We start from the raw sequence: 57,671 nt of genomic DNA on the forward strand, positions 1-57,671 counted from the left end.
ACCACTCCAGCGGACGTGACCCGCAAACGGCAGAAAACCACGAGAATCGCGAGGCCATGGCGAGCATTCCTCACCGGACTGCCCCTCCGGCACCGCGCCTTCAGGCAAAGTCGCAGGTGACGGCGAACGATCACGGTTTTTGTGATGCGGAGAATTGCTGACGACACGACGCGCAACTGTTAGGCCGCCCGAGCGCCAAGCCGCTTATTGCAAGTGATGCGCAACAAGCGGTGTGGGCCGAATGGATCAGGAAACCAACGGGATGAGTGAAAAATCAATGTGCTGGGCTGAGCGGCAAACACTGCTCGCTGTTCGCTGCAAATGGCCTCTGCCGAACGGATGACGCTTGCTTACCGCGAGGCGAACTATTCAGGGCGACCCAAGAATCAGCCGCCCTGAATAGCGGCCAGGTGCCGGGAGAGAGTTGTCAGGCTTGGCAGGGGCGCGCCCAACAGGGAGACACGTTTCCAGTGCAACGTGCCGTCCGGGGCAATGAGGAAAACTGCCTGCCGATGCTCGACTCCGGAGGCTGACATGCCGAACGACCGGGCCACATCTCGACCGGCGTCGGAGAGCAACGGGATCCTGAGGTCGTGTTTCCGGGCAAACGCCTCATGGCTGTCGACGGATCGCGGACTAATGCCCCAAACCCGGGGCCCATGTTCAGGGAACATCTCAAGGCTGTTGGAGTAGGAACACAGTCGCTCGGTGCAGGCGGCGGTGTCATCGCCTTGATGGAAGACAAGGACAAGAGGAAATCCCCGCTGCTGGCACAGTGTGAAATCCCGCCGCTCGAAGGAGGCTCCCGTGAACACCCCTCCAGGAAGGGCGAAATCGCCCACGTGTTCGCCCACTTCGGGTGCTGTTGGCATCATGAACTCCGATCGAGTCGTTCCGGACCAGAGTCCGGAAGACGCGTCCGAGGACGACTGATAGATCGGCATGCTCTACGCAAGGCCCCTCGCGGCACAAGTGTCGAGCACTCTCGTGGATTGCTGCTGTCCCATGTGTTTCAGGGCAGGAGGTTCGCGTGGTATCCGACATGCATTTGCTGACTGGCGCTCATGTCCCGGCTCGGGGCCTGGAGAGGAACGGAAAAGCTTGAGAGACCCATTGTGTCGCGTCTCTCTCAAGTCGCCAAGAGGCCAGCATGCGCGCCGCCCGGAAGTTGGGCTTCCTGGATCCCAAACTCACCGGGGACGGATCAAGCGGGAAGCGTCATGAGTGTCAGGGGCGCGGTGGTGGGCTGGGACGAGCCGTCGGCGGGTTCTACTGTGACGCCCATGCCGGTGGCCTTTCCTACTTCTCCCTTCATCACCAGGCCGCCATCATGTCGGATGAGGCCGGCCGGCCTCATGGTGCCGTCGTCGGCGAACCACAGTTGGTAGGTCTGGTCGTGGGGCAATTCCGGCAGGCCGGATGCAAGGAAGACGGCGCTGTTGTGGCTGCGGGAGACGATCACGGTGGCCCGTGCACCGCCTTTGATGCTGCCGGTGGCACTGCGGGCGTCGGGCGCGGCCAGCACCCGGGCCATGTCCGCGGTCTCCTGAGTGGCTTGCTGGGCGCGCTGTTCTGCTTGCTGTGCTTCCTGGAACTGCCAGGCCGCTGTTCCTCCGAACGCCGTGGCCGCTGCGAGACAGGCGGCCAGGAGCAGGCGAGGCATATTCCGTGTCCAGGCGGTCGTCAGACGGTTCGAGGCGTCGACGGTCGTCACCTGCGGGGGCAGCTGTGGCACTGCCTGTATGCGGGCTAGTACCTGGTTCTTCATTCGGGGCGGGGGCGTGGCGGCGACGGCCGTTCCAAGGCAGGCCGCAGTGGCGGTCAGCTCCCGTACTTCCTGCTCGCATGGCAGGCATTCCCGCAGGTGGCTCTCGACACTCTCGCGCTCGTCGTCCGGCACCGCGTTGAGGGCGTAGGCGCCGGTGGCGACGTGGATGTGTTCCTCGCTCATGCGTTTACTCCCATGCAGTCTCGCAGCCGGATCAGACCGTCACGCATGCGTGTCTTGACTGTTCCCAGAGGTGCCGACAAGGCGGCGGCGACCTCCCGGTAGGTGTAGCCCTGGTAGTAGGCAAGTGTCACGGCCTGGCGCTGAAGCTCGCTCAGAGTCCGCAGGCACCGCCTGACTTGCTCGCTCTCCAACCGGACCGCGACCTCTTCACTGACCTGGTCGTAATCGGGCGTGCGCTCGCGAACGGTGTTGAGCTGCTCGCGGTCCGTGGCAGCCTGCTCGGAGCGAACACGGTCCACGGCGCGACGGTGGGCCATCGTCATTACCCATGTCATGACGCTGCCCTGGTCAGGACGGAAGCGCGCGGCGGTACGCCATACCTCCACCATGACTTCCTGTGCCACTTCCTCGGACTGGGCCGGATCACGCAGCACCTTGAGTACCAGCCCGTAGACCGGCCCGGCGATCGAGTCGTAGAGGGCGGCGAACGCTTCCTGGTCGCCGTCAGCGACGCGAGCTATGACATCGGACAGCTCCGGCCCTCGCTGCGAGGTCTCTCCGTTGCGAGTGATCCTTTTCAACGTGTCCCTTCCCGTCGGGCAGATGCCACACGCAGAGGCACGGTGTGATGGTCGCCTCTATGCAACCGTTCCAAGCGATACCGGTGAGCGAGAGCCACTTCGTCACGTCTTCTTCCTGGCATGCGTTCGTAGCCGCAGGCGGCCGTCGATGTATTTCGCTGTTCGACTTTGCGAGTCCTGCGGCAGGGCGACGGCCCCATGTTCCCCTATCCGGTCCCAACCGGCGAGGAGCCATGGGGATGCTGTCGCAGGCCACCGTTGCATTGACGGCGTTCTCGCCCCCGGCGGCGGTTCGTTCCCGGGGCGTAGCGACGTCGTCATCGAGGCCGACGTCGATGCCCGGGGGTTCATCGACCGATCAGCCGCGCCGCCATCCACAAGATCGCCTGGCGGCCCCGTTCGGCCAGCGAACAGCCGCTCTGCGCCTGCGCGACCGCCTCGAAGCCGGCGTAGGCACCGTATCGACCACGCACTGGGCGCCGTTGAAGCCTGTGGCCCGCGTCGGCCCCGTGGCTACCTCGGCCCTTGTCCTAGTGGTCGGCGTGGGCTCACTGCCCGCGCTGTGAGCGACACGACCAGGCACAACACCGCTGTGATTCCGACAGCCCGCCTGGCCGGCGAGGTGTTCATCCCTAGGGACATGACTGTGGGCCATTCAGACGGAGAAAGGAGGCACCCGCCTTCCAATTGCTGAAATCTGAACGCACGCCCGCGCCGTTCGGCGCGAGGAAGGAGACAGGACGCGATGGGCACAGAACGCATCGACACCAGACTGCTGGAGGAGCTGACCGAGCAGTCGCAAGATCTCAACAGCGACGCGCTGAGGGTCACCAATGCCGCGCTGGCGGATTTCACGGAGGCCGCCGAGCCATCGAGCCGACGCTGGTGGCAGCGCCGTGGCACGCTGCTGGGCACAGCCGGAGCCGCCGCCTTGCTGGGCAGCGGACGTGCGGCAGCCGTGACCCGCGACGACATCATGGCGTTGCAAACGGCCGCATCGCTGGAGAATCTGGCGGTGAACGTCTACCGAACAGCTGCGGACCTGCCGTTCATCAAGAACGGCAACAAGACCGTCGTCGCGTTCATCAGAAAGACCACCGAGCAGCACACCGCACACGGCAAGGCGTTCAACGCGGCGGCCACGAAGGCCGGCGGCAAGGCCCAGAACGCCCCCGACCCCAAGTACGACGCCATCGTCAAAGAGCAGCTGCCGTCGATCAAGACCCCGGCGGACGTGGTCAAACTGGCCATCACCCTGGAAGACGTCGCCGCGCAGACCTACACCAAGAACATCGGGCAGGTCGAAGACCGGAACCTACGGCAGCTATTCGCCTCGGTGGCCCCGGTGGAGGCTCAGCACCGGGCCACGCTGCTGGCCGTGCAGGCTCTGCTTGCCGCCGACCTGCCAGAGCTGATCAAGATTCCGACGGACGTCGCGAAACTCCCCGCCGATGCGGGCAAGGTCGGCTTCCCCGATGCCTTCTACCCGACCAAGAACGCCTCGCCGGTCAGTGAAGGGGCCGTGAAATGAGCAGGAGCAAGGGCGGCTGGGAGCTGCCGATCAGCGAGGGTGAGCTGTCGCGTCTGACCCGGGAGATGGACGAGGCGCACCAGGAGACGCTGCCCGTCATGGCGGCCTCCGCCCGTGACCTCACGCAGGAACTCCGGGACCTCGAGACCGCAGGCCCGGATACCGGCCAGGAGCAGCGTGTTCATCTGGCGCGCCGCCGTTTCCTGGTCGGGGCCGGTGCGTCCGCCGCGGTCCTTGCGTTGGCGGCATGCGGTGGCAAGTCCGAGGTCAAAGCGGCTCCCAGCGGCGGCCCGTCCGGCTCGCCACAGTCCGGCCAGTACACCGGTGACCTGAAGGTGGTCGCTCTGGCCGCGGCACTGGAGAACCAGGCTGTGGGCGCCTACCAGGCCGCTCTCACGGCGGCGAAGGACGGCAAGCTCGGTGATGTGCCTCCGGTACTGGCGACTTTCGCGCAGACCGCAATGAGCCAGCACAGGGATCACGCCGATGCGTGGAACGGAGTCCTGGCCGACGCAGGCAAGCCCAAGATCACCGGAACCCCCTTGTCCAACCACGATGAGGTCACCCGTGCGCTGGGGCAGGTCAAGGATGTTCCGGGGGTGGCCAGACTGGCCCTGCGGCTGGAAGACCAGGCTACCCAGACGTACGTGTTTGCGACGTTCAACGTCGCGAGCGCGGGCGGCATCAACACCGCTGCCACCATCGCCCCGGTCGAAGCGATGCATTCGGCGATTCTGCACTTCGTACTGGGCCAATACCCGGTACCAGACGATTTCATCAACACGGACAAGGCCGCCAAGACCAGTCTCCTGACCGTCTGACCGCGGGGGTCAGGTGCGGACGCCCCCACGCACCTGGCCCCAACCGGACAGCACCACAGCACCCGGAGAAGAGCATGCTCTCGCGCCCCCGCAGACCGCAGGCAGCCGTTGCTGCCGCCGCCCTGTGCCTGCTGACCACTGCCACCGGCTGTGCAGACAACGGAGGATCAAGCCCTGACTCCCCCACTTCCGTCACTTCCGTCTCGCCCTCCGGCCCGAAGGATGCGCGAATCACGATCAAGAACTTCACGTTCAAGCCCGCCGACCTGACGGTCGGCCCGGGAACCAAGGTCACTGTGATCAACGAGGACTCAACCCCCCACACCGTGACCGCCAGTGACAGCAAGGCTTTCGACACCGGCAACATCGCCGCGGGCAAGACGGTGACCTTCACCGCGCCGACGAGCGCAGGAACGTACGCCTACATCTGCACCATTCACCAGTACATGAAGGGTTCGCTCACAGTCCGCTGACCCCGGCGTCCATGCCCAATATTTCCCGCCGGGAAGGGAAGACATGCGCCTCAATCCCCCCAACTCATCACCTGCCCGTCCAGCACATCGGCCTCTACGGGCCGCAGCACGCCTTCTGGCGGCCATCGGCCTGGCCGTGGACGCGTACGTGCACGCCCACCTGGCCGACCGTTATGACGCGGTCAGCGCGACGATCAGCCAAGGCACTCTCTTCCGGATTGAGGCCGCACTCGCCGCGCTCGCGGCCCTGCTCGTGCTGGTGTGGCGCCGCGCACCGGCTGACGCCTTCGCGTGGCTGGTAGCCGCGGGAGGGCTGGCAGCTCTGCTGGTCTATCGCTACGTCGATGTCGGCGAACTCGGCCCCCTTCCGAATATGTACGAGCCGATCTGGTTCAGCGACAAGAACATCGTCGTCGCCGCACAGGCCCTGACCATCGCGGCCGCCACCGGGCTCCTTCTCACCGGGCGGCGTCGCTCTCGTCGCCAACTCGCCTGATGAGACGACCCGCGGTGCAACTATTGTTGCTAGTGGGCGCCGCCGCCGTACTCGGCGTGCTGCGAATGCAGGGCGTACCCTCGATCGTCCGCAGGCGCAGGCGCGGAAAACGAGACGCGGCGTATGTACTCGGCAGTCTCCGCAATGAGCTCTTCGAACTCTTGGTCTGTCATCACAATTCAGCCCTTGGCGGTGGTGTCACGCCCCGCATGGACGGGTCGATGTCTTCAACAGTGATTCGTTGCGGTACAGGCCTCGGATTGGTGCCTCCGTTGCCGGGGCGGCCCGGCGGGCGAGCCCGGCACGGTTCAGGCAAGCGGCTTGTCCGGCACCGCGTTGTCGTGTGCCGAGCGAACCGCCGGACAAAGCCGCCACGGCGACGAACCGGAGGCCTTCTTCACCGCGGTGACCGGAGTGGACAGCGCCGGGCTGTTTGACGCGGCCGTCGCCACTCGGTCCTGCGCCAGGCTCCCGCTGACCGCAACCGCCCTCGGTTTGGGCCGAGCGGAGCCCTGCGGACGTATCAGGAGGGGAGTGCGATGAGTGCCAGGGGTGTGGTGGTGGGCTGGGATGAGCCGCCTGCGGGTTCTACCGTGACGCCCATGCCGGTGGCCTTTCCTATATCGCCTTCCATCACTACGCCGCCGTCGCGCCGCATGAGGCCGGCCGGCCTCATCGTGCCGTCGTCGTCGAACCACAGCTGGTAGGTCTTGCTATCAGGCAGCTCCGGCAGGCCGGAGGCCAGGAAGACGGCGCTGTTCTGGCTGTGGGAGACGATCACGGTGGCCCGCGCACCGCCCTTGACGCTGCCGGGGGCGCTGCGGGCGTCGGAGGCGGCCAGTACCCGCGCCATGTCCGCGGTTTCCTTTATGGCCTGCTGGGCACGCTGTCCGGCCTGCTGGGCCTCCTGGAACTGCCAGGCCGCCGTCCCTCCGAACGCGGTGGCCGCCGCCACGCAGGCGGCCAGGACCAGGCGGGGCATGCGCCGTGCGCGGCCGGTCGTCGGACGGCGTACGACATCAGCGGCCGTCACCTGCGGGGGCAGCTGACGCACCGCCTGGATCCGGGCGATGACCTGTCTCTTCATTGCAGGCGGGGGCGCGGCGGCGACGGCTGTTCCCATGCGGGCCGCGGTGGCGGTCAACTCGTGCACTTCTTCGGCACATGCCGTGCACTGCCGCACGTGGCGCTCGACCGTCTCGCGCTCGTTGTCCGCCAACGCGTTCAGGGCGTAGGCGCCAGTGAGGACATGCACGCGTTCGTCACTCATGCGTTTACTCCCATGCAGTCTCGAAGGCGGATCAAGCCGTCACGCAGACGGGTCTTGACTGTTCCCAGTGGCGCCGACAGTGTGGCGGCCACCTCCTGGTAGGTGTAGCCCTGGTAGTAGGCGAGCGTCAGGGCCTGGCGCTGCAGCTCGGTCAGGGTCCGCAGACACCGCCTGACTTGTTCACTCTCCAGCCGGACCGCCACTTCCTCGCTGACCTGGTCGTAGTCCGGCGTGCGCTCGCGAACCGCATTGCGCTGCTCGCGGGCGGTCGCTGCTTGCTCGGAGCGCACTCGATCCACGGCACGACGGTGAGCCATCGTCATCACCCATGTCATGACGCTTCCCTGATCGGGACGGAAGCGCGTAGCGGTACGCCACGCCTCGACCATGACTTCCTGCGCCACTTCCTCGGACTGGGCCGGATCCCGCAGCACCTTGAGTACCAGCCCGTAGACCGGGCCGGCGATCGCGTCGTAGAGGGCGGCGAAGGCTTCCTGGTCGCCGCTGGCGACGCGAGCTACGACTTCGGACAGTTCCGGGCCGCGCTGCGCAGCGCCTCCGATGCGTGCGATCTCTTTCACCGCACACCTCTCGGACGGGCGCAGCCAGCGAGGCGAAGCTCGGTGTGATGGTCGCCCATACCCAACCTTTCCTGCGATACAGGTGAGCGAAAGCCAACCTTCAGCGGTTCTCGGTGGTTTTTGCTCTTTCGACTGATTCGTAGCTGCGGGCCTCGTGGATTGGTTCACCGGGCGACTTTGTGTGCGCCCGGGGAAACGCGTTCGCTCCACGACCAATCCGTATCGGCTCCGGTGACGAATGAGGGGCGTGAGGGAAGCGGTACGGCCTCGAAGCAGTAGAAGCGGACTGCGAGGCCGTACCTACCTGTCAGCCCTCACTCACCGGCGGCGCCCGCCGGTGCAAGTAGCCCATTCAAGGAGCGCTCTTCATGTTCAGCACCCGCTCGCGTCGCACCTTCGCCGTTGTCATCGCCGCAGCGGCCCTGCCTCTCACCCTCACGGCCTGTGGGATGGACGACAGCAGCAGCGACAAGCGCTCCACCCCCTCCGCCGCGAAGGAAAGCCCGGTCCAGGACGACGAGGGCAAGGCCGCTCAGGCGTCGGGACCGTTCGGCCCGGGGTGTGCTTCGGTGCCCAAGGAGGGCGCCGGCAGCTTCGACGGCATGGCCCAGGACCCGGTCGCCACGGCCGCATCGAACAACCCGGCCCTGTCCACCCTGGTCACCGCGGTGAAGAAGGCCGGTCTGGCTGACACGCTCAACAACGCCGAGAACATTACGGTGTTCGCGCCCACCAACGACGCCTTCGCCAAGATCCCGAAGGCAGACCTCGACAAGGTACTGGCCGACAAGGCGACGCTCACCAAGATCCTCACGTACCACGTCGTGGGCCAGAAGCTCGCCCCCGAGCAGCTGGAGAGCGGCACTTACGAGACGCTGGAGAAGAGCACGCTCACCACGGCCGGCTCGGGTGAGTCGTACAAGGTCAACGGCTCCGCCGCCGTCGTCTGCGGCAACGTCCCCACCGCCAATGCCACCGTCCACATCGTCGACACGGTCCTCATGCCCAAGATGTGATCCTCAGACGATGAAGGGGCCTGCCCCGGGTCTCCACGTAAAGGTTCACTCGACCGAACCGTCAATACGCTCGCGCGTCAATACGCTCGCGTGCATAGCTACGAGCCCTCTGTGGGAGGACCCATCCAGAGACGCGCCGGTGACGAATAACAGGTATGAGAGTCGTTGTGCCTGTTTTGCCCCCTTTCCGGGCCGGCCATAGCGAGGCCGCGTCATCGGCGGGTGCTGCTGCCGGTGCCAGAGCCGTGATCGGACGGCGTCTGGCGTACTGGGGCCTGCAGAGCCTCACCGACGACGCGCTGCTGGTCGTGACGGAGTTGCTGTCGAACGCTGTCCGCCACGGCAAGCCGCCATGGAGTATCAGCATGTTGCTGATGTCCCAGGAGGGCGGGCGGCGATACGTGCGACTGGAGGTCGCCGACGCCGGGGCCGGCACTGACATCAACCTCGTACGCGCCCGCTGGCGCCACCCCTCCGGCTCCCTGCTGGACGGCGGACGCGGTTTGTTCATCGTCGACACTCTCGCGTCTTCCTGGGGCAACGACCACTCCAGCCACGGGCACACCGTGTGGGCCGAACTAGAAGTCAAGCCCGACTCCCCCGGCGGCGGCCCGCCCCCGTCCGACTGACAGCGCCACGGCGACATGCGCGCATGGGACCGGGACCAATCCGATTGGCTCCGCGCTGCGAATAGGTGCTGACCGGGCCGTGCGCCAAGAACGCAGCGGCCCGCAGAACCGAGCGGCGGAGGATCATGAAGCGGCGGAGCATAGCAGTGGTGGGCGGGGGTGTGGCGGGCCTGACCGCAGCGTACGTACTCCAGCAGACCTGTGACGTCACCTTGTACGAGGCGGCTGCCAGGCTCGGGGGGCACGCGCACACGCACGAGCTGTCCACAGCCGACGGACGGCCGCTTCGCGTCGACAGCGGATTCATCGTGCACAACGAGCGGACCTACCCGATGCTGCTGCGGCTGTTCGCCGAGCTCGGTGTTGCCACGCAGGACTCCGACATGAGCATGTCGGTGCGGTGTGAGGGCTGCGGACTCGAGTACGCGGGAGCACGTGCCCTCGCGGGTCTGTTCGCCGGACGCAATGCGATGCGTGGCGGTTACCTCCGGATGCTTGCGGAGGTGCCGGTGTTCCACCGGGCGGCCCGCCACGTCCTGGCCTCCGGCAGCGAACCGGCGTACACCCTGCGCCGGTTCCTGGACGACGGCGGCTACTCCTCCTACTTCATCGCGCACTTTGTCACCCCGCTCGTCTCGGCCGTCTGGTCCTGTGCGCCCGAGACCGCCCTGCGGTATCCCGCCCGTTACTTGTTCCGTTTCCTGGAGCACCACGGCCTGCTCTCGGTCAAGGGCTCTCCACAGTGGAAGACGGTGACCGGCGGCTCCGTGGAGTACGTGGACCGGGTCGCCAAACAGCTCACCGCCGTGCGCACCGCAACCCCCGTGCTCGCAGTACACCGGTTCGCCGACCGCGCCCGCGTGGTCACCGGCAACGGCGACGCCGAGAACTACGCGGCGGTCGTGGTGGCGGTCCACCCCGACCAGGCGCTGCGCGTTCTGGCGGACCCCACGGAGGCCGAGCGACGGCTTCTGGGAGCGTTCCGCTACTCCCGCAACCCGACGATCCTGCACACCGACACCACGCTGTTGCCCCGCTCCCCGAAGGCGCGGGCGTCGTGGAACTACTTCATGCCGTCCTGCGAGGCGCCGGCCGACGCTGTGCATGTCAGTTACGACATGAACCGCCTGCAACGCCTGGGAGCCGGGAACGACCATGTGGTCACCCTCAACGGTGACGGAAGGGTGGACCCGGCCAAGGTGCTGGCTCGCATGGTGTACGAGCATCCCGTCTACACGCCGGAGTCGGTAGCCGCACAGCCGCACCTGCCGCAGCTGAACACCACCGTGACCGCGTTCGCCGGGGCGTACCACGGCTGGGGATTCCACGAGGACGGCTGCCGTTCGGGCGTCGAAGCGGCGGCCGCCCTCGGGGTGCGGTGGTGAGCGCCTCGGCCGGCGCATCGGTCCGGTCACCGGCACCGGCGCTCTACGACTGCGTCGTCTCCCACGCCCGCACCGCACCTTTGCGTCACAGCTTCCGGCACCGTACCTACATGTGGCTGGTCGACCTGGATCGGATGCCCGTACTGCCCCGCGTGCTTCGCCCGCTGGCGCGCTTCGATGCGCGTGATCACTTCGGTGGTACAGCGCCGTCCATCCGCGCCGGGCTCGATGTCTACCTCGCCGCGAACGGGGTGAGCCTGGACGGTGGTCAGGTGCTGATGCTGGCGCACGCGCGGGTGTTTGGCTATGTCTTCAACCCCATCACCGTGTACTGGTGCCACGACCGCGCCGGTTGCCTTGTCTGTGTCGTCGCCGAGGTACACAACACCTATGGGCAGCGCCACTGCTACCTGCTGCAGACGGACGGTGCCGGCAGAGCCGAGGTGGCAAAGGACTTCTACGTCTCGCCGTTCTTCCCTGTCGACGGCAGCTACCGCATGCGTCTGCCGGCGCCACTCGAACGCCTGGACCTGACCGTCCAGCTGCGGCGCGGTGAAGCCAGCCCCTTCACCGCCACCGTCCGCGGAACGCGGCGACCTGCCACAGCTCGGCACCTTCTCAACGCTGCGCTGCGTCGCCCCTGGTCCACGGCAGCGGTCTTCGCTGGTATCCGCCGGCACGGCATACGCCTGATCCTTCGCGGACTTCCCATACAGCCCCGCCCTCCCCACCGGCCACAAGAAGGCATGAAATGACAGTTCCGACAACGCGCAACACCAGCCGCGCCCTTCTCGTGCCGCGGCAAAGAGCTGCGACCGATGACGGCAGGTGGCCGGACGTCGCCCGGCTGCCCCGCAGCTCACGAGCACGGACGGTCGCCACCCGCCTGATCCTGTGCAAGGCCTTCGCCCGGCTGCCCCTGCGTATACAGCTGGGGAAGACGGCCCCGACGGGAAACGGGCCACTCCTGCGTGTCCTGGATCCCCAGGCGTTCTTCCAGCGGATCGGGGCCGATGGGCTGGTCGGTTTCGGTGAGTCGTACATGGCCGGGGAGTGGGACGCAGACGACCTTGTCGGCGTCCTGACCGTGCTGGCGGCCCATGTGGACGACCTGGTACCCCGGCCCCTGCGACGGCTGCGGGGGCTCTGGGTACGACGACGGCCTGCTGCTCAACGCAACACAGTCGCCGGAGCACGGGACAACATCCGCCGCCACTACGACCTGTCCAACGACCTGTTCGCCTTGTTCCTCGATCCGACCATGACGTACTCCTCCGCCGTCTTCCCCGCCTTCCCCGCGGCCAGCAAGACTTTCGCCGCGGCTCAGCACCGCAAGATTGACCGTCTGCTCGACCTGGCGGGCGTTGGCCCCGAGACACGACTGCTGGAAATCGGCACGGGGTGGGGCGAGCTGGCGCTGCGGGCCGCAGCGCGCGGAGCGCGCGTCACGACGGTCACGCTGTCGGCGGAGCAGCGCCGGCTGGCGCAGTGCCGTCTCCAGGAGGCCGGGGTTGCGGATCGTGTGACGGTGGAGCTGTGCGACTACCGCCATGTCGGCGGCACGTACGACGCAGTGGTCAGTGTGGAGATGCTCGAGGCGGTCGGCGCCGACTACTGGCCGGTGTACTTCGCGACGCTTCGAGAGCGTCTCGCCCCCGGCGGCCGGATAGCGCTGCAGACGATCACGATGCCGCACGAGCGGATGCTGGCCACCGGTAAGACACACACCTGGATCAGCAAGTACATCTTCCCCGGCGGGCTCATCCCCTCCATGACCGCCATCGAGCAGGAATCGGCCCGAGCCGGCCTGCACATCGCAGCGAACGACGGCTACGGCGAGCACTACGCCGAAACGCTGCGGCTGTGGCGCGAGCGCTTCCAGCAGGAAGCTGAGCGCGTGGACGCCCTCGGTTTCGACGCCGTCTTCCGCCGCATGTGGGAGCTGTACCTGGCGTACTCCGAGGCCGGCTTCCGCGCACGCTACCTGGACGTACGTCAACTGCTGCTGACCGCAAACACGACAACGCAGAGAGAAGCCCGATGACTCCCGTCTCGAACCGTCTTGTCACGCTACTCGGGCGACACCTCCCAGGCCCCGTGCCGGTCCGGCTTCGGGCCTGGGACGGCAGCGAGGCAGGCCCACTCGGAGCCCCCGTCGTCGTCCTTCACTCCCGCTTTGCCCTGCGCCGACTGCTGTGGCGACCAGACGAACTCGGCATCGCCGAGGCTTACATCGCCGGGGACATCGACGTGGAATACGGGCCGGAGGCATCGTGATGAGCGGGTATCCGTGGGCGGAGTTCACCGCCAACATGGCAGCGGCCGCAGGCGCCGCACTCGCCGTCATGCTCATCGTCTTCGTCCCGGCCGCCGCCAAGGGAACGCACCGGCTTGTGGACGTCGCTTGGGGTCTGGCCTTCACCGCCGTGGCCGTGGCCTCGTACGTGTTGTCCGGGGACTACGGCGACGACACAAGAAGACTGCTGATCACCGGGGCGACCGCCGTGTGGGGGGTGCGGCTCGCAGCCCACATCGCGTGGCGGGGACGTGGGCACGGCGAGGACCCACGCTATGACCGCATGCTGGCCAAGGCGCCCGGCAACCGGACGCTGTACGCCCTGCGCGCCGTGTACCTGCTGCAAGCCGCACTGGTGTGGCTCATCTCCCTGCCGGTCCAGGCCGCCCAGTACGCGCCCGAGCCGGTCGGACCGCTCACCCTTGTGGGCCTCGTGGTCTTCGCGACCGGCCTCGTCTTCGAAGCGGTCGGCGACTTCCAGCTCGCCCGCTTCAAGGCCGACCCGGCCCACCGCGGACGCATCATGGACCGGGGCCTGTGGAGCTGGACGCGCCATCCCAACTACTTCGGTGACTTCCTCGTCTGGTGGGGCCTGTACCTCATGGCCTGCGGCAACTGGCAGGTCGCAGCCGTATCCCTCATCTCACCCGTGGTCATGACCTTCCTCCTCACCCGGGGCAGCGGTAAGCGGCTCCTGGAGAACCACATGGCCGGACGCCCCGGGTACGCCGCGTACGTGAAACGGACGAGCGGCTTCTTCCCGCGTCCGCCCCGCCGTCCGTCCGGACAGGAACAGTGAGGCGCGAGATGACCATGCCCGCAGAGCACCGCGACGAGAGAGGCCGCGCCGGTCGGGCGCTGCGTCCACGGGCCGTCCCGCCCGCACCGCGGGGATCGGTCCTGCTCCTGCACGGCGGCCGCTCGGACGCGCTGACGCCACCGCCGCTGCTCAATCTGCCAAGTGCCCGAATGAGACCGTTCGGTACCGCGATCCTGAGAGCGGCAGGGAAAGACGATGTGCTGCTGGCATCCGTGCGCTACCGCTACCGCGGCTGGAACGGATCGCGCACCGACCCCGTGCACGACGCGTACGAGGCACTCGACCAGCTGAAGCTGCTCGCCCCGCTCAGGCCGGTCGTACTGGTCGGACACTCCATGGGCGCCCGAGCCGCGCTGCGCGTCGCGGAACACTCCCACGTGAGCGGGGTCGTGGCCCTCGCCCCATGGTGCCCGCCGAGCGAACCGGTGGCGCACCTCAGGAACAAACACGTCATCGTGCTGCACGACGAACAAGACCGCGTCACCGATGCCCAAGACTCCTGGGACTTCGTACGAAGGGCCCGAAGCGCGGGGGCGAATGCCTGCGCCATCGCCATGCCCCGCGGCGGACACGCCATGCTGCGCGACGCGGGCACCTGGCACCGTCTCACCGCTGCCCTGACGGCGGGCATCCTCGGGGTGCTGCCGCTGCCGGCCGGCGTGAAGGCGGCGCAGGCCGGTGACGACGCGGTGCTCAGCGCACGCGGCGTTCTCCAGGAGGTACCGCGAGCAGGCTGTCGGCCGTCCTGACGCACAGCAAGACCGCTGCACAGCCCCTGGTGCGGGCTGTGCAGCGGTCTTTTCGGTAGCGGGGAAGCCGTGGTACTCCGGGCCGGCCGGGAAGTTGCCTGCCGGCCCGGAGCCTGCGGCTACTTGGGCATCAGGACGGTGTCGATGATGTAGACGGTGGCGTTGGCCGTGGGGACGTTGCCGCAGACGACGTTGGCCGAGTCGTTGACCTTGTACGACTCACCGGAGCCCGAGGTGGTCAGCTTGCTCTTCTGGAGCGTGTCGTAGGAGCCGTTCTCGAGCTGCTTGGGGGTGAGCTTCTCACCGACGACGTGGTAGGTGAGGATCTTGGTCAGCATGGCCTTGTCGTTGAGGACCTTGTCCAGGTCGGCCTTCGGGATCTTGGCGAAGGCGTCGTTGGTCGGCGCGAACACCGTGATGTTCTCGGCGTTGTTGAGGGTGTCGACCAGACCGGCCTTCTTCACCGCGGTGACCAGGGTGGACAGGGCCGGGTTGTTCGATGCGGCCGTGGCGACCGGGTCCTGTGCCATGCCGTCGAAGCTGCCCGCGCCGTCCTTTGGCACCGAGGCGCAGCCCGGACCGAACGGCTTGTCCGTCATCGCTGTGTCATCAGCGGTGGGGGTCGACTCCTGCGGCGTGGAAGCGCCCGAGGTGGGGGAGCTGTCCGACGCGGAGTCGGAGCCGCCGTCGGAGCACGCGGCCAGACCCAGCGGCAGTGCTGCTGCGGCGGCGACGGCGATGGCCGCGCGGCGGAAGCGGAGGTTATTCATTGGGTTCTCCTTGAGTGGTTGTGTTGTAACCGTGTGTAAGGGAAGGGGGGCGTATGGGGTCCGGGCGGCCGGACGGCTCCCTGCGGGTCAGTCGACGGTGACGACCACTGAGTGCCAGCCGCTGGCGCCGTCGGGGATGGTGCCTGTTCGCTTCTCGGTCTGGACTTCGCCGGTGCGGTCGGTGGCGCGGACGGTCAGGGTGTGGCCGCCGGGGGTGGCCTTCCAGGGGAAGGACCATTGGCGCCAGGTGTCGACGGTGTGCTGTGCGGCGAGGTCGGCCGGCCGCCAGGGGCCGTCGTCGACACGGATTTCCACCTTTTCGATGCCGCGGTGCTGGGCCCATGCGACGCCGGCGACCATGACGGTGCCGGCCTTGGGCCTGGCGAAGGGCTTGGGGGTGTCGATGCGCGACTGGGTCTTGATCGGCGCCTTCTTGGCCCACTTGCGCTTGACCCAGTACGGGTCGTAGTCATCGAACGTGGTCAGTTCGATGTCTTCGATCCACTTGCAGGCCGAGACATATCCGTACAGGCCGGGAACGAGCATCCGCACCGGGAAGCCGTGCACGAAGGACAGCGGCTCGCCGTTCATCCCGACCGCGAGCATCGCGTCGCGCCCGTCCATGACGTCCTCGACCGGCGTACCGAGCGTCATACCGTCCACCGAGCGGGCCACCAGCTGATCGGCCGGCCCACCCCGCGACGGCGGCTTCACGCCGGCTTCGCGCAGCAGGTCCGCCAGCCGTACGCCGATCCAGCGCGCGTTGCCCACATACGGACCGCCGACCTCGTTGGACACACACGTCAGCGTGATGTCCCGCTCGATCAACTCCCGTTCCAGCAAGTCCTGGAAGGTGACGGTCAGCGGACGCCGGACGCCCTTGCCGTGGATACGCAGGCGCCAGGTGGTGGCATCGACCTTCGGCACCACCAACGCCGTGTCGACCCGGTAGAACGTCTTACTGGGGGTCGTGAAGGAACTGACCCCCGCAACACGCAACTGGGCTCCGGACGGGATGGCTGCCGCCGGTGAGGCGGGCTCGGGCAGCAGCACCCCGGCACGCGAAGCCACCGCGCTTTGGCCGCGTCGCCCGTTCAGGGTCCGGCCCAGAGCGCCCGCACCGGTGGAGGCAGCCGCCGCCGCCGTCGCAGCGATCAGGAATCCCCGCCGGTCCCAGCCGCTCTCCCGGCCCTGCTCGGGCGCGTGACGCCGGGCGGTGAGCCTGCCGATGAGCACATAGAGCAGTACGGCGCCCACCACAGCGCCCACCAGGGAAGGCATGCCGTCCGCGACGCCGGTCGAGTCCGGACGGCTGATCGCGGCGGCGGCACCCACCACACCGAACCCCAGCACACCGGCAGCACCGATACGCCGATAACGCAGCGCCACCAGGCCCAGCACGAGCCCAAGGGCGGCGAGCGTGGCGAGGATGCCCAGCTGCAGTACGAGCTTGTCGCTCTCCCCGAAGTTCCGGATGGCCCAGTCTTTCACCGGCGCCGGGGTGCGGTCGATCGCCGCACCACCTACGGCGGTGATCGGCCCGGCTTCGGGCCGGACCGCCGCGGAGGCGAGCTCAGCTACGGCGAGTGCGGCGTAGCCGGAGAGCAGGCCGCTGAGAGCGGCGAGCGCGCCACGGGTCAGGTTCGTACGGGAGATCCTCACGCCCCTCATTCGGAACTGACTGCTGTGCGGATTGGCCCACCACTCGAAAAGATTGCAATGACCCCTCAGTCAGCTGCGCCCCGTGCCTCCCGCAGCAGCGGCGATGCTCGGACGGCGCATGCCTCTACGCACCAGTTGAAGAAGGAAATACCGCTCGGACGGGAGCCGCCCCCATCCGCAACCGCGCGAGCGTGAGCAGTGCAGCGGGTCTCGGGTGCCGTCGCCACAACAACCATGACCCGACGTCAACGGCCTTCCCTGTGCTGAGGAGTGGACAGCGGTCCGCGCCGTGAGCCTGCCGTACCCTCAGCGCCTGGGCCTGCAGATCCGCGTCCGGCGCTGGGCAGCTGGGGACGTCCGCCAGTACGCCATCGAGGGGGCGGCGAATGTCCCAGCGGTAGAGGGCCCGAGCGCGTCGTGGCGCCAGTCGCCTGTTCGAGCCGGTCAGCAGCATGTGCCGGCACGGTACATATACCGGCCACTGATGACCGGCAGGATCACAGTTCTTGGCAACAGCACCCCGGCGATCAATGATGCATGCTTCCAAGTCCGCGTTCAGCTCAGAGTGCCGCCGTCGACCGCCGGGTCCTCCATGAACGGGACTACAGGGTCGACCGGCACGCCGCTGCCGAAGGCCATGATCAGGGCGATCAGTCGTGGCGGGACACGGGCCAGTAAGCCATCACCGCTCCTACGAACAGAGCCGCTCCCGCGGACAACCCCCCATCCGCCAGCTGCCAGCGCTCCAGCCCCAGATGCCCCTTCTCTGACGACGACGCCCGCGCTTGCACCCGGCGCGCACCACTCCGTGACCATCGGCTGGAGACGCCGTCGCGTTGCCGAGACCGCCTACGGTGTCACTGTCCTGTTTCCCTCCGCCGCGTCGGTGCTGAGGGCGGCGCCTCTGCGTCGGCGTGGTAGGGGATGAGGACGCTGAGGCCCCGAGCAGGCGGGTCAGCCGGCCGGGAGTCTCGGCTTCCAGCGGGAACAGCGTCCTCGCGCCGCCTCGGGGCGCGTGAAGGAGGCTGGCCTCCGCCCCCTGGCTTCTAAAACGATCTTGGTGCGCGGTCAGCCAGCCGGGGTCACATTCGCAGGAGAGGGCGCACTGCGCGTCCTTCTGCGAGCGTGGTGATGGCCTCGGCGACGGGCAGACGCCGGGGCCATCTTGGGGCGCACCGTCGTTGGGGTGGGTGTGCACGCGCCGCTCTTTCAACGCCGCAGGCGGCGTCCGGTCACGCGCAAACACCCTCTATGCTCACGTACGTCTCGCCTTGGCGGTTGAGGTCAGCCCTTGCCCATAGGCGCGGAGCGGTCAGTGGCTGCTGTGAATCATGCCGCAGTCGGCGGGTGCGGTGGCTTCCTGGGGGAGCTTGGGGTCGAGATCGCTCTTGCCCTTGCTGAAGTCGTACATCTTGTTGCCGTTCGGATCGATCCCGTGCTGCACGATGTGCAGGTCAGTGAGGCGGTCGGCCACGGCCTGGGAGACGGTGATCGTGCGCGAGTAGGACAGCTTGCCGTTCTTGTCCGCGACCGGCATCCGGTCGACGGCCAGCCCGCTGGCCTTGGACGTGTCGCCCTTGGTAGTCAGGGAGATGTTGATGTCTCCGTACGCAGGCAGGCCCTCAGTAGTGGTGACGACGCCGTCGCCGTTCTTGTCCGCGCTCTTGTCGGGGCAGAAGTGGTTATGCCCGTCGGTGGAGCCGTGGATGTGCTGGGCGTGTGGCTGACCGGGGACCAGCCCTTGGGCGTCGATCTTTACCGTGAGCTGTCGGCCCTGCAGGCTGAGCTGCGCGGTGCCACTGGCACCTGAGTCGTTCAGCGGCCCCAGATCGATCCGATAGTTCCGGCCGTGGGAGCCGCCGTTGCCCCCGCCGTCCTGGGCCAGGCCCGGGGTCGCCAGAGCGAGGGTGAAGGCCGCCGGCAGAGCCGCGAGGGCGATGAGGTGGGTGGAGTGCTTGAGTGTCATCTCGATGCATTGCCTTCCGGGGAAGGTTCACCGACGCGGCGCCGGTGTCACGTGTGGACGTTTGCCCATCTATGCCCTATTCGTTGCGAGTGACGGGGCGGATTGCTCGCGAGGCCAGGTCCGTAGAGCTGTGCTTGCCTGGTGTGAGCGGACGGTCCGGGGACCGACGTCGGCAGGGCGGACCCTGCCTCGGCAACCGATTCAGCTGGTGGGCCACGTGATCACTGCGATGACCCGCTTGCCGCAGGGTGAGGGGCTTGCATATACCGAGGCGCCGAGCATGTTGACGACTCTCAACCGCTCCCGGAGGCGGTGCTGTCGGTCGGCCTTACGTAATAGGCCCTGACCGCTGCCTCTGGCACTACCGTGTCCCCATAACGCCAGCACAACTGATGCACGGATAAGGTCATGTTCGCTTACCTGGTGCAGGGGCCGGTACCGGCGCCACGCTCTCGGCCTACGACCAGCACCGCCGTTCGTTTGGTAGCCGGTACCAGCCAGCCGAGAACGCTCTGCCGTTCAGGGGTGAGGCCGGGGGGCGAGCACAGGCACCACGGGTGTCTCCGGTCGGGAACTGGAGGAGGAATCCCTCACCTGAGCCAGGGTCGCGAGAACTCGTTCGAGCAGAGCCCCCAGCAACGGAATTCGTCAGCCGGCGGCGCGAACCTGCGGGCGGTGACCACTCCCCAACGTGGAGGTCCGTACCGGCTACGGTGGGAGCGTTGCCTTGGGGGTGACTCTGCAGGGAGTGGGGCTCGGCCGCAGGAGGCACTGTGGGAGACCCACAACCCGCGTGGCATCTCTTCTTGTCGTCAGCGGTGACCCCTCCGGTGGCCAGTCGGTGGCCGGACGCCTTTGGGCGACGTAATACAAGGTGGCACAGACCAACCGGCCGCACGTGCTCTGATCAGGCAGAACGTCACTCACCAGCACGACCAGGCACTACGCAACACGAACGCTCACGGTCTCGTAATGCGTAGGTCTCGGGTTCGAATCCCGAAGGCGGCTCCATTCAGCACCAGGTCAGACCCGTTCTGACCTGGTGTTTTGTGTCGACCTTCTGATGGTTGGTCAGTTTGTGCGGTGACCCTCAAGGGAGGGGAGCGCAAGGGGTGCGCATTGAAATTCGGTGACCCCGGCCTGTGACCTGCGGTTTTCTGGTGGGCGGTAGTTCTGCTTCTGCAGTGTTGTGACGGTCGGCGTGTCAAGGGCTGGGGCTGGCGTTTCATGTCGGCGGTCTCTAAACCCAGATCCGGGCCCCGGACCGGCGGTAGCGTCGCCGACCTCGGGGCCGTCTGGTGGGGTGCAGCTACGCCGCGCCGTTCCGCGCAGTCGCGATCGCCCGGATCCGGCGGTCCTCCGCCTCGCGGTCGAGACGCGCGATCTCGGGGTCGCCGTCGAAGTCGTCCCGTGCGATCTCCTCCGCTTGCTTGACCACGTGCTCCAACCGGCGGACGAAGCCGCGCATCGCCTCCAGGGCCTCCCGAGCCTCGGCAGGGGTCAACTCGCCCATGTGGACGCCATAGCCCAGCCACACCTGCGTGCGGCGGCCGTAAGCGTGCGGCTTGTCGTTAGTGACGACGACCTGGGCAGACAGCCACGGCAGGCTGTCACCGTTGGCGCCGTACCCACTGGAGTCGACGGCAGCGTCCCGCAGCCTGGTCTCGACCGGGAGGGCGCTGTGCCACTCGGCGGCGACCGGCTCGGCGTGGTCGTTGACGCACCACGGGGTGCAGCCATAGCGCAGCATCCACTCGGGACCGCGCTGGGCGGCGGTGAGCGGGAGACGGGATGCCTCCACGCACGGGCGGCAGGTCCTGATGTCCGCGCCGGTCATGTCCTTGCAGGCCTGGAAACTGAGGAGGGCGTCGGCGGGGAAGTGCAGGACTGCGGTGTCGTCCAGTTCGCTGTCGCACTCGAAGCAGCGGCCGATCGGGCGGACATCGTCGCGGGCCACGCCGATTTCGTCGGCCCGTGCGATGACGGCGCGGCGGCCGTTGATGACCTTTATTTCGGGCAGGTCCACGGCCGGGTCGTTGGTCAGCTGCAGGTCGAAGCCCAGGCGCTCGCATTCACGGACCAGCTCCGGGAGGTACTGAGCGTCGTCGTCCGCGTGCTGCTGGGCGTCGTCGGCCACGCTGCCGCTGACGCACTCGGTTGCGCTCAGCCGACTGGATTTGAGGCTCTCCCCGGAGCCGCTGGCGAGCTGGGAGGGGATAGTGGTGAGGTTCGTGGTGGCGCCGCTGTGATGGATAGGCGTGATGGCCATGCCGTGTGCTCCTTCGTGGAGTTGAAGTCCTTTGCCTGTCGGCGTAGTCGCGCTGGCGGACGGGGTCGAGGTGGGCCCTCCCGTTCGGGCGGTTTCACTCTGAAGGGTGACTTCCTGTCGGCAATAGGTGCGTACAATGCGCCTCTTCGGGGGGGGGGGGGGGGGGGCAGCCGCCCGGGGTAGACCTCTGCGGCCCCCGGGCGGGACCTGTAGGGACGGCGTCGGCCACGCGGCGGCGAACGAGGCGGACAGCGCGACAGCCGCCTGGTACACGAGTTTCCTCGGCCGATACGCGGCCACCAGCGTGCGCACCTGCCCGAGGCTGTAGCGGCCCCACGAATGCGTACGGTGGGCGCGGCACGGGAGAGTGGGGCTGAGGGGTCGTTGGCGGAGGCTCGGGTGGGCTCCATCGTTGTGGCCACCCGACAACTACGTGCCCGGGTGGATGGTGTGCGGTAGGGCAGTGCCGAAGGCCAAAGTGCCCGTAGGGCCGGTGGCGATCGACTTCGGTCGGGGCGGCGTGTCGTTTTATGTCGCGGGCCCTTACGACGATGCCCTGTCCGTCGTCCGGCGACCCTCGATTCCATGGTCGGCGAGGGCAACTACCACTGCGTGCTGCCCATGGGGTAGCGGGCCGCTCATCCTTGGTTGAGTCGTGAGCCGCTCTTCGGCGATAACGTGGCGAGGCAAGCAGTGTTGCGGACAGGTTGGGCGGGCGGGTTCATGCGGATGCGGTTCGAAGCCGGGGCTGAGGAGGAGTTCGAGGCGGGGTGCGGGTTGCTGGTCGACCGGCTGGTTCGTTGGGCCGGGGAGCGGGGGCTGCCGGTGGACGGTTTCCTGGCTGAGGCGGCGCTGGAGTACCGGCACCGGGCGACTGCCGACGGTCGGCTGGGGCTGTGGGAGCCGAGGCATGTGGAGGAGCTGCTGCTGTCCTGGTTGCCGGAGCAGGTCACCGAACTTCCCGGGGAGGAACACGGCGATGCGCCGGGCACATTGCGTACGCTGCTGCGTTTTCTGCATGCCGCGCAGTTGGCGGATCCGCGCGGTCCCGCACTTGAGCAATCCCTTGCCGCGGTCGATGTGGCTGCGGAGGAGTATCCGGCGGCGATGGCGGACCGCACCCGATGGGGTTTGGCGAAGTTCTGGGCGATGACCGCTGCCGAGCAGGGCGTGGACGTCCTGGACGGGGCGGCGTTGCAACAGTTCGCGGAGCGGGCGCAGCGCGGGGAGGTCGCCTACGACGAAGAGGCCCTTGGAGGGGTCATGGAACGGCGGCTGACCGGCCGTGTACTGGCCGGCGTGGTCCGGGCCGAGCCGCAACTGCCCGTGATGTTGCCCCCGGACGACGAACTGCGCCGACGGGCTGAGGAGTCCGCGGTCGTGGCGCAGTTGCGCGGGCTCGCCGAGTGGGTGGGGCGCGACGGTCGTGCGGTGACGGCGGCGGGTCGGCTGCGGATCGCCGACGCGCGAGAGCTGGTGGATGTACTGGGCACTGGCGACAAGGTTGAAGGCGTGCGCTCTTCGGCCGACCTGCCGCGGTTGGGGCTGCTGGTGGAGTGGGCGAAGAAGGCGCGGCTGGTCCGGGTGGCCAAGGGACGGCTGTATGCGGTGGCCAAGGCCCGGCCGGTGCTCGCCGACCCGTTTCAGCTGTGGCTGCGTGCCTTCGACGCGTGCTTCGAGCTGCGGCAGGCACTGATCGGGGCGCGCAGTGGGTGGCACGTCGAGTCGATGCTGTTCGATGTCTACGAGGGGGTGCTGGAGGATGTGCTGAACACGCTCTACAGCCTGCCGCACTCAATGCCCTGGCCGCATCTGCGAGACTCCGTGCACCTGGCCTACCGTGCTCGGTTCCAGTTCGACGGCGGGGCGGACCTCCAGCACAGGATGTGGTTCGAGCACGCCGACCGGGATCTGCGCACGGTGCTTGACGTGCTGGTGGACCTGGGCGCGATCGAGCGTGACAGGGGTACGGCCGATTCGGTGTTCCTCGACGTCGACCTCTCCGGGGCCGGAGACGAGCTGCCCGCGGACATGCCGCCGGAGCTCGCGGAGCTGCTGGGCATCGCGGGAGCGCCGGAGGACGCGGCGGCGCAGGAGCGCGCCCGCGCCCGGCGCGAGGAGCTGACTGCCGGGCCGATCGAACTCATCCGTCTCACCGAACTCGGTACCCGGGCCGTACGGCAGCGCCTGCTGGCGGCTGGCCGGGACGCGCCGCTGGTCGGCGAACTGGCCCAGGCGCCGGCGGCCGGCCTGCTGGGGGTGCTGGCCGAGGACTATGACCCGGATGCCGCCCGTGAGGAGTTGGCCGGCTGGATGTCGGCCCGCGGTGACTGGGATGCCGCGTTGGGGCAACTCACTGACGCTGTACGGACTATGGTGCTCCGCACCCGGGCGCAGGCGATGCTCGACGTACTTCTGACAGCGTTGCCGGACGACGAGGGCGAACGGCTGCTGCGCGCGCTGCGCGGCGATGCCCGGCTGGCGCCGCTCGCGCTGAACGCGCTGGCGCACCGTGAACTGCTGTCCCCCGAGGACATGACCGATGCGGAGCATCTGCTGGTGCTCGCCGAGAGCCTGCTCCAGCTCATGGAGCTGGCGGGCGGCGGGGACGGCGCCGAGGAGGCGCTGCGCGCCCAGGGCCCCGAGGCCAGGGACGCGGTCGCCGCCGCGCTGAACTCCGCGCACCCGGACCGGGCGGGGCTCGAAGAACTCAGGCAGCTGGCGGCCCGGGCACTGCGTACTCCGGCGGCCCGCCTCGGCCGCGGCCGGAGGCACGGGCGCCGCGTCGGCAAGAGCGGCCGAAAGCGGCACCGCTGACCAGGGCCGCACTGCCCACTCCCGCAGGCGCGCGTGGCGCCGGCGCTGGCACGGAGCAGGGAGACCGGTGGCCCTCGGCGTCGTACGTCCTCGGTGGCGCGCGCTACCGTCGGGGCGTGGCCGAGGAATGGGACGAGGACGGGCTGCGGGCCGTGCGCGGCGCGCTCCACGCGCGGGACTGGGCGGCACTGCTCGCCGCGTTGCGCCGTGGCCCCGCACGCGAGGTGCTGCAACTGGCCGGCGATGGCGGCCTCGTTTCTCGGCGTACTCAAGGGAGCGCGGCTTCCGGGGCGACGAGGAGCTGGTGGACTGGTTGCGCACGGCTACGGGACACGCGGCGGCGATCCCCCTCCTGCGCCCGCTGGCAGTCGATCTGGAGATGCTCGCCATGCTGTTGGAAGGCGATCCGACGGGGTCCGGTGGTCGGCTCGATCTGTCCACAGGGGAGTGCCGGCCGGCGTTCACCGAGAAACTGGATGCGGGGTCCGAGGCCGAGGAGGCGGAGGGGCCCGAGCGATGGCTGTGTGTGCCGGCTCTGGGCTCGCGTGCCGGCTACCGGGACATGGAGCTGTTCATCGAAGGGCTGGGCCGACGCCGCCCTCGTCGACCGGCTGCGGATCGCCATCAGTGGGCGGGGCGCCTTCCGGCGGTTCAAGGACGTCCTCGCCCGTGACGAGCGCGCCTGGCACCGGTATTGCCGGCTCAGCGATGAGCGACAGCGCGGCCGGGCCAGGGCCTGGCTGGCCGAGGAGGGCTATCGCCCGCAGCTTCCCATCGCTGCCTTGGCGTCCCCTGGCGGATAGCCGGAGGTTTGAACACCAAAGTCGATACTCCGTGGCGACCGTGACGCGCGGAATCGTCGGTCACCTCGTCGAAGCCGCCCGCAAGGGCGTCGACCCGGCCGTCCGCTCGCTGCTCCAACGCCTGGCAACCCTGAGCGCGGCCTTGGGTGCCTGGCGTGGGGTGTTGGCCGGGCGATCTCCCACCTGAGCAGTGAGAGGCACTCACCGGCAGGCATAGTGGGAGGTTGCGCATGTCGGCAGGCCCTCCCGGTGTTGACGGGAGTACGGCCGCCCAGTGGGGGAGAGGGACAGCGGGCAGATGGCTTCACGACGGGACGAGCTCAATGCGTATACCTTCGCGAAACGGAGGCTGATCGCACAGTTCTTGCAGCCGAATGCGACCGGATCGGAGGAGAGTGCGCCACGTCCGCTGCGTGCGGTGGTACCCGGAGTGATCGTCGCGGTGGTGGTCCTGGCGGTCTTCGGGGCTTGGGGGATGTTCAAGCCGGTCGCCCCCAAGAACTGGAACGCGCCTGGCGAGAACGTCATTATCGCCAGCAAATCAACCACCAGGTACGTGGTGTTGAAGACCGGCGGCAAGACGCAGCTCCACCCGGTGCTGAACATGTCGTCCGCCAAGCTGCTCCTTGACCCGGACAAGGGCAAGGTCATCAACGTCGACGAGTCGGTACTCGACAACGGCAAGATCCCGCACGGTGCCACCCTCGGCATTCCGTACGCCCCCGACCGGCTGCCCGACGCCAAGGAAGCCGGCGCCGCGAAGCGCTGGGCGGCCTGTGAGCGGCCCGGCGAAGGCGGCAGGGCCATCCAGAAAGCGGCATTTGTCCTCGCTGAGCGCGAGCAGAAGAAGACCGAGGGCGCAGGCCGCCTGCGTGGCGGTGAGCTGATGTACGTGCAGGGGCCTGACCGCACCCGGTACGTCGTGGACGCCCAGGGCAAGGCATACGCCGTCCAGAAGGACGAGCTGCTGCTGCGCCAGCTCGTAGGCCAGGGCCGCGAACCCCAGCGGGTGTCCGCCGCGTGGCTGGACACCCTGCACAAGGGGGACGCCATCACCTTCCCCAAGATCTCCGGAGCTCCTGGCGCCGACGCGGCTGCCCCCGGCGACCTGGACCCCGGGACGAACAGGGTGGGCATGGTCCTCACCGCGACTGACGGCACAGGGAGCCAGCAGTATGTTGTCCTGCCGGGCCGTGTCGCGCCGGTCTCGGACTTCACCGCGAAGCTTCTGCTCAACAGCAGGGACCTGGTCGACCTCGGCCAGGCCGGCCACGCGAAGTCCGTCAGCGCCGCCACCTTCCAGCCCGGCAATGCGTTCGGAGCCAGTAAAGACTGGCCCCGGAGCGCCCCCAGGCCCGTCAACTCGGCGAGCACGGCAGAGGGAAGCCGCAACACGGTGTGCAACGTCCTGCGCAAGGTGGACGAGGACAAGGGGTCCACCACCCTGACCACCTGGGCGGGCACCGATTTCCCCGCCGCACTGCCCACCGGCTCGACCAGCGCCTACGTCACCCCCGGATCAGGCCAGCTGTTCCGGCAGTTCAAGGGCTCCAGAACCGACTCGGGCTTCGTCTTCCTGGTCACCGACACCGGCCTTCGCTACGCCATGCAGTCCAACGGCGACAGCGCGACGAACGATTCCGGCATCGGCTCCTCCGGTACGAAGGAGGAGAAGCAGGCGCGGCAGCAAGAGGCACAGCAGGCCCAGGGCCGGCTCGGCTACAAGGGCGTCAGCCCGGCGCCGATCCCTGCCGCCTGGTCCTCGTTCCTGCCGACCGGACCACGCCTGTCGACCGGTGCCGCCCGTCAACCGCAGGGCTCTTGAGGGGGAGGCAGACATGACGTACACGTACGGCCGCCTCTTCAGCATCGCCGCCACCACTGTGCTCACTCTCGTCGTCCTGCCCGCGCCGTCCGCGACGGCGGCGGACACGACCGATCAGTGCACGTTCCCCGGGAAGAAGTACGAGGGCCGCCCCTGGGCTCTACAGCGCGTACTGCTCGACGAGCTGTGGATGCAGTCCACCGGCAAGGGGGTACGGGTTGCGGTCATCGACACCGGCGTAGACGTGAAGAACCCCCAACTCACCCGCGCGGTGGACGTCAGGAGCGGCCGGAACCTGCTGCCCAAGGGCCTCAAGGACGAGAATGGCACCAAGATCGAGCGCGGCAGGGAGGACGGCACGACGGACACGGTGGGTCATGGCACGAAGGTCGCCGGCATCATCGCGGCCCGCCCCGCGAAGGGCACCGGTTTCGTGGGCCTTGCCCCGGATGCCGTGATCATTCCCGTCCAGCAGAACGACGCAGAGGGGAACGGCACCGCCGGGACCCTTGCCGCGGCCATCAGCTACGCGATCCAGGCCGACGCCGATGTCATCAACATCTCCCAGGACACGGCCAACGCCGTGAAGCCTACGCCGGTGCTGAAGCAGGCGGTGGACGCGGCCCTGGCCGAAGAGATCGTGATCGTAGCCTCGGCGGGCAATGACGGCTTGGGCGGCAACGTCAAGGAGACCTATCCGGCCTCGTACGAGGGTGTCCTGGCGGTGGCCTCGTCCGACCGGAACAACGAACGTGCGCCCTTCTCCCAGTCCGGCGAGTTCGTTGGCGTCTCAGCCCCTGGTGTCGACATGGTCTCCACGGTCCCCGGGGGCGGCCACTGCGCCGACAACGGCACCAGCTTCTCCGCCCCGTACGTCGCTGGCATCGCGGCCCTTGTCAAGAGCAAGCACAAGGATTGGTCGCAAGAGCAGATCGTTGCCCAGATCCAGCAGACCGCGGAACGGTCGGTCGCAGGCCACGACCGCCTGGTGGGCTGGGGCGTCGCCGACCCGGTACGGGCGCTGACCGAGGACGACAAGCCCATCGACCAACCGGTCGCCGACGAGGGCATGACCAGGCCCCAGGCACCCAACCCGGCCGAACTCCACCTGGGCGAGACGCCGGAGGAACGCGACGCACGCCTCGCCAATTATGTGCTCGTGGGCGGCGGCGTGGTGGTTGCCACGATCGCGGGTGCGGCGGTCGTTCTGCGCGACGCGCGACGGCGGAAGCGGGGGATCCTCGGGGGTGGCGGCGTCTGAGCTCACCCCATCGCTAAGTCAGCTGAGCGTTATGGCAGTTGGACGTGTCGTAACCAGTGGCTAGAGTGACTTGGATGTGATCGGTGGCGTTCGCGTCACTGCGATCGCAATAAACGGGGACTGTGCAAACGGGGAGGGCGGTCATCGTGACCGATGCAGGTAGTCGCGCCCGCAACTCAGTGGCGGGGGAGCGACGTTGACCGACCTTGAGCGCGGAGTTGACGCGCTGAAGCGATTCCAGACGCGGGTGAACGCGTTGCTGGCGGACTTCGAAGGCGGCGCGGGCAGCAGCGCCAGGGTCGCCGAGCAGAGAGTTTCCCGGGCTTCCTTCAGCGGTCTGAACGCGAAGTTCGACGAGGCGGAGTCGCTCTTCGGCCAGTACAACCGGGTCCACGAGGAGCTCGTTTCGCTCTCCAAGACGCTTGGCGCCCAGATCGAGATGCTGAGTATCGGCGTGCACGCCGCGGAGGTCGGATTCGACAACGTGGAGGAGGAGGTGCGGCGACGGTATGCGGCTATTCGGACACGTATCAAGGCGGAGCAGGACGTGCAGCGGGAGTGGGAGAAGAGCGCCAAGGCTAAGTCGGAGGACTTCGATGACACGAACGACAAGCACGGGTTGTGACCGATGAGTGAAACGAGCCCTCCGGAACTCCCGCCCAAGGCGCAACACGAGCAGGACCAGGTACGGGTCCGATCCCAGCTAGGCGTGACTGATGCCCATCAGCAGGTCACGTCGATGATGGACATCCTCGGATTCGGTGGCCGCGGTCCAGGGCTCTTCGCCAGGACCAGCTTCGAGGCCCACGAGCTCAACGCGATGATCGACCTGGTGGAAACCGCCAACCCGGCGGATATGGAGAGCGCTGGCACCGCTCTCTGGAAAGCCAGAGACGCGCTCAAAGACGCCGCGCGGGAACTCCAGGACTACATCGACAAGGTCGAGTGGAAGGGTGAGTCCGGCAACGAGTTCCGTTCATTCGGCAGGGAGCTCGCCGAGCACGCCAGGAGTCTGGGTACGTTCGCGGACGCCGCCGGGACACAGATCACGGTCGCGGGTACGGGGCTGGCGTCCGTTCACAAGTCCATGCCGCCGCGCGATGGCCGGCTGGCCAAGAAGAGCGTCGAGGACATTGAGACTCCGGCGCGTATCGAGGGCAATCCGGAATACGACGCGGCCGTGAAGGTGGAGAAGGACCGCCAGGAGGCCATCAACCAGATGAACCGCCTGGCGTCGTTCTACGCGGTCTCCGCACAGACGCTGGAGACGCAGGAACCGCCGAAGTTCCATAGGACGCTGAAGGCGAGTGTGCCCCCGCCGAGCGGGTCGGCCGGACCCGGACCGACCCCTGGTTCCACTCCGGCGAGCCCCGACTTGTCCGGAGTTACCGCGCCGCAGTCGGTGGCTGTGTCGAACCACGCGGATTCCAGCGGCACGGGTGGCACGGCCAGGGCTGAAGCCATCGGCACGGTAGCGCCCGGCGCGGTCACGCCCGTTCCGGATCGGAGCCCGTCGATGGAGATCGACAGTGTCGCCGCGCCGCCTGCGCCTACCACCAGCCTTAGCACGCCGCCGGTTTCCTCCGCCACGGGAACAACAAGCCCTGCGGGCGGGACGACTCCTCCCATCATGGCTGGCGGCTTTGTGAACCCTGTGAAAAGCGGCGCAGCGCGCGCGGCCGGTGCGACCGACAGGCCGAGGGCAGCGGGGCAGAACGCTGGGATAGTGGGGCGGCAGGGGGCGGCTGGGGGCGGCTCTGCAGCAGCCGTACGTGCAGGAGGAGCGGGGCGGCCGGGGGCTGTCAGCAGTGGCCCGGCAGCGATGGGTCGCGCCGGCGCAGCAGGTCCGGTCGGCTCAGCAGGCCACACTCCCGCAGCCGGTCGATCCGGTGCGGCAGGCCAGCCCATGGCTGGCCGTGCGGGCACGGGTGGTTCGGCCGCTCCCCGAGCGGCGGGCAGTGCGAATGGCATCGTGGGCGGCAACCCGCAGCGAGCCGCCGCAGGCTCATCCTCACCTCGAATCCCGCGCGGAACCGTCATCGGAGGTGAGGCGACAGCGTCGGGACGTACCGCAGGAAGGGCCGCTCAGCAGGGTGTCATTGGAGCGCACCCTGCGAACGGCGCATCCGGGCCGGGCGGGCGCGGCACGGCCAGCTCGAACGGAGTCGTCGGCACGCCTCGCGGCAGCGCCCCAGGGTCACGACCTGGTGTCGGCGGCTTCAACCAGGGGGGCGCCGGCCTTGTGCGTGGCCCCGCGGGCCAAAGGCAGACCGAGAACGAGGAACAGGAGCGCACCAGATCATCGCGTCCTGACTACCTCACGGAAGACGAAGAGACATGGGCCGCCCGTCGGCGTGGCACCGTGCCCCCGGTGATCGAATGAGCACGGAAGGTTCGGAAGCCAGGATGACGGCACGAATGAGCCAGGCCAGGAACGGGAGGTCACCTCGCTTTTTGCGGCGAGGACTGGTCTGCACGTTGGCTGCGGTCGGCGCTTGGAGCATGGGCATCGTCGGCTTGGCCCCGGCTGCCCTTGCTGCGGATGCGCAGACGAAGCAGTGGTACCTGGAAGGAATGCGCGCCGAGGAGATGTGGAAGACCACCACCGGCGAAGGCATCAAGGTCGCTGTCATCGATTCCGGCGTCAATCCCTCCACCCCTTCGCTGAAGGGCCAGGTCCTGAAGGGCGTGAACGCCACTGAGGAAGCGGCGGGTGGATCGACAGACGACTACGACGGCCAAGGGACCACCACGGCGGAGTTGATTGCCGGTACGGGGAGTGGCGGTGGCCTGCGAGGTCTGGCACCTGGTGCGAAGATCATCCCTGTGCGGATCCCGCTCCTTAAGCACGATGCGGTACCGCAAATCAACGACCCCCTGGACCGTGCCATCCGGGCTGCGGCTGACAGCGACGCCCAGATCATCAATATTTCGGTCGGGAACCAATATGCCATCGGCCTGAACATGTTCGGGGAACAGGCAGCGATGGAATATGCCGTACGCAAGGGCAAGCTGTTGATCGCGGGCACGGGCGACAACGCCAAGATGGGGAACAAGGTGCAGTACCCGGCCGCGTATCCAGAAGTCGTCAGCGTTGTCCCGAGTCGTCGAGATGGCCGTGCGGCTGATTACTCTCAACACGGAAAATTCGTGGACATTGCCGCTCCGGGAGTGGGCCTCCCACGGTGGTGCGACGCGAAGTTCCAGAGCTATTGCGACGATGGTGGCGGTTCTACGGCCGCCACCGCCATCGCTTCGGCCTCTGCCGCCCTGATCTGGTCCGCCCACCCGGAATGGACCGCGAACCAGGTACTCCGTGTTCTGTTCGACACCGCCGGCCGCAGCTGGAAGACGGGCACCCGCAGCACGTACCTCGGACACGGACTGATCCGCCCGCGCAAGGTCATCATTGATGGCAAGGGCAACCCCGGCGCTCCCGACGCCAAGCTCCTCGCCGACGAGGTGATGCCCATCCCTTCAGGCTCGCCCAAACCCTCGGCACCAGCTTCGTCACAGGCCCGGAAGGCCAAGCCCGGTGGCGACGCCGTCGTGGCAGGGTCCAGTGAGAAGGCCGAGGACGACGGCCAGTTGGGCCTGATTATCGGCGCGGCAGCAGCTGCGGCGATCCTCGCGGGCGGCGCCTTTGCCGTAGTCCGCAAGCGCCGAAACAGCTGACCCGCCCGCGCGCCCGTATTTGTCACCGTCCGGTGACCGGTGGGACGCAGCAGGCCCACCGAGTACCCCTAGAGAGGAATACCACCGCATGGCAGTCCAGAAGGTAAATGGCGTTTCCCTTGGCAAGTTGCAAGGCGAACTGTCCACCAATTTTGACAGCGTCAAGGGTCAACTGCAAAGGCTCCAGGCAACGATTGACAGCCTTGAAGGCCAGTGGCAGGGCATCGGCGCCGGCGCGTTCAACGTGAAGCAGACGCAGATCAACAACAACATGGTGCGGATCGGCAAGCTGCTGCTGAAGTTCCAGGAAGCGATCGCGGCCGCCCGCACCATCTCCGGGACCACAGAGGACGAGGTCGAGGCGGCCCTGAAGGGTATCGACGTGGCCGAGGGCTACGCGGGCGACTCTGGTGCGGAGAGGGCATCTTCGAACCTCAGCAAGTACTGACACACGTGGCGCCAGTACCTCGTATTCGGCATCACGCCGCACATGACAAGTAGTTGGAGGACTCATGGCACAGAACGACGGCACGATGATCGTCACGTACGCCGCACTCGACAGCGCGGCCGGGGACATCAAGAGCCAGGCAGACAAGCTCGACCAGAGTCTCGGAGCCATCAAGGCGAAGATCGCTGAGGTGTCCGAGCTCTGGGCCGGCGAGGCCAGGGAGGCGTACAACGCCGCCCAGGCCGAATGGGACAAGGAAGCCAGGGCTATCCACACCTCGCTCCTGCAGATCTCGCGAGCGGTCCAGGACGCAGCCCCCGCGTACCAGGCGGGAGACAAGAGGGCCGCTGCCAACTTCATGTAGGCGGAGGGCGATACGAGACAGGGTGGGCATGCACGGGAGATGCCCACCCTTGTGCCCATGAATCGCCAGCCCCCTACGTCGACTGCACGGTCTCGCGCTCACCAGCACGCCACAGGGGCTCCCGAGGCACCGCGGTCGGCTGACCGGCCGGGAACCGGGGGACCCGCAGCACTATCCATGTGGTTGGCGGGGCTGCCGTGGTGTGTGGGGCGGCTGATAGCTTCTGGAACTGTTAGCGGGGCATGAAGGGCGCACGGGGGTTGCATGAGCCACCATGGTGAGGATAGGGCGGGCACGCGGCTGCCCGAAGGCGTGCCGCCGGTGCGGCGGCCGCGATGGCTGCCCCGGTTGCCGCCCGTGCCCGGGCCCTGGCGCGACAGGCGCAACAAGCTGCTCTGCATCGCCGCGGCGCTCGGGATCGGGGCGAGCCTGTGGGCGTACTGGCTCACCTACACGGATGTGCGGGACAGGGCCACGAGCGAGGACCAGGTTGCCGAGGCCTGTGCCGGGATCGTGGACGCCGAGGCGGCGATGGACCTGCGGGGCGGGGTCGTCAGGGCCAGGCCGGGAAGTGGTGACAACGACGAGCTCCGGCTCGATGCGCTGCCGGGCTCGTGTCAGATCTACCGGGTGCCAGGGCCGGGCAAGTCCGATGGTCTCTTCTCACTCATCGTCCGTACCTCCGCCGACGACGCGCCCATGAACGTAGTGGGTGACGAGACGTGGCTCGAACCGTTCGGCCACCGTGAAGACCGGGAATTCCGCCCCGACGACGTGACCCGCCGGGCCGACCACGCCGAGCCCCGTCCCTTGGGCGACGGGGCACTCGGCCATTACAGCGACGATTCCGTAACGGTCCGGGCCGACTGCGCATCCGGGAATCCCGCTTCCTTGCAGGTTACGGCCAGGGCCGATTACGACGACGTATCGGACGAGGACCGCAGAATTCTCGCCGAGCTGGCTCGCGGTTCCGCGGCGCAGGCCGCCAGCAGGCTGAAATGTGACTCTCAACTCTCGCGAATTTCAATGCAATTGAAGACACCCGAGCGAGAACTCCGCGCTCCGAAGGCCGCGAACGCCTCCTGCGCCTGGTACGGCAGACACCTTGACGAATCCCGGCGCGGCCGGCTGCCGGACCGCATGCTGGAGGCACCCACCGGAGCCATGAGTACGACGGAGACCTGCCTGCTGGCAGCCAGCCCTACCAGCGTGCGCGAGATCGCGCCGCACTTGAGCGGATCCCAGCGGGAGTACGCGGACAGGGCGCTCACGCACTCGCCCTGGTGGATGAGAACGGCATCGTTCTTTGGTGCTGAGACCGAGTCGGTCGCCTTCGAGGGCCTCGACGACTACGAGTACGTCAAAGCGGGCACCGCCGGGGGCGGGGCGGGTCCCGGCGTCTGGTGGGCCTCGTCCGCCTGTGACGGGCGGCCTGCGGTCCACACCCTCACCGTCAGCTACACCTACGACGACGTCGTGCTCGACCGGTTGCCTGCCCTCTTCCGGGCGTACGTCGAAGACATCACCGAGCGCCGCGGCTGCACCGATGTCGAATTCCCAGCGCCCTCCGCCTTCGAGGCGGACTAAGTGACTCTTCGACCACGAGTTATCCACGTTTGTTGTAGCGGGTAGCGACGGCTCGGAGCTGTTCAGCTTGTTGATCGCCCGCTCTCCATTGCAGTAACTGCGTTCACTCGGCTCGAATACGACTGGTGGACGCTGCTCCCCTATGCGGAACTCGCCCACCCGACGGCCACTTTGGACCTCAACCAGCTCCAGGAGGCAAGCGATTCACTGGAGCAGGCCGAACGAACCGTCCTGCTGGAGCCGGCGCTGCTGCACTGCGCCCGCTCGTGCATGAGGACAGTCCGCCAAGCATCACGGAAGCTGACCACCCGCCCCAGCGCGCAACGCATCCGCGAGCTGCCGGACAACTTCCAGCCGTGCGCCGCCCAGATGAACGATTTCGGCTCCAGTGCAGACCTGCTCGACGCGGAGGGAGGGCAGCAGGATCCCGAGCCGATCCAGTTCCTGCCGCAACGCTTCCAGAACCACCTCTGCTTCAGAGGAGTGCATAGCGGTACGCCCCTTCCATCGGGATCACGGCCCATGACTTGACGCCGGTGAGCGGCGGCTCGGCGTCCGCGACGCCGAAGTCCCCGCCGCAGGCATCCATCAGGGTGGCAAGCAGGGGCAGGGATCCGATTCGCCGCTCCCGGCACGCAGCCCCGGTCTGAGGCTCATGCGCCGGATGCTGATCGAAGACTGTGGCTCTGAGGACTTCGTATCGACATCGCAGGGACAGGCTGACATCACTGTCCGGCGTGAACCGGTAGGCGCAGCCGAGCAGTTCGGATACCACCAACTCTGCGAGCGGAGCCATGGCGGCAAGGCCGCGCTCCTGAAGCAGCTGCCGTACGGCGACCCTCGCCAGCCCGACGCAGTACGCGCCGCCGGGCAGACCGAAGGAATAGGAGAGGTTGTCGATGGACGGCCCGACCGGCACCAGCTCAGCCGATGCCGTCGGGCATAGTGTGATGCTCATGCGCGAATAACTCCTGTTTCGCTGTGAGGGATTGGAGTGTTCGCACGCAGGCGGTCGCCGGTGACTCGCCTCCCTGGGCGCGAGCACACCTGTCCCCAGGGATGGGCAGGCATGCTCGCGCGGTGCACTTCCGGCGCTGTCGCGTGTGAGCGGTGCACTACAGAATGTAGCGGTCTTCCGAAAACGGTTCTACCTCTTTGGTAGAACCGTTCTACGACATGGACCTTCTGCCACCCCGACGGCAGACTGTGAGTGATGTTGGAAAGGGGGAAGTATGCCGCCCAGAATCACCCCGACCGTGCGCCAACAGCGCCTCGGCGCCGAGCTGCGCAAGCTGCGTGAGTCGGCAGGGGTCTCCACCCAGGAGGCCGGCGCCCTGCTCGGAGTCAACCGGACACGTGTCCCCAACATCGAGTCCGGTCGTTTCGGCATCAGCCCAGAGCGCGTTCGCACGCTCGCCTGCAACTACGAGTGCCCGGACAGCGACCTGGTCGAGGCCCTAGCCGACATGGCGAGCGAACGGGCCACCGGCTGGTGGGAGGCGTACCGCGGGCGACTCCCTGCACCCTTCCTCGATGTGGCGGAACTCGAGTACCACGCCCGGCGGATGACGGCCTTCGTCATGGTGCACATCCCCGGGCTCCTCCAGACTGGCGACCACGCCCGAGCCGTCTTCGAGAAGACCCTTGTCGCGCTGCCCGCCAAGGAGGTCGAACTCCGGGCGGCGCACCGAATCCAGCGCCAGGACGTCCTCTTGGAGCGCACCGACCCGGCACCGTACACAGCGATCATCCACGAGGCAGCGCTACGCATGCAGTTCGGCGGCTCCAAGGTTGCCCGAGCCCAACTCGACCACATCCTGACGGTCAGCGAACTCGCCCACATCACAGTGAGGGTGATTCCCTTCGGCGCCGAAGGCTTCGCGGGACCGGGCCAGCCGATCTTCTATGCCGACGGCCCTGTGCCTCAACTCGACACCGTGCAGCTCGACAGCTTCCACGGCTCGGTCTTCCTCGACTCCGAGATGCAGCTGAGAAACTACCGCCGCCTGATCGACAGGATGGCCGCCACGAGCCTCTCCGCCGAGGACTCCCGAACGCTCATCCATACCATCGCGCAGCAACACTGAGAGGCCGGACAATGACGGAAATGCACTGGCAGGCCCCGCTATGCGGCGGGGACGGCGGCAACGCCTGCCTTCAGATAGGCCACACCCCCGAAGGCACCCCTGTCCTACGCGAAACGGCCCGCCCGGACGAGCTGATCACCACGACCCGCGAGAACCTCCGCAGCCTGGTCGAAGCTGCCAAACGCGGCGACCTCGACCACCTCGTCTGACGGTGATGCCAGTTGGTAGACGTACTCTCGCTGGTCAGCAGCTTGGCGAAGACTTCGGCGGGTGCGGTACCAAGGGCCTCGATGGTGAACGATTCGCATGCGCTGGAGCCGCTATGTCACCCTCCGCGAGGGCCACTGTAAGGTCGGCATCGCCAATGCCCCCGTCGTCCTGGCCGGCATCCGCGACCTGATCAGAGGCGCACTAAACACCGCCGGATACGCCGAACATCGCCACCGGCCACCGAGGCCACACCACACCCGTCCTCGGCCTACCGCCCAGTTCAACGAACTACCGGTACCCGGCGTCAACGCTGCCTGCGGATAGGCTTCACGCCCGACGGGACACCGCACCTCTGCCAAACCGCCCTGTGGACATCATCACAACCACCCGAGAGGGCCTGCGCCATCTCATCGCAGCCACAAGGGGCGGCGACCTCGATCGCATCACCTGAAACGACGTTGAGCTGCGGGGCGCGGCGAGGGAATCTGGTCCGGCGGAGTGGCTGACCGGATGCTCAGCCATCGAGCGCGGCTGACGGTGCCGACTCCTACCGGTGGTTTGTCGAATCGGGAAGGCTCCCAGACCGCGGCTCCGGCCCGAGAGGTAGCGGCTTTCCGATCTCGGCAGATCACGATGCCGGGCGATGGTCCAGCGGCCCGCTTTCGACAAACCACCGCTAGCGGCACCGTAACCGCCACACCGCAGTGGATCGCGACCTGCAGCCCCAAGTCTGTCCCGCGACGTGGAGCCGGGTCACTGTCTGCGCCTCGTCAAGGCGCACGCCACACCCTGGCGCGTAACCGGCCGCGTGATCGGCAAGACGGCCTGCGCGCAGCTCACCGTGGGGTGAGTCCTGGTGGCTCCAGCTCAGTGCCGGGCAGCGGGTCGGATTTCTTCCACTGGGGGTCGTAGGCGCACGGTGCTCCGCTCCCGCCTGTGAAGCTCTGTCGGTTCGCGTTCCAGCTGAAGCTGACTTCGTAGTCTCCGCCGTCCTCCGAGTGACCGCCTCGTTGCGCTTGCAGATTCCACTCGTTGGCGTCCTTGGATTGCCCGTAGTCGGTGATGCGCCAGCCCGAGTCCTTCAGGTGCTCGCGCAGTCGGCGCAGGGCGGGGAGCGCCTCATTCTTGGGCACGTTGTCCAGCGCCCAGCGGTGGTACAGCCGGTACGCGCCGTCGACTGACTGGTCAGCGATGCTCTCCAGGCCGCCCGGGTAGCAGTAGGAGGAGGCCGTGTAGTTCTCCGAGTCCTCCCCGGTCTGGGGCACGACGCGGTTGAACCCCAGGGCCGTATAGGCCTCCTGGGAGTTTCCGGCGACGCGACGCCCCATCTCCTCGGGGGCCATGCGGGGATAGTCCTCGGGCGTGGAGCGCTGCACCGAGTACGTGATGGCATAGCCAAGAATTACGAGCAGCGGCACCGCAATTACGGCGGCGCAGCCGATCCCGACTACTCGGGGCGCCCCGTGGGCCGGGCTCTTGGTGGGGGTGGCCGCCGGGGTGGCGCTCTCTTCGGTCATGCGCCGGACGCTACCGTCCGGGCGCGGCCGGGACATGTGTGCGGCCCCTCACGGTGCCTGAGCACGCGTACTCATCTCGTCGTCTTACGAGGGACAGCGACATCTGGTGATGGAGGTGATGGACGAGTACGCCCAGCACCTGTAGAGCCCGGCCCGCACGGACCTCGGCCAGCAGGAGTGCCGCATTCATGGCGTGGCCGAGGCCTTGGGCCCGCTCTGGAAGCAGGAGGAGACGACAGTGACCGCGATTCAGAGACGTGTGTTCACTGCCCTTCGGCGGACAGACCGTGCGCGGATGTTGTCTCTCATGGGGTCGGTGAAGCCGTGGAGTTCGCAGGGATGGGGGTGAGTGCGGACCAGAAGTCGTCGCGGATATTGGGCCTGGGGATGGGCTTGCCGCCCTCGTAGGGCGGTGTATTCGGCTCGGCTGTGGGGTCAGCAACGGGGGAGTCGGTGAAGCACGGGGTGGCGATGTCGAACTCGAACTGGCCCTCGCCTCCCACAGATACGCTCATGCGGAAGTCTTCGGGGGTGCTGGCGTAGATGGCTGGGAAGTCTTCGTCCGCGTTGATACTGGTGATCTTGTATCCCTGGGCCTTCCAGTTGCGTTCCACGATTCCGAGCAGGCTTCCGCGCCGTTCCGTGGAGACGATGGTCATGATTCTGATGCGGCGTGTGACGGACCCAGTACCCAGAGGGTCGCTTTTGAAGTCGGTACAGTCCGAGTCGCTTGAAGGCCCGTGAGTCCAGCGAAGGACTGGTTTGATGCTGGAGAGGGTCTGTTGCGTGATCGCGTCGGCCTTGCCGGCACCTTGTTGCATGTTCATTTCGGGCGGCTTATTTTCGGGAGCTTCGTCATTGGCGAGGAGGCTGCAACCGGTCGCGGTGGCGAACACCAGGAGCAGGGCGATTACGAACCGGGGAATTCTCAACGGGGCTCCTGGGTGTTGATCTTGTCCGCATGGCCTGCGACGATTTTGGCAATGTTCCGGGCCGATTCTCTGTCCCGCTCGGGGTCGAAGTAATTGGAGTGGGCGGGAACTCCTGCATCGAGTGAGGGCCGGGGACCGTCGTCGACCTTGAAGCGTTGGGCCCCGAAGTCCTCGTGCGCGGGATCGGTGCCGAAGTAGATCTGACTCTCGTCGGTCAGTGCGTTGCCAGTCGCGAACCCGAAGGCCCCGCCAGCAGTTCCAGTGGGCCGCCGGCACAGCCTCAGCCCGACCGCCGCACAGTGCCCCCTGGACTCCGTTGCAAGCCAGGGGGCACTGACGTCGTTAGGTCGCCTGAAAGGGGCACTGTTCGCGCCTCGAGATCGTTTGGCGTTCAGGATGGGAAGCCCCCAGTCGCCGCTATCAACTTGACGTCTCGGCCGACCAGAAGTCGGAACGGATGTAGGGGAGGCCCTTTGAGGCGGGGTCGGCAGGGTCGATTGGCGGCATGGGCGGCTCAGTGACCTGGGACTCCGTCACGCAGGGAGACGATACGTCGACGAATGCCTGACCCTTGTAACCGATCTTCAGAACCATCCTGAAGTTTTCTGGCGTAGATGCAAAGATCGCTGGCATCTCCTTGTGGTTGCGTACGGAGGTGATTTTGTAGCCGCTCTTTTTCCAATGCCGCTCCACGACTCCCATGAAGCTGTCGCGACGCTCGGGAGAGATGATCGTCAAGGCGTACCGCCTCCGGGTCACAGATCCCTTGCCTGTCGCATCATTCTTGAAGTCCGTGCAAATGGGGTCGCTCGACGGGCCGCGGTCCCATTCGAGGGGTGGGTGAAGCGAGTCAGCGGTCTTGTCAAGGATTTCCTCGGCGTGGTCTGCAGCTTCCTGCATGTTCATGCTGGGCTCCTCGTTCTTGGTTTTCGTCGGGTTGTCACCCAGGCCGCAGCCGGCCACGGCCATGACTGCGAGCGTTGAAATGAACAGACGGGATTTCATCGATGCTGCTCCGTGGTCAAGAGGTCGGGATCGCCAGATACCACGGCTGCGATATTTTCCGCTGATTCGGGGTCCTTCTCCGGGTCGAAGTAGTTAGAGTGCGCGTCGATTGGCCCGTCGCCGCCCACGAGGGGCAGTGGGCCGGCATCCACTACGAAGCGTCTGGCGCCAAAGGCGTCGCTCGCCGGGTCCTTGCCGAACCAGACGTCGTCATCTCCCTGGTCAGCTATCTCACCGGCAAGGTAGGCACCAATTGGTCCACCAACGACGAACCCAGGCATCCCTGCCCCGGTCTGTTGGCCCGAGGGGGCCCGCGTCACCGGGTCATTCTCGGCGGCGCCGACAAAAACGTGGTCCTTACCGACACCGAGATCCTCGGCTCGGTCTACGCCCACGCCGGGGCTGCCGACCAGAACGATGTCGTCAACGCCGGGGATGCCGCCGTCCTCCTGGGTGGCCGCGCCCACCGTGCGGGAGCCGTAGGAGTGGCCGATGGCCGTGAGGTGGGGATCCTCGTTGTCGTTGGTGGCACCCAGACCGCTCATGAAGCTGTTGTAGGCGGTTGCACCCCGCTCCGCCGAAAAATCCTGAGCGACATCCGCGTTGCCGAGCAGAGTGTCGGCGTCGGAACCAATTTGCGGGGCGTCGTAGCCAAGCCAGACGATTGCCGCGCTTGAGGGGTCGTTGGCCCTTGCTCCCACTGCTGTGTCGTGCGCCCGCTTCACATCGTTCCGAGCGAACTCCTCATCGAGCGCCGTGCCGAGTCCGGGAACATACGCCGAAACATTCTTTGAGGTATCCGGGTTACCGAACGAGACGATAGCCCGTCCTCTTCCTTGGTCGCTGATGCCGAGAAGGTACATCGGCGGTTCCTTTGGTTTCGACAATCGCTCGTCGACATTCGTCAACAGCTGTTTTTCCATCTCTTTCAGCCCCGCTAGCTGGGTCTTCGCCTTCTCGTCGCCCCGTCCCTCGAGCTCCCCAATCAGAAGCCGCAGATTGTCCCGGTTGGCTTCGTCTCGAACCACTGCCGGGATTCCGTCGAGATTGCCGATCACATCTGGGTAGACCGCCACGTACTCCTCGCGCTGCTCCTGCGTGAGATTGTCCCACCACGCCTTGCGCTCCGCGGGGGACTTGTCGTTCGGGATGTCTTCCTTGAGGTACTCGTGGGCCACCCCGCGCACTGCATCCGCGTCCTTGGCCGCATCGGTCCACGTCGCCGCGTCGACTGTGAGGCCCGGCTGGGCCTTGAGCTTGCTCAGCGTCGACCGGACCCGGCCGTCGATCTCATGGGCCTCGCGTAGGGCGTGCGCGATACGGTCGGCGATGCCCTGGGCTTTTGCGTAGTTGGGGTTGGTATTGGCCAGCAGCGGAGGGCCTTCCGAGGCCAGCGATGGTCCGCCCGGGCGAGGCTGGTCCAGATAGCCGTTGTGCCCGAAGGCGCCGCCGCCGGGCACCTGCTCACCGACCATGTTCTTATCGCTGGCCGGATACTCGACCGAACCGTCACCATTCACTGTGAACCTGAGGCCCGCAGCGTCGTCAAGCGCCTCCCGCAGGTGGCGCTGGGCCGTTCTCAGTTCATGCGCGAGGCTATTCAGCGAGGTACGGACCAGTCCACACTCCGTGTAGATGTACTGGAAATTGCTACGGAGTCGATTCAGTCGTTTGACCGCGGCCTCAGCCGACTCGCTATCCTGCGTCTGCTCCAGCCTGCGCGTCATCTCATTGTCTACCCGGCCCCGGGCGGAGTCGGCCCGGTTGCTGGCCACACCCCAGCCGTCTGCCGCGTCATCGAGCTCCGAGCACTTCAAGTCGCGTAGCTGCTGCCACGTCAGCATCCCGTTTACCGTGCCTTCTCGTCTACGGGACTCCGCACACTGTCTATTGAGGACTTGACCCGCGCGTCGCTCGCCCCCTGTGCCTTGACCACTCCCCGGAGCGCCGACTCTAGGTAGTTACATTCGTCCCGCACGGCTTCCAGTCGTTCCTCCCAGGACCTGAGCACTCCTTTCAGTGCTCCCACGCTGTCCAGGCCCTCGGTCCCGGATTCGATGCCCGCGTGCGCGTCGTGCAATTCGTTCTTTGCCGTCGCTGTGCTGGTTCGCAGGGCACCAGCGATGCCTGCGGCGTCTGTCCACGGCTTGTCGGTGTGCTTCAGCCTGTCGGCGCCTCCACTGCCCCCGCCGCCACTGGATGGAAGCTGATTCAGCTGCATATTCGCGGACTGCCTCTGGGCCGCCTCGGCCTTCAGCTGCTCCCACTCGTCCCAAGCCATCGCTGGGCCCCTTCCCCGTGTTTGCCGTCCAGATGATCACGTTCCGGCTCAACCTGGCAATGTGGTCCGACTACTTGCACGGCATCTCCGCGACCTCGGTCTGGCAGTCGTCGTCAGGCACACCGCCCCGTCGCCACCGTCCACGGCGCCCCGCTCCTCCACTCTCCCGCAAGCGGAGGCAAGTGTCGCGATCAAGACCTTGCCCGGTCCGCGGAGTTACAGCGACGCCGATCACCCCTGGTGCTCCGCCGGCATGAGCCCCGTCTGCACCAGCGGATTCCCGCGTCGGCGCGTGACGAAGATGCCGCGCCCGGCCGGCATCGGTCGCGGCCGTACGTTCCCGAAGATGTCGCCCTCGCTCGGGTCGCCGGAGAGGACGACGCCCTGCGCGCCCAGCTCCACCATCCGCTGCATGAATGGCTCGTACGCGGCCCTGCTCGCGCCGGCCGTGTTGTGCGCGATGATGAACCGGACGCCCACGTCCCGTGCGAAAGGCAGCAGCTCCGTCAGCTTGGACAGCGGGTTGCCGCTGCTCGTGGACACCAGGTCGTAGTCGTCCACGACCACGTACACCGTCGGGCCCTGCCACCAGCTCCGGTCCCGAAGTTGCTGCGCCGTGACGTCGGCCGCCGGTGTACGGCGCTGCATCAGGTCGGCCAGGGCGTCCATGTGGTGGTCCATGTTGTTGGACATGGGGACGTACTCCGCCAGGTGTGTGGGCGGGGTGGCGTCCAGCAGCGTGCGCCGGTTGTCGATCACGAAGAGCTTGCAGGCGTCGCCGTCGTACCGCTCGCTCAGCTGCTTGATGAGCAGGCGCAGCAGGTTGGACTTGCCCGATTCGCTCTCGCCGAACACCAGGAAGAAAGGGTCGCGTTCGAAGTTGGCGAAGACCGGTTCGAGGTTGTTCTCGTCGATACCGAAGGCCACTCCACGTTCCGGGTCCGCCGAGCCCGCCGGAAGGCTGCCCACCGGCAATGCGCGTGGCAGCAGCCGCACCGCTGGAGCTCCCGGCGCGGGCCAGTGACGGTTGATCTCCTGGGTCATGGAGGCCGTGGCTTCCGACAGGTCGCTGTCGGAGTCGACGCCATCGATCCTTGGCACGGCCGCCATGAAGTGCAGCTTCTCCGGGGTCAGCCCGCGTCCCGGTACGCCCGCCGGGACATTGGCGGCAGCCTTGCGGTCCAGCTCCGAGTCCATGGTGTCGCCGAGCCGCAGCTCCAGCCGGTTCATCAGGTGGTCCTTGAGGCTCGCGCGGACCTCCATGGAGCGCGAGGCGGTGAGCACGACATGGATGCCGTAGCCGAGCCCGCGCGCGGCGATGTCCTGGACGACCTGTTCCAAGCCCTCGTAATCCGCCCGGAAATTGCCCCAGCCGTCGATGACCAGGAACACATCCCCCCAGGGTTGCTCGGTCATCGAGATTCTGCCGCCCATGCGCAGTCGGCGGAAGGTGGCGATGGAGTCGATGCCCGCGCTGCGGAAGTACTCCTCGCGGCGCGACAGGATGCCGTACACCTCGGCGACCGTACGCCGCACCTGCTCCGCGTCGAGGCGGGAGGCGATCCCGCCGACATGCGGGAGTCCCGCTACCGAGGCCAGGCCGCCTCCGCCGAAGTCGAGTCCGTAGAACTGCACTTCCTGTGGTGTGTGCGTCAGCGCGAAGGACGCGATGAGTGTCCGCAGCAGGGTGGACTTCCCCGACTGCGGGCCACCGACGATCTGCATATGACCCGCTGCCCCGGAGAAGTCGCGGTAGAGAGTGTCACGGCGCTGTTCGTACGGCTTGTCGACCACACCCAGTGGTACGACGAGACGACCCGAGCCGTCGTACCCGGGCTGAGTCAGCCCGCGGCCCCGTACGCTCGTGAGGCCGGTCAGCAACCCGTCGAGCGTCGGCGGGTCCTCCAGTGGAGGCAGCCACACCTGGTGCGCTTCCGGGCCCTGGCCTTCGAGCCGCCGCACGATGACGTCGAGCACCGTATCGGCCAGTGCGTCGTCCTGGGGCGTACGGGCATCGGGTACGGGAAGCCGGCTGTCCGGCTGGACATAGCGCACCGGCACCGGAGCCGCCGTGAACCGCACGGGTCTGCGGTCAACCGGAAGCGGCCCGTCGGCTCCGGCGGTCCGCTGCGGGCTCGTGCGGTACGCCCCTGAGACGTACGCCGCCTTGAAGCGCACCATTTCGCCCGTGCCGTATTTCAGATACCCGGAGCCGGGGACATTGGGCAGCTGATAGGCGTCGGGTACGCCGAGCGCCGCACGCGATTCGGCCTCGGAGAACGTCCGCAGGCCGATCCGGTACGACAGGTACGTCTCCAGACCGCGCAGTCGGCCCTCCTCCAGCCGCTGTGAGGCGAGCAGCAGATGGACGCCCAGCGAACGACCGATGCGACCGATCTGTACGAACATCTCGATGAAGTCGGGCATGGCGGTGAGGAGTTCGCTGAACTCGTCGATGACCAGGACGAGTGACGGGATGGGCTGGAGTGGAGCACCCGCCGCACGCGCCTTCTCGTAGTCATGGATGTTGGCGTAGTTGCCCGCGTCGCGCAGCATCTCCTGGCGGCGGTTGAGCTCACCGCGGATGGAGTCGCCCATGCGGTCCACCAGTGTCAGGTCGTTCGCGAGGTTGGTGATGACCGCAGCGACATGCGGCATGTCCGACATCCCGGCGAAGGTGGCGCCGCCCTTGAAGTCCGCGAGGACAAAGTTGAGTGTCTCCGACGAGTGCGTGACAGCGAGTCCCAGTACGAGCGTGCGCAGGAGTTCGGACTTGCCGGAACCGGTCGCGCCCACGCACAGGCCGTGCGGTCCCATGCCTTCCTGCGCCGCCTCCTTCAGGTCCAGCATCACCGGAGCGCCGTTCTCTCCGATCCCGATCGGTACGCGCAGCCGGTCCGCCTGTGAGCGGGGCCGCCAGGTGCGGCTGACGTCGACGGAGGACGCGTCTCCCAGGTTCAGCAGGTCGGTGAAGTCGAGATTGGCAAGCAACGGCTCGTCGTCGTCCCCGCCCGAGGCCACGCGCAGCGGAGCGAGCTGGCGGGCAAGCGCCTCGGCTGCTTCGGGACTCAGCCGGTCGGGCACCCCGTCGTACACCAGGCCGTGCCCTGACTCCAGCCGCAGGGAGTCGGGAGCCACGACCACGGACAACCCGCCGCGCTCCCCGGCGACCTCGCCGGTTACGACCTCGATGACGGTCACGCCCTGCAGCCCCTCGGCCGCGGCGAGCGCCGACTCCGGAGAGACCGATTCTCCGTCGAGTACGACGACGATGTGCGGCTGTTCGAGCAGCGGATGTCCGCCGGGCTGGAAGCGAGGACGGCCCTCAAGGTGCTCTGCGAGCATCTCCTCCAGCTCCCGTACGCCGTTGGTGATGAGGCGTCGGGTGCCCGCGCCGTCGTTGCTGCCCGGGGCCTGAACGTGCGGAAGCCACTTCGCCCACTCCCACTGCGATGCGGCGTCGCGACTGGTTGCGACGGCGATCACCAGGTCCTCTGGAGAGTGCAACGACGCGAGCGAACCGACCATCGCTCGGGCCGTGGAGCGCACGGACCGCTCCTCGCCGCTGACCGTCAGGTGGTAGAAGGCGCGCAGCGAGACGGCCATGGGCAGGCCGTCCAGAGTGCCGTGCGTTGCCAGGAACTGCTGCAGCGCCCCCGCGGTGAGGGGCTCCAGTTCGTCCACGGGCGCCGTCTCGGGTGCGATGAGCGGCGTGGCGAGCTGCTGGCTGCCCAGGCCGATGCGCACCTGCCCGAAGTCGGCGTCACCGCTGCGTCGCTCCCACACCCGGCTGCCCTCGGCGACCAGCGCCCACAACTGCTCGGCGTCCGGGTGCAGATAGAACTGCGCGTCCCGCTGGAGACGCGCCGTTCTCAGCACCGCCCGCCTGGTCTGCGTCAGGTATTTGAGGTAGTCGCGCCGCATATCGGCAAGCTGCCCCTGGGTGCCTCGCCGGTAGCGCACCAGCATCGCGATCGCCATGGCGACCGTCGACGCGATCATCACCATGCCCATGATCCGCATGATCGGATTCGGGGTCATGAAGAAGAAGACGACGGAACCCCCCATGCCGAGCATGGGCAGGAGTTGCATGAGCGCGCCCTCCTGCTGGCCGCGCGGCAGCTCGGGCGGCGGCTGCAACTGCACCTGCTCACCAGGCACTTCGAGGGGCAAGGCCCGTGGCAGGCGTTTGACGACGATCTGGCTCACAGCTCACCAATTCCCTTGCCGGACGAAGAAGTTCCTGTCGACGCCCCCGTGGCGAGAAGTCCCGTCCGCAGAAGGGAGCCTACTGGCGTGGGGGCCACCGGCCGGCGGTAGGGTTGCGCGGCGCGTGTACGTGCCCGCGAACTTGCTGGAAAGCAAAAGGGGTCATACGGGGTGCAGGCGAGTCCACGACCAACGACCGCCCAGCGCACCACAATCAGCAGCAGGGGGAGCAGCAGGTGACTACGACGGCCCGAGCAGTGGCCCACGGAACCGGGCATTCTATTTACGGGGCTCCGTCGAACAACGGAACCGGTTTCTGCCGGGTCACGGTCGTCGCGCCTGACAGCCGCGTCGATGTCGCGCTGCCCGACGACGTCCCCGTCGCCGACCTCCATCCTGAGATTCTGCGGCTGTCTGGACAGCGCCGCGCGGAGAGTGCGCCGGTCGGCTATCACTTGGTACGTCGCGACGGCACCGTACTCGACAGCGCACGCTCTCTGGCCGGCCAGCGCATTCTCGACGGAGAGCTCTTGTCTCTGCGCCCCTTCGCGGAGTCATTGCCCCCGGCGGTATTCGACGATGTCTCCGATGTCGTGGCCTCCGCAGTCGCCCGCCACCGCACGCTATGGAACGACGGGCTGATGCGCGGCGCCGGGCTCTTCGGAGGCTCGGTTCTGCTGGTGCTGCTCGCATTCGTGCTGTGGACCGCCGACCCCCGGCACGACATGCACGGTCTGCCCGGCGTCCTGGCCGCAGTCAGCGGCGTACTACTGCTTGCCCTCGCCGGCGTACGTGCACGGATGTATGAGGATCGCGGCTCGTCTGTGGCTCTGGGGATCGGTTCGCTCGCGAACGCCGCGGTCGCCGGTGCGGGGCTGCTGCCGCTGGGGGAGGGGCAGGGTGTCGGCAAACTTCAGTTCCTGCTCGCCTGCGCTGCCGTGCTGGTGGCCTCCGTGATCCTCATGGTCGTGGCCCCAGGCGGAGACGGTCCGTTCGTCGCGTGCGTCTTCGCCGCCGCTGTCGGTCTCTCGGTGACCTTCACCGCGATCACCACCGGGATGGACGCGGTCGAGACCGCTGCGGTGTGCGCGCCGCTCTCCGTAGGAGTCCTTGCCTTCCTGCCCGGCCTCTCCACCCGCTTCGCCCGCCTTCCCATCGGCTTCGAGCCTCCGCCCACCGCCGCCGGCGGCGGCTACGGAGCCCACCCCGCACCCCAGGGGCACGGCCCGGTCGACGCCGAGCGGATCGCCGATCAGGCACGGCGCGGCCACGAGCTGCTCGTCGGTCTGGTCGGCGGCTGTGCGCTGGTGGTCGCGGGCGCTGCGGCCGTGCTCGGATTCTCCGGCGACATATGGGGGCAGCTGCTCGCACTCGCCACCGGCGTCGCCATGCTGATGCGCGCCAACCTCTTCCGTTACACGGCACAGGTCGGCTGCGCGCTCGCTGCAGGCCTCGGAGCCTTGGTCCTCCTCGGCCTCGGGCTGTGCCTGAATCCGCCGAAGGGGCTGATGGCCAACGCGTTGAAAGGCGACGGGACAGCGCTCGACATCCGTACGATCTGGCTCGCGGCCGCGGTCGCCGGAATCGCCGCACTGATCATCACCATCGGACTGATCGTGCCGAGCAAGGGCGTCACCCCCTTCTGGGGGCGCATGCTGGAGATCGCGGAGACAAGTGTGCTGCTGACCCTCGTGCCGCTGTGCCTCGCGGTCTTCGGCGCCTACCACTCAATCCGTGCGCTGACCTCCTGAGCCGGGCTGGTAAGCAGTGTTACCCGCGACTGCGCCCAGGGGGAGACCGCCGAAATCCTCTGCCTTGTCCGGACCCGACAAGGCGACCAGAGGTGCGGTCCGCACGTCACCGTGTGGCAGACGTAGGCAGCATGCTCCTGTCGGGGAGCGCAAGGGGAGCGCGGACGCCTTCGGACGGCGCAACATGGGGTGTCAGCAGCGGGACCGCGACGCGTGCTCTGATCTGGGAAAATGAGATCTGGCACGATCACGCGGGACAGCCCGGCACGATCCCTGGTGGTCTCGTAATGCGTAGGTCTCGGGTTCGAATCCCGAAGGCGGCTCCATGGTGAACCCCAGGTCAGGCCTCTGACCTGGGGTTTCTTGTTTTGGTTGACCTTGGAATTCGGGCCAATCGGGCACGTGCAGTCTGTGCATCGCAATGCGTAGGTGTGGAGTTGACGGCCAGTGGCGGTTGCGGATTGCGGGGCTGTGACCTAGGCATTTGTTCATGGCTGTCGATCTCCCCGGCCCCGTCCGGTTCGAGCTGGTGGCCATTTGGTGGCCAGGCGTGCAGGGGGCGTGCAGATGGTTCCTCGGTCAGCCTCGCGGATTTCGCATGGGAGTTGTGCCATCCGTACAATCGCGCGGTCGGCCGGGCTTTCCTGAGGCGCAGGCGACGACGCCCTTGGCCGCCTGCGCGGTCGTGTACGCGTGATCGGCCGCGTCGGCGACCGCCTTGGCGGCCTCGGCCTTGGCTGCGTCGGCCCTGGACCTCGCGACCTACGACAACAGCCGTGACGGCCGATCCAGCCGGGGCCGGTCTGTGCGGCGTTGGCGCACGGTGCGGGATGACGTGGGCTCGGCGGATACTGGTCAGGGTGCCGTGCTGTTGTGGCCGCTCGACAACGCGCCGTCCGTAGGCGTCGCGCGGCGAGACCGTGACTCCCTTGGCCGGTTGAGCACAAGCCTCGCTCATAGTGGTGGAATCCGTAGTGGTGGAAGACGGATGAACCGCCTGCGGGTGTAGATCACGACATGCCACAGTCGCGGTATGCGCAGCGCGGACGGAGTGATGGACGGGGGCGTCCCGGCACAGTCGGGGGCGGGCGCGGAGGGGTCCGTCGCCGGGGTGGTGTGGCGGCGGTGGGGTGTCGCCCTGGGCGGGGTGCTCCCGGCGCGGTTCGTCGAGCCCGGCTGGGCCTACGAGGAACGGGTGGGGCGTCGTTGTCCCGTCTGTGAGGGGGAGTTGCATGCGCTCCGCAGGCCGTACGAGTCGCAGGGGCGGGTGTACCGGTACGCCGCTCTCGTCTGCCCTGCCTGCCCCACCGCGTTCAGCCTCGCGGACCTGGGAGTGAAGACGTACGACCAGCTCACGGCGGCACCTTCGGGGTCCGCGCCTGTGACGTTGGGGCCCTGCCCGAGTGGTCTCGGGGTCGCCGTGACCGCGATCCGTGTTCCCGGGCAGTTCCCTGGGGCAGTGCGCGGGGGACACCGTCCGGCGTGGCCGGAGGACCTGGCCGTGCCGGAGCAGGCCGAGAAGCGGGCCCTGTTGTGGTGCAAGGTGACCGATCCGGACTGGTGCCCCACCGAGGAGGCGGTCGCGGCGGCCGAGGACGTGCGGGTGATCCTGCCGGAGGGCCCGGGCTACGACGTGCTGCGGAGCCTGCTCGCCGGGCGCGGCGTCCCGTACCTGGTCAGCCGCTACTGGGAGGAGGCCGAACAGGTCGGCACGGTCAATGAGTTGGGCGGCCGTACGGATCTGGTCGTGGTCGGTCCGCGTGGCGCTGTCCCGGCCGCGGGTCCCTGGGCGGTGGCGGCCCGGGACGCCTTCGCAGCGCAGTGGGACGCGTTGGAGGAGTTGCCGGAGGACGACGGGGCAACCTACGTACCGGTGGAGAAGCTGGTGCCCGCCGAGTGGGCCGCGCTGCTGCCGCATCCGGCGTTCAACCCGGCCCAGGCGGCTGCCGTTCCCGTCGTACGGGAGGGCACCGGGCACCTGGTCGTGGTGGCGCCCACCGGCGCGGGCAAGACCCCGATCGGCATGGTGGCGGCGCTGGACGCGCATGCCCGGGGCAAGAAGGCCGCCTGGCTGGTGCCGCAGCGCTCGCTCACCGACGAACTCGACCGGGAGCTTCAGCTGTGGCGGCGTCGGGGCCTGCGCGTGGTGCGGCTGACCGGTGAGGCCGCCGTGGACACCGAGCTGATCCGGGCGGCCGATGTGTGGGTGGCGACCACGGAAAAGTTCGAGGCGATCTGCCGCGCGGGATCGCTGCGCGACGCGCTCGCCGAGGTCGGCTGCCTGGTCGTCGACGAGATCCACCTGCTCGGTGATCCGGCGCGTGGGGCCGTCCTGGAAGCGCTGCTCGCGCGGGTACGGGAGGACGGTACGGGCGCGCGGATCGTCGGGCTGTCGGCGACGGTCGCCAACGCGGACGAGGTCGCCGAGTGGCTGGGTGCCCGCCTGGTCCGCACCGCCTGGCGGCCGACCCGGCTGACCTGGCAGCTGCCCGTCCTGCCGTCGGTGGACGAGGCGGACTGGGCGGCGCGGGCCGCCGTCCGCACCGAGGTCGCCGTACGGATCGCCCGCGGGGTCGGTGCGGACGGCGGCAGTGTGCTGGTCTTCTGCGGCAGCAAGCGCCGGGTGCGGGCCACCGCGCTGGCGCTCGCCGCCGACCGGGGTGTGCCGACCGGCGGTGTGGACGCGGACGACGCCGAAGTCGTCCAGCGGCTGTGCACCAAGGCCGGGGTGCGGCTGCACTACCGGGACTGGCCCTACAAGCGGGAGGCCGAGCAGGCCTTCCGTACTCGTGAGGCGGACATCCTGGTCGCCACCTCCACCGTCGCCGCGGGCGTCAACCTCCCCGCCCGGGCCGTGATCGTCGCCGACACCACCATCGGCCTGGACCGCGTCGAGGTGTCCATGGTCCAGCAGATGTTCGGGCGGGCGGGCCGGATCGGTGCCGGGGAGCGGGAGGGCTGGGCGTTCCTGCTCGCCGACCCGGCGAAACGAATGCACTGGCAGGCCCGGTTGGCCGCCGGATACACGGTGCGGTCCCGGCTGGGCGACCACCTGCCCGACCACCTCCTGGCCGAGGCCGTCCAGGAACGGGTGTGCGGCGTCGAGGAGGCGCAGCGGTGGTGGGCGGGGACGCTGGCCGCGCACCAGGGAAACGCCGGCGTCGAACCCCTGCGCGAGGCGGAGAGGTTCCTCACTACGGCGGGCTGTCTGCGCACCGTCGCCGACGAGGACCATTGGGAGACGAGCCCGCTGGGCAGGCTGACCAGCCGCTTCATGGTGGACGCCGCCCTCGCCGACGAACTGGCCACCGCGGTGCGGGAGGCCCCCGTGCCCGAGGGCGCCTTCACCGCCGAGCGGTTGCTGGCGGCCCTTCTCAGCACCCGCCTCCCGGTGCTGGAACAGGCACCGTTCACCGACCGGGCCCGTACTGCGCTGCGCCGCGTACTGCGCGAGGCGGAGCAGCAGCACGAGGAGCCGGAGGAGAGAGGCGAGCCGGCGGAGGACGAGCCGAAGGCTGTGGCCGGCGACCTCGCCCGCGCGGTCCTCCACCTCGTCGCCGACCGACCGCGCCTCTTCCGTGGTCGGCCCGGCTACGTCCTCGGCATCCCCGTCGACTCGATGACCGGCATCCTGGACGAGGCCCAGCGCTACCTGGCCTGGCTCGGCGCGCAGGGCCCCCTCGGCACTGTGCACCCCTGGGCGGCCGTCGTCGCCGGTGACCTGGCCCAGCGCATCCGGTGGCGGACACTGGGGCCCGGCCGAGGGGCGGGACGGCTGCTGTGGATGTGCGAGCGGATGGCCACCGCCCCGCTCGCAGCCGATCTCGTGCCCCGGATGTGGCGCGCGGCCCGCGCCCGCGGCGTCGAAGCCCCCGACTGGAACGGTACGACACCGCCGAACGACTGCGCCCTGCCCCCGGACCGTTACCGCGAACTGCTCGCGGAGCGCGCCACCGGCGTCCGCCTGGACCTTCGGGAGGACCGTGTCCGGGTGACGGCTCCGCCCGGTTCCGTGATCCGGCTGTGGAACGGTACGACCACCACCCTGCACAGCGGCGACGGTGAGGAGAACACTCTGCTTCTGCCGCCCGACGACCCGTCCGATCTGTCGGCGGGGCGCACCGGAGCGGCCGTCTTCACACGCGGGGACCGGCTGGGGACGGGATGGCTCGGGGCGTACGCGGCGATCCGCCTCTGAGCCGGCCGCAGGGCGGGTCTCCACGGCGGCCACCGCCCGGTAGCGGCGTGAAGCGGGCGCAAGGTAGCACAGGTGGCACGGGCCGGGGAGCGGCTTACACGCACCGGTCGGGGTACGGCACACTGGTGCGGATCCGATGGTCTCCAGTCGGACGAGTACCGGCGGAAGCAAGGGAAGCCGAAAGATCCGTGAGTGACGAATCCGAAGCTCCGGAGCCGCACGCTCCGGACCCCGTCGACGAGGGCGCGTTCGGTATCGACGCGTTCTCCCTCGACGACCGGCTGCGGCTGTTCCACTTCGCCGCCGCCGAGAAGCGTCACGAGTACCTGTGGCTGCTGCGGGCCTTCGACCGCGGACGTGCCAACTACCAGGTGCTGCTGCACGCTTCGGACGCGGTGGGGCTGCTGGAGCGGCTCGCCGTCGACCATCCCGCCGCGGGCGCCGTGGGTGGCTCGGCCGGCGTTCAGCCGTTGCTCGACGCGCTCGCGGAGTGGCAGGTGCTGGACCGGTCGTACGACGGGACGCGCGCCGCGAACCTCGCCGAGTACCGCAACCGCCACTACGTGTACCAGTTCACCCAGGCCGGATACCGGGCGTACCGGGCCGTGGAGGACGTGCTCGGCGCGAGCCTGGAGGACGCCCAGCTCTCCCGCCTCGTCTTCCCCGACATCCTCGGCGACCTGCGCGCGCTGGCCGAGGCCAACACCGCGGGCGACGGCGAGGAGGTGTACCGCAAGCTCGGCCGCCTCGACTCCGTGCTGAACGAGATGGCGCAGCGCGCCGCCCGCTTCTACCTCATGCTGGGCGACCTGGCGCGCACCAACGACACCCGGCCCGAGGTGTTCCTCGCCCACAAGGACACGCTCCTCGCGCACATGCGGGAGTTCACCGCCGAGCTCGGCCGCTACGCCCCGCTGCTCGCCGAAGCGGTCGAGAAGGCCGCGGCCACCGGTGTGGACCGCATGATCGAGTACGCGGCCGAAGCCGACGAACGGCTCTTCCGCAGCCCCGCCGAGCGGCTGGCCGACTGGCGGCACCGGTGGGACGGCATCGTCCACTGGTTCGCCGAGCGCGAGCACAGCGAGACCGAGCGGCTGCAGGACGCCACCGTCACCGCGATCCGCTCCGTCCTCGCCCTGCTGCGCCGGGTCACCGAGGCGCGCCGGGGCGGGGTGAGCCGGGAGAGCCAACTGCGCCATCTTGCCCAGTGGTTCACCTCCTGCGAGAGTGACGAGGACGCGCACGCCTTGTTCCAGGCGGTCTTCGGGCTCGGCGCGCCCCGCCACATCGCCGTCCCGTACGCCGACCCCGAGCGGATCCCGGGGCGTACGTCCTGGTGGGAGGCCGAACCGGTTGAACTCGCCCGCACCCTGGTCCAGTCCGGCCGCACCCCCGCCCTGTACGGCCCCGGCCGCATCGACCGCGACGACGACCGGCGGGCGCTGCTCCGCGCCGAGCAGCTCAAGGAACAGGCCGAGCGGCGCAGTGCCGCGAACTCCCTCGCGTCGGACGGGGTGTATGGCCGGACGCTCGACGAGCCCGAGACGCGGGCGCTGCTCGCCCTGCTGGACGTGACCCTCGCCGCCCGAGTCCCCGCCAGCCGCCGGGTCACCGCGGCCTCCGGCGCCGCCCACGGGGTACGGCTCACCCTCACCCCCGCCGAGGGCTCCACCACCGTCGACACCGTGCGTGGCCGCCTCCATCTCGACGGGCTGCGCCTGGAGGTCACCGCATGAGCCGTGTCGCCGAGGGCGTCTCCCCGCTCGAACTCGCCGACTACCAGAAAGCGGTACGGCTCGTCCTGCGGCATCCGCTGGTCACGCCCGGGTACCCAGACAGGGCGGCGCTGGCGACCGTGCGCCGCTGGGCCGACCATCTGCGCATCGATCTGATGGACGTGCTCGGGTACCGGCTCGTGACCACCGCCGACACCGCCCGGCTCCAGCGCGCCCAGGACGGCCTGGACACCACCCGCCCGGCCCTCACCCGCGCGGGCCGGCCCTTCGACCGGCGCCGCTACGCCTACCTCGTCCTCACCCTCGCGGCGCTGGGCCGCCACGGCGCGCAGGTGGCGCTGGGGGAACTGGCCGACGCGGTCGCCGCCGACGCCGTACGCATCGACGGACTCGGCCTGGACACCGCGCGCAAGCCCGACCGGGACGCCTTCGTCGACGCCGTCACCTGGCTCACCGAACGCGGCGCGCTCACCCTCGCCGACGGCTCCGCCACCGCCTGGGCCGGCGACCCCGAGCGCGCCGAGGCCCTGTACGACATCGACCGCGAGATCCTCCTCGCCGTCCACCACCCGACCCGCGTCCTGCAGCATCTGACCTCGGTCACCGCGCTGCTGGACTCATCCGGCGCGATAGGCCTGTCCGTCGGCCGCGCCGCCCAGCGTCGCGACCAAGCGCGCCGCGCCCGCCGCCTGGTACTGGAGAACCCGGCCGCGTACTACGCCGACGCCGACACCGAACTTCTGGGCCAGTTGCGGGCCCCCGCCCTCGCCGAGGACCTGGAGCGGCTGACCGGGCTGACGGTGGAGCGGCGGGCCGAGGGCGTGGCGCTCATCGACACCTCCGGCAGGCTGTCCGACCTCCGCTTCCCCGGCGGCGGTACGGTCGCGCAGGCCGCGCTGCTGCTCGCCGCCCGGATCAGCGCCGCCGTGCAGCGGTCCGGACGGCACGCCCTCGAACTGCTGCCCGCGCCCACCGCCGCCGAACGCCTCGCGGCCCGCGCCCGGCGTATCGACGCGGCCCTGCCGTCGCGCGGGCTGATCACCGGACTCGCCGAACCGGACGAGGAGTCGGCGTACGAGGCATCCGGCGGCGAGGGGCAGGGGCCGACGGAGACCCGTTACCCCTTCGTCACGGATTCCTGGCTCCGGGGCAGGCTCAGGGAGATCACCGCCGAGTACGGAGCGGGCTTCGCCGCCGATCTGCGCGGCGACCCGGACCGGCTGCTCGGCCAGGCCCTCGACCTGCTGGCCGCCATGTCGCTGATCGTCCGGGTCGACGGCGGAGCCCTCGCGCTTCCGCTGCTCGCCCGCTACCGGGGGGTCACGGCCCGCGTGAGAACCCGTACAGCGGCCGGGCCGCCCTCCCAGACCGCCCTGTCCGTCGACGACACCACCAAGGACCCGACTCCGTGAGCACCCCCGCTCCCACTCCTGTTGCCCCCTCACTCACGGCCTCCGCCGCCCGGTTCGTCCCCACCCGTGCCGGGATCATCAATCTGTGGGACTACCGGGACGAGGAGTTCTCCTTCGCCGGTGGCTGGCTGGTGTTGCGCGGACCCAACGGATCGGGCAAGACCAAGGCCCTGGAAGTCCTCTTCCCGTTCGTCCTCGACGGCCGTATCGACCCCAAGCGGCTCAACCCGTTCGCCGCCGAGGACCGCACGATGAAGTCCAACCTGCTCTTCCGCGGGCAGGACAGCGCGCTGGGATACGTCTGGATCGAGTTCACCCACCGGGAGACCGGCCAGGCCGTCACCTGCGGCATCGGGCTGCACGCCCAGCGGCACCGCGACACGCCCGCTCGCTGGCACTTCGTCGCCGAGGGCCGGGTCGGCGAGGACTTCTCCCTCCTCACCCACGACGACCGGCCGATGACGAGGAAGCAGCTCGCCGCCGAACTCGGCCGCGAACTGATCGCCTCCACCGCCGACTACCGCGCCGCCGTCGACCAGCGCCTGTTCGGCCTCGGCCCGGAGCGGTACGAGCAACTGCTCACCCTGATCCTCACGTTGCGCCGCCCGCAGCTGGCCAAGAACCTCGACCCGGCCAAGCTCTCCGACACCCTCACCGCCGGTCTGCGCCCCCTCGACGACGACCTGATCGCCGAGGCGGCCCGCTCCTTCGACGACATGGAGTCCGTGCAGCGCACGCTGGAGGGGCTGGCCGCCGCCGACGACGCCACCCGCGCCTTCCTCGCGAGCTACTCCACCTATCTGCGGGTGCACGCCCGCGCCGCCGCCGACCGGCTCACCGCCCGCCGTACCGAGACCGCCGAGCGCGCCGCCGCCCTGCGCGCCGCCGCGGCAGATCTTGCGGCGGCCCGCGAGCAACAGGCCACCGCCGAGACGCGCGCCGAGTCCGCCGACGCGGCGCTCGCCGCCCAACGCTCCCGGCTCGACCAACTGCGCTCCTCCGCCGCCTACCAGGCCATCGAGCAACTGGCCGACCTGGAACGCCTGGTGCGCACCTGCGAGCAGACAGCCCGGCAGGCGAGCGCCGAACGCGAACGCCGCAGCGCCGCAACCGGCCGCGCCCGCGCCGAGGCCGAACACGCCGCACGGCTCGCCGCCGAACTCGACGCCGCCGTCTCCCGGGACGCCGCGACCGTCGCCGACCACGCCCACACCGCCGGCCTGCCCTGGACCCCGGCCGACGCCGAACCCGCCCGCCTCGCCGAACGCTCCGCCGCACTCGCCGCCGCCCGCCACGAGGGCGTCCGGGCCGTGCGCGCCGCCCAGCAGACGGCCCGCGGCGCCGAGCAGACCCGCGACCTCGCCCGGGTCTCCCTCGACCGCGCCGAGGAGGCCGTCACCGCGGCCGAAACCGCGGAGACCGCCGCCGAGTCGGTCCTTCACGCCGCCCGCGAACAGGCCCGTACGGCCCTCGGCCAGTGGATGGGCACACATGGCGAACTCCTGACCGATGAGGGGACCGGCCGACTCGCCGAAGCCCTCGAACTCACCGGCGAGGCCGAGGCGTTCACGCTCGCCGACGCCTTCGCCGAGGCCACCGCGCCCGCCGTGCAGGAAGTGCGCGACACCCTCGCCGCCCTGCGCGCCCAGCGCACCGACGTGGAGCGCCGCCGCGCCGATACGGAGGCCGAACGCGACCGGATCGCCGCCGAACACGACGACGCCCCGCCCCCGGCCCGCGGCCGCACCGCCGACCGGGCGCCCGGCGAGGGCGTTCCGCTGTGGCGGCTCGTCGACTTCGACAATGACCTGACGGACCGTCAACGAGCCGACCTGGAAGCGGCCCTGGAGGCATCGGGCCTCCTCGACGCCCTTGTCACCGCCGAGGACACCCCCGTGACGGCCGGGCACAGCGAGGGCTACCTCCGTGCCGGCGCCCCGGTGAGCGGACCGAGTCTCGCCGACCTCCTGCGCCCCGAGGCCCCCGACACCGGCGACGCGATCCCGACCGCCGCCCGGATCACCGCCGTACTGCGCTCCGTCGCCGTCACCGAAGACCTCGACTCGGGCATCCCGCAGATCAGCCCCGACGGCCGGTACGCGGCCGGGGTCCTGGTCGGTGCCCACACCAAGGAGCACGCCGAGTACGTCGGCGCCACCGCCCGCGCCCGTCGGCGCGCTGCCCGGATCGCCGCCTGCGAGACGCTGCTGGCCGAACTCTCCGCCCAGCTCGACGAGTTGGCGCGCGCGCAGGCCCGTACTGACGCCGCCCTCGACGCGTATGCCGC

46 protein-coding genes and 1 pseudogene (1 of these 47 running past the window's edge) are annotated in these 57,671 nt (G+C 68.4%); 29 read left to right on the forward strand and 18 right to left on the reverse strand.

What is annotated here, in order from left to right; translation table 11 throughout:
• Positions 1 to 386 precede the first annotated feature (386 nt).
• The 3 genes from J7E91_RS15650 to J7E91_RS15660 all read right to left on the reverse strand — a co-directional run bounded on the left by J7E91_RS15650 (position 387) and on the right by J7E91_RS15660 (position 2,532).
• Positions 387 to 872: a redoxin domain-containing protein gene (locus tag J7E91_RS15650; protein ID WP_214904294.1), complete on the reverse strand. Its 486-nt coding sequence runs from the start codon at positions 870 to 872 to the stop codon at positions 387 to 389.
• 332 nt (positions 873 to 1,204) lie between these two features.
• Positions 1,205 to 1,951: an anti-sigma factor domain-containing protein gene (locus J7E91_RS15655; RefSeq protein ID WP_214904132.1), complete on the reverse strand. Its 747-nt coding sequence runs from the start codon at positions 1,949 to 1,951 to the stop codon at positions 1,205 to 1,207.
• Positions 1,948 to 2,532, reverse strand: coding sequence for a sigma-70 family RNA polymerase sigma factor (locus J7E91_RS15660; RefSeq protein WP_214904135.1), 585 nt, complete (start codon positions 2,530 to 2,532; stop codon positions 1,948 to 1,950). The genes J7E91_RS15655 and J7E91_RS15660 overlap by 4 nt, the downstream gene beginning before the upstream one ends.
• 745 nt (positions 2,533 to 3,277) lie before the next feature.
• Between J7E91_RS15660 and J7E91_RS15665 the strand changes: the two genes are divergently transcribed.
• The 4 genes from J7E91_RS15665 to J7E91_RS15680 all read left to right on the forward strand — a co-directional run bounded on the left by J7E91_RS15665 (position 3,278) and on the right by J7E91_RS15680 (position 5,853).
• Positions 3,278 to 4,063 carry a ferritin-like domain-containing protein gene (locus J7E91_RS15665; RefSeq protein ID WP_214904139.1) on the forward strand — a complete coding sequence of 262 codons (786 nt, stop codon included), beginning with the start codon at positions 3,278 to 3,280 and terminating at the stop codon, positions 4,061 to 4,063.
• Positions 4,060 to 4,884, forward strand: a complete 825-nt coding sequence (locus tag J7E91_RS15670) for a ferritin-like domain-containing protein (RefSeq protein ID WP_251015727.1) — start codon at positions 4,060 to 4,062, stop codon at positions 4,882 to 4,884. Before J7E91_RS15665 ends, J7E91_RS15670 begins: the two co-directional genes overlap by 4 nt.
• Before the next feature lie 74 nt (positions 4,885 to 4,958).
• On the forward strand, positions 4,959 to 5,357 hold the full coding sequence (locus tag J7E91_RS15675) for a cupredoxin domain-containing protein (RefSeq protein WP_214904141.1): 399 nt from the start codon (positions 4,959 to 4,961) through the stop codon (positions 5,355 to 5,357).
• A gap of 136 nt (positions 5,358 to 5,493) precedes the next feature.
• Positions 5,494 to 5,853, forward strand: a complete 360-nt coding sequence (locus tag J7E91_RS15680; protein ID WP_308376596.1) for a hypothetical protein — start codon at positions 5,494 to 5,496, stop codon at positions 5,851 to 5,853.
• A gap of 389 nt (positions 5,854 to 6,242) precedes the next feature.
• On the opposite strand, the pseudogene J7E91_RS35985 reads toward J7E91_RS15680, so the two are convergent.
• The 3 genes and pseudogenes from J7E91_RS35985 to J7E91_RS15690 form a co-directional block, all read right to left on the reverse strand.
• Positions 6,243 to 6,320: pseudogene (locus J7E91_RS35985) on the reverse strand (fasciclin domain-containing protein); the annotation flags it as partial.
• A gap of 56 nt (positions 6,321 to 6,376) precedes the next feature.
• Positions 6,377 to 7,123: an anti-sigma factor domain-containing protein gene (locus tag J7E91_RS15685; RefSeq protein ID WP_214904144.1), complete on the reverse strand. Its 747-nt coding sequence runs from the start codon at positions 7,121 to 7,123 to the stop codon at positions 6,377 to 6,379.
• Complete coding sequence (locus J7E91_RS15690; protein WP_214904146.1) at positions 7,120 to 7,704, reverse strand: sigma-70 family RNA polymerase sigma factor; 585 nt, start codon at positions 7,702 to 7,704, stop codon at positions 7,120 to 7,122. The genes J7E91_RS15685 and J7E91_RS15690 overlap by 4 nt, the downstream gene beginning before the upstream one ends.
• Positions 7,705 to 8,072: 368 nt before the next feature.
• Here J7E91_RS15690 and J7E91_RS15695 point away from each other — a divergent pair, with 368 nt between their 5' ends.
• The 8 genes from J7E91_RS15695 (at position 8,073) to J7E91_RS15730 (ending at position 14,599) form a co-directional block, all read left to right on the forward strand.
• Positions 8,073 to 8,720 (forward strand): fasciclin domain-containing protein, encoded by a 648-nt coding sequence (locus tag J7E91_RS15695; protein WP_214904148.1) that lies wholly within the window; start codon positions 8,073 to 8,075, stop codon positions 8,718 to 8,720.
• A gap of 155 nt (positions 8,721 to 8,875) precedes the next feature.
• Positions 8,876 to 9,349 (forward strand): ATP-binding protein, encoded by a 474-nt coding sequence (locus J7E91_RS15700; RefSeq protein WP_251015728.1) that lies wholly within the window; start codon positions 8,876 to 8,878, stop codon positions 9,347 to 9,349.
• A gap of 125 nt (positions 9,350 to 9,474) precedes the next feature.
• Positions 9,475 to 10,734 (forward strand): NAD(P)/FAD-dependent oxidoreductase, encoded by a 1,260-nt coding sequence (locus J7E91_RS15705; protein WP_214904154.1) that lies wholly within the window; start codon positions 9,475 to 9,477, stop codon positions 10,732 to 10,734.
• Positions 10,731 to 11,489, forward strand: a complete 759-nt coding sequence (locus tag J7E91_RS15710; RefSeq protein ID WP_214904157.1) for a DUF1365 domain-containing protein — start codon at positions 10,731 to 10,733, stop codon at positions 11,487 to 11,489. The genes J7E91_RS15705 and J7E91_RS15710 overlap by 4 nt, the downstream gene beginning before the upstream one ends.
• Positions 11,486 to 12,778, forward strand: a complete 1,293-nt coding sequence (locus J7E91_RS15715) for a cyclopropane-fatty-acyl-phospholipid synthase family protein (RefSeq protein ID WP_214904159.1) — start codon at positions 11,486 to 11,488, stop codon at positions 12,776 to 12,778. The genes J7E91_RS15710 and J7E91_RS15715 overlap by 4 nt, the downstream gene beginning before the upstream one ends.
• A 53-nt stretch (positions 12,779 to 12,831) precedes the next feature.
• Positions 12,832 to 13,011, forward strand: coding sequence for a hypothetical protein (locus J7E91_RS15720; RefSeq protein WP_374224717.1), 180 nt, complete (start codon positions 12,832 to 12,834; stop codon positions 13,009 to 13,011).
• Positions 13,011 to 13,829 carry a DUF1295 domain-containing protein gene (locus tag J7E91_RS15725; protein WP_214904162.1) on the forward strand — a complete coding sequence of 273 codons (819 nt, stop codon included), beginning with the start codon at positions 13,011 to 13,013 and terminating at the stop codon, positions 13,827 to 13,829. The genes J7E91_RS15720 and J7E91_RS15725 overlap by 1 nt, the downstream gene beginning before the upstream one ends.
• 107 nt (positions 13,830 to 13,936) lie before the next feature.
• Positions 13,937 to 14,599, forward strand: coding sequence for an alpha/beta hydrolase (locus J7E91_RS15730; protein ID WP_374224719.1), 663 nt, complete (start codon positions 13,937 to 13,939; stop codon positions 14,597 to 14,599).
• A gap of 119 nt (positions 14,600 to 14,718) precedes the next feature.
• On the opposite strand, the gene J7E91_RS15735 is transcribed toward J7E91_RS15730, so the two are convergent.
• The 4 genes from J7E91_RS15735 to J7E91_RS15750 form a co-directional block, all read right to left on the reverse strand.
• A complete protein-coding gene (locus J7E91_RS15735; protein WP_214904168.1) occupies positions 14,719 to 15,369 on the reverse strand; it encodes a fasciclin domain-containing protein in 651 nt (216 codons plus the stop codon).
• Positions 15,370 to 15,456: 87 nt separating this feature from the next.
• Entirely contained in the window at positions 15,457 to 17,040 is a 1,584-nt protein-coding gene (locus J7E91_RS15740) for a molybdopterin-dependent oxidoreductase (protein WP_214904171.1), read from the reverse strand.
• A 1,303-nt stretch (positions 17,041 to 18,343) separates the two neighbouring features.
• Positions 18,344 to 18,997, reverse strand: a complete 654-nt coding sequence (locus tag J7E91_RS15745; protein WP_214904174.1) for a hypothetical protein — start codon at positions 18,995 to 18,997, stop codon at positions 18,344 to 18,346.
• Positions 18,998 to 20,306: 1,309 nt separating this feature from the next.
• Positions 20,307 to 21,266 (reverse strand): hypothetical protein, encoded by a 960-nt coding sequence (locus J7E91_RS15750; RefSeq protein WP_214904177.1) that lies wholly within the window; start codon positions 21,264 to 21,266, stop codon positions 20,307 to 20,309.
• Positions 21,267 to 21,995: 729 nt separating this feature from the next.
• On the opposite strand from J7E91_RS15750, the gene J7E91_RS15755 reads away from it, so the two are divergent.
• From J7E91_RS15755 to J7E91_RS15800, 10 genes are all read left to right on the forward strand, one after another.
• Entirely contained in the window at positions 21,996 to 24,083 is a 2,088-nt protein-coding gene (locus J7E91_RS15755) for a hypothetical protein (RefSeq protein ID WP_214904180.1), read from the forward strand.
• A 304-nt stretch (positions 24,084 to 24,387) separates the two neighbouring features.
• Positions 24,388 to 24,756 carry a hypothetical protein gene (locus tag J7E91_RS35990; RefSeq protein WP_251015729.1) on the forward strand — a complete coding sequence of 123 codons (369 nt, stop codon included), beginning with the start codon at positions 24,388 to 24,390 and terminating at the stop codon, positions 24,754 to 24,756.
• 428 nt (positions 24,757 to 25,184) lie between these two features.
• Complete coding sequence (eccB, locus tag J7E91_RS15765) at positions 25,185 to 26,711, forward strand: type VII secretion protein EccB (protein WP_214904182.1); 1,527 nt, start codon at positions 25,185 to 25,187, stop codon at positions 26,709 to 26,711.
• Positions 26,712 to 26,724: 13 nt separating this feature from the next.
• Positions 26,725 to 27,972 (forward strand): type VII secretion-associated serine protease mycosin, encoded by a 1,248-nt coding sequence (mycP, locus tag J7E91_RS15770; RefSeq protein WP_214904185.1) that lies wholly within the window; start codon positions 26,725 to 26,727, stop codon positions 27,970 to 27,972.
• A gap of 196 nt (positions 27,973 to 28,168) precedes the next feature.
• A complete protein-coding gene (locus J7E91_RS15775) occupies positions 28,169 to 28,597 on the forward strand; it encodes a hypothetical protein (protein WP_214904188.1) in 429 nt (142 codons plus the stop codon).
• Positions 28,598 to 28,600: 3 nt separating this feature from the next.
• On the forward strand, positions 28,601 to 30,355 hold the full coding sequence (locus J7E91_RS15780) for a hypothetical protein (protein WP_214904203.1): 1,755 nt from the start codon (positions 28,601 to 28,603) through the stop codon (positions 30,353 to 30,355).
• Positions 30,356 to 30,378: 23 nt separating this feature from the next.
• Positions 30,379 to 31,647, forward strand: coding sequence for a S8 family serine peptidase (locus tag J7E91_RS15785; protein ID WP_214904300.1), 1,269 nt, complete (start codon positions 30,379 to 30,381; stop codon positions 31,645 to 31,647).
• Positions 31,648 to 31,735: 88 nt separating this feature from the next.
• Entirely contained in the window at positions 31,736 to 32,095 is a 360-nt protein-coding gene (locus tag J7E91_RS15790) for a WXG100 family type VII secretion target (RefSeq protein WP_214904206.1), read from the forward strand.
• 64 nt (positions 32,096 to 32,159) lie between these two features.
• On the forward strand, positions 32,160 to 32,459 hold the full coding sequence (locus tag J7E91_RS15795) for a WXG100 family type VII secretion target (protein WP_214904209.1): 300 nt from the start codon (positions 32,160 to 32,162) through the stop codon (positions 32,457 to 32,459).
• Between the two features lie 264 nt (positions 32,460 to 32,723).
• Positions 32,724 to 34,046, forward strand: a complete 1,323-nt coding sequence (locus J7E91_RS15800) for a hypothetical protein (RefSeq protein WP_251015730.1) — start codon at positions 32,724 to 32,726, stop codon at positions 34,044 to 34,046.
• 291 nt (positions 34,047 to 34,337) lie between these two features.
• Here J7E91_RS15800 and J7E91_RS15805 read toward each other — a convergent pair whose 3' ends face one another.
• Both J7E91_RS15805 and J7E91_RS15810 read right to left on the reverse strand, forming a co-directional pair.
• Positions 34,338 to 34,535: a hypothetical protein gene (locus J7E91_RS15805; RefSeq protein WP_214904212.1), complete on the reverse strand. Its 198-nt coding sequence runs from the start codon at positions 34,533 to 34,535 to the stop codon at positions 34,338 to 34,340.
• The gene (locus tag J7E91_RS15810) at positions 34,522 to 35,004 is read right to left on the reverse strand and encodes an ATP-binding protein (protein ID WP_214904214.1); all 483 of its coding nucleotides are present in this window, start codon (positions 35,002 to 35,004) and stop codon (positions 34,522 to 34,524) included. The genes J7E91_RS15805 and J7E91_RS15810 overlap by 14 nt, the downstream gene beginning before the upstream one ends.
• Positions 35,005 to 35,278: 274 nt before the next feature.
• Between J7E91_RS15810 and J7E91_RS15815 the strand changes: the two genes are divergently transcribed.
• Positions 35,279 to 36,133 carry a helix-turn-helix transcriptional regulator gene (locus J7E91_RS15815; protein ID WP_214904217.1) on the forward strand — a complete coding sequence of 285 codons (855 nt, stop codon included), beginning with the start codon at positions 35,279 to 35,281 and terminating at the stop codon, positions 36,131 to 36,133.
• Positions 36,134 to 36,153: 20 nt separating this feature from the next.
• Entirely contained in the window at positions 36,154 to 36,342 is a 189-nt protein-coding gene (locus tag J7E91_RS15820; RefSeq protein WP_214904221.1) for a hypothetical protein, read from the forward strand.
• A gap of 837 nt (positions 36,343 to 37,179) precedes the next feature.
• Here J7E91_RS15820 and J7E91_RS15825 read toward each other — a convergent pair.
• From J7E91_RS15825 to eccCa, 6 genes are all read right to left on the reverse strand, one after another.
• Entirely contained in the window at positions 37,180 to 37,860 is a 681-nt protein-coding gene (locus J7E91_RS15825) for a hypothetical protein (RefSeq protein WP_214904224.1), read from the reverse strand.
• Between the two features lie 305 nt (positions 37,861 to 38,165).
• Entirely contained in the window at positions 38,166 to 38,792 is a 627-nt protein-coding gene (locus J7E91_RS15830; RefSeq protein WP_251015731.1) for a hypothetical protein, read from the reverse strand.
• A 420-nt stretch (positions 38,793 to 39,212) separates the two neighbouring features.
• A complete protein-coding gene (locus J7E91_RS15835; RefSeq protein WP_251015732.1) occupies positions 39,213 to 39,797 on the reverse strand; it encodes a hypothetical protein in 585 nt (194 codons plus the stop codon).
• Entirely contained in the window at positions 39,794 to 41,641 is a 1,848-nt protein-coding gene (locus J7E91_RS15840) for an alpha/beta hydrolase (RefSeq protein WP_214904227.1), read from the reverse strand. Before J7E91_RS15840 ends, J7E91_RS15835 begins: the two co-directional genes overlap by 4 nt.
• 5 nt (positions 41,642 to 41,646) lie before the next feature.
• On the reverse strand, positions 41,647 to 42,078 hold the full coding sequence (locus J7E91_RS15845; RefSeq protein WP_214904331.1) for an amino acid ABC transporter permease: 432 nt from the start codon (positions 42,076 to 42,078) through the stop codon (positions 41,647 to 41,649).
• Between the two features lie 231 nt (positions 42,079 to 42,309).
• On the reverse strand, positions 42,310 to 46,287 hold the full coding sequence (eccCa, locus tag J7E91_RS15850) for a type VII secretion protein EccCa (protein ID WP_214904229.1): 3,978 nt from the start codon (positions 46,285 to 46,287) through the stop codon (positions 42,310 to 42,312).
• A gap of 236 nt (positions 46,288 to 46,523) precedes the next feature.
• Here eccCa and eccD point away from each other — a divergent pair, with 236 nt between their 5' ends.
• The 5 genes from eccD to J7E91_RS15875 form a co-directional block, all read left to right on the forward strand.
• Positions 46,524 to 48,038 carry a type VII secretion integral membrane protein EccD gene (gene eccD, locus J7E91_RS15855; RefSeq protein WP_214904231.1) on the forward strand — a complete coding sequence of 505 codons (1,515 nt, stop codon included), beginning with the start codon at positions 46,524 to 46,526 and terminating at the stop codon, positions 48,036 to 48,038.
• Between the two features lie 1,033 nt (positions 48,039 to 49,071).
• The gene (locus tag J7E91_RS15860) at positions 49,072 to 52,236 is read left to right on the forward strand and encodes a DEAD/DEAH box helicase (protein WP_251015733.1); all 3,165 of its coding nucleotides are present in this window, start codon (positions 49,072 to 49,074) and stop codon (positions 52,234 to 52,236) included.
• A 188-nt stretch (positions 52,237 to 52,424) separates the two neighbouring features.
• Positions 52,425 to 53,972 carry a TIGR02677 family protein gene (locus J7E91_RS15865; protein WP_214904235.1) on the forward strand — a complete coding sequence of 516 codons (1,548 nt, stop codon included), beginning with the start codon at positions 52,425 to 52,427 and terminating at the stop codon, positions 53,970 to 53,972.
• The gene (locus tag J7E91_RS15870) at positions 53,969 to 55,384 is read left to right on the forward strand and encodes a TIGR02678 family protein (protein ID WP_214904238.1); all 1,416 of its coding nucleotides are present in this window, start codon (positions 53,969 to 53,971) and stop codon (positions 55,382 to 55,384) included. Before J7E91_RS15865 ends, J7E91_RS15870 begins: the two co-directional genes overlap by 4 nt.
• Positions 55,381 to 57,671, forward strand: partial view of a TIGR02680 family protein gene (locus tag J7E91_RS15875; RefSeq protein ID WP_214904240.1) — the 5' portion only. The gene runs 1,825 nt beyond the window's last position; 2,291 of the gene's 4,116 nt are visible here — the first part of the coding sequence; it begins with the start codon at positions 55,381 to 55,383; its stop codon lies beyond the right edge, outside the window. Before J7E91_RS15870 ends, J7E91_RS15875 begins: the two co-directional genes overlap by 4 nt.

It is taken from the genome of Streptomyces sp. ISL-99 (assembly GCF_018614005.1).
GTDB classification, from domain to species: domain Bacteria; phylum Actinomycetota; class Actinomycetes; order Streptomycetales; family Streptomycetaceae; genus Streptomyces; species Streptomyces flavidovirens.

Bases quoted from the DNA above. Each gene is read 5' to 3' on its own strand.
- J7E91_RS15650 (WP_214904294.1), bottom strand. From the start codon at position 872: ATGCCAACAGCACCCGAAGTGGGCGAACACGTGGGCGATTTCGCCCTT.
- J7E91_RS15655 (WP_214904132.1), bottom strand. From the start codon at position 1,951: ATGAGCGAGGAACACATCCACGTCGCCACCGGCGCCTACGCCCTCAAC.
- J7E91_RS15665 (WP_214904139.1), top strand. From the start codon at position 3,278: ATGGGCACAGAACGCATCGACACCAGACTGCTGGAGGAGCTGACCGAG.
- J7E91_RS15670 (WP_251015727.1), top strand. From the start codon at position 4,060: ATGAGCAGGAGCAAGGGCGGCTGGGAGCTGCCGATCAGCGAGGGTGAG.
- J7E91_RS15675 (WP_214904141.1), top strand. From the start codon at position 4,959: ATGCTCTCGCGCCCCCGCAGACCGCAGGCAGCCGTTGCTGCCGCCGCC.
- J7E91_RS15685 (WP_214904144.1), bottom strand. From the start codon at position 7,123: ATGAGTGACGAACGCGTGCATGTCCTCACTGGCGCCTACGCCCTGAAC.
- J7E91_RS15695 (WP_214904148.1), top strand. From the start codon at position 8,073: ATGTTCAGCACCCGCTCGCGTCGCACCTTCGCCGTTGTCATCGCCGCA.
- J7E91_RS15700 (WP_251015728.1), top strand. From the start codon at position 8,876: ATGAGAGTCGTTGTGCCTGTTTTGCCCCCTTTCCGGGCCGGCCATAGC.
- J7E91_RS15705 (WP_214904154.1), top strand. From the start codon at position 9,475: ATGAAGCGGCGGAGCATAGCAGTGGTGGGCGGGGGTGTGGCGGGCCTG.
- J7E91_RS15715 (WP_214904159.1), top strand. From the start codon at position 11,486: ATGACAGTTCCGACAACGCGCAACACCAGCCGCGCCCTTCTCGTGCCG.
- J7E91_RS15725 (WP_214904162.1), top strand. From the start codon at position 13,011: ATGAGCGGGTATCCGTGGGCGGAGTTCACCGCCAACATGGCAGCGGCC.
- J7E91_RS15735 (WP_214904168.1), bottom strand. From the start codon at position 15,369: ATGAATAACCTCCGCTTCCGCCGCGCGGCCATCGCCGTCGCCGCCGCA.
- J7E91_RS15740 (WP_214904171.1), bottom strand. From the start codon at position 17,040: ATGAGGGGCGTGAGGATCTCCCGTACGAACCTGACCCGTGGCGCGCTC.
- J7E91_RS15745 (WP_214904174.1), bottom strand. From the start codon at position 18,997: ATGACACTCAAGCACTCCACCCACCTCATCGCCCTCGCGGCTCTGCCG.
- J7E91_RS15750 (WP_214904177.1), bottom strand. From the start codon at position 21,266: ATGGCCATCACGCCTATCCATCACAGCGGCGCCACCACGAACCTCACC.
- J7E91_RS15755 (WP_214904180.1), top strand. From the start codon at position 21,996: ATGCGGTTCGAAGCCGGGGCTGAGGAGGAGTTCGAGGCGGGGTGCGGG.
- eccB (WP_214904182.1), top strand. From the start codon at position 25,185: ATGGCTTCACGACGGGACGAGCTCAATGCGTATACCTTCGCGAAACGG.
- mycP (WP_214904185.1), top strand. From the start codon at position 26,725: ATGACGTACACGTACGGCCGCCTCTTCAGCATCGCCGCCACCACTGTG.
- J7E91_RS15780 (WP_214904203.1), top strand. From the start codon at position 28,601: ATGAGTGAAACGAGCCCTCCGGAACTCCCGCCCAAGGCGCAACACGAG.
- J7E91_RS15785 (WP_214904300.1), top strand. From the start codon at position 30,379: ATGACGGCACGAATGAGCCAGGCCAGGAACGGGAGGTCACCTCGCTTT.
- J7E91_RS15790 (WP_214904206.1), top strand. From the start codon at position 31,736: ATGGCAGTCCAGAAGGTAAATGGCGTTTCCCTTGGCAAGTTGCAAGGC.
- J7E91_RS15795 (WP_214904209.1), top strand. From the start codon at position 32,160: ATGGCACAGAACGACGGCACGATGATCGTCACGTACGCCGCACTCGAC.
- J7E91_RS15800 (WP_251015730.1), top strand. From the start codon at position 32,724: ATGAGCCACCATGGTGAGGATAGGGCGGGCACGCGGCTGCCCGAAGGC.
- J7E91_RS15805 (WP_214904212.1), bottom strand. From the start codon at position 34,535: ATGCACTCCTCTGAAGCAGAGGTGGTTCTGGAAGCGTTGCGGCAGGAA.
- J7E91_RS15810 (WP_214904214.1), bottom strand. From the start codon at position 35,004: ATGAGCATCACACTATGCCCGACGGCATCGGCTGAGCTGGTGCCGGTC.
- J7E91_RS15815 (WP_214904217.1), top strand. From the start codon at position 35,279: ATGCCGCCCAGAATCACCCCGACCGTGCGCCAACAGCGCCTCGGCGCC.
- J7E91_RS15820 (WP_214904221.1), top strand. From the start codon at position 36,154: ATGCACTGGCAGGCCCCGCTATGCGGCGGGGACGGCGGCAACGCCTGC.
- J7E91_RS15825 (WP_214904224.1), bottom strand. From the start codon at position 37,860: ATGACCGAAGAGAGCGCCACCCCGGCGGCCACCCCCACCAAGAGCCCG.
- J7E91_RS15835 (WP_251015732.1), bottom strand. From the start codon at position 39,797: ATGAAATCCCGTCTGTTCATTTCAACGCTCGCAGTCATGGCCGTGGCC.
- J7E91_RS15840 (WP_214904227.1), bottom strand. From the start codon at position 41,641: ATGCTGACGTGGCAGCAGCTACGCGACTTGAAGTGCTCGGAGCTCGAT.
- J7E91_RS15845 (WP_214904331.1), bottom strand. From the start codon at position 42,078: ATGGCTTGGGACGAGTGGGAGCAGCTGAAGGCCGAGGCGGCCCAGAGG.
- J7E91_RS15860 (WP_251015733.1), top strand. From the start codon at position 49,072: ATGCGCAGCGCGGACGGAGTGATGGACGGGGGCGTCCCGGCACAGTCG.
- J7E91_RS15870 (WP_214904238.1), top strand. From the start codon at position 53,969: ATGAGCCGTGTCGCCGAGGGCGTCTCCCCGCTCGAACTCGCCGACTAC.